Source organism: Mycolicibacter sp. MU0083 (assembly GCF_963378075.1).
Classification (GTDB): Bacteria; Actinomycetota; Actinomycetes; order Mycobacteriales; family Mycobacteriaceae; genus Mycobacterium; species Mycobacterium kokjensenii.
This window is the reverse complement of the sequence record NZ_OY726394.1, coordinates 2,518,436-2,575,226: the sequence shown is the minus strand read 5'-3', so window position 1 is coordinate 2,575,226 and position 56,791 is coordinate 2,518,436. Positions and strand designations below refer to the sequence as shown.

At 68.1% G+C, this 56,791-nt stretch carries 56 protein-coding genes (2 of these 56 cut by a window edge); 36 read left to right on the top strand and 20 right to left on the bottom strand.

Annotation, left to right across the window (positions count from 1 at the left end; translation table 11 throughout):
* From RCP38_RS11960 to RCP38_RS11950, 3 genes are all read right to left on the bottom strand, one after another.
* Positions 1-367 carry the 5' portion of a hypothetical protein gene (locus tag RCP38_RS11960; RefSeq protein WP_308473175.1) on the bottom strand. The gene continues 17 nt to the left of window position 1, outside the view, so the window shows 367 of its 384 coding nt (coding positions 1-367); its start codon is at positions 365-367; its stop codon lies beyond the left edge, outside the window.
* A 59-nt stretch (positions 368-426) separates the two neighbouring features.
* A complete protein-coding gene (locus RCP38_RS11955) occupies positions 427-3,867 on the bottom strand; it encodes a PGRS repeat-containing protein (RefSeq protein ID WP_308473174.1) in 3,441 nt (1,146 codons plus the stop codon).
* Positions 3,868-4,036: 169 nt separating this feature from the next.
* The gene (locus tag RCP38_RS11950) at positions 4,037-4,792 is read right to left on the bottom strand and encodes an enoyl-CoA hydratase (RefSeq protein ID WP_308473173.1); all 756 of its coding nucleotides are present in this window, start codon (positions 4,790-4,792) and stop codon (positions 4,037-4,039) included.
* Positions 4,793-4,825: 33 nt separating this feature from the next.
* Here RCP38_RS11950 and RCP38_RS11945 point away from each other — a divergent pair, with 33 nt between their 5' ends.
* Positions 4,826-5,371 carry a DUF1802 family protein gene (locus RCP38_RS11945; protein ID WP_308473172.1) on the top strand — a complete coding sequence of 182 codons (546 nt, stop codon included), beginning with the start codon at positions 4,826-4,828 and terminating at the stop codon, positions 5,369-5,371.
* Positions 5,372-5,384: 13 nt separating this feature from the next.
* On the opposite strand, the gene RCP38_RS11940 is transcribed toward RCP38_RS11945, so the two are convergent.
* From RCP38_RS11940 to RCP38_RS11925, 4 genes are read right to left on the bottom strand one after another with little or no spacing between them, the layout of a single operon-like run.
* A complete protein-coding gene (locus RCP38_RS11940) occupies positions 5,385-6,572 on the bottom strand; it encodes an SfnB family sulfur acquisition oxidoreductase (RefSeq protein ID WP_308477230.1) in 1,188 nt (395 codons plus the stop codon).
* A gap of 14 nt (positions 6,573-6,586) precedes the next feature.
* Positions 6,587-7,717 carry a dimethylsulfone monooxygenase SfnG gene (sfnG, locus tag RCP38_RS11935; protein ID WP_308473171.1) on the bottom strand — a complete coding sequence of 377 codons (1,131 nt, stop codon included), beginning with the start codon at positions 7,715-7,717 and terminating at the stop codon, positions 6,587-6,589.
* Between the two features lie 13 nt (positions 7,718-7,730).
* Positions 7,731-8,876: an LLM class flavin-dependent oxidoreductase gene (locus RCP38_RS11930; RefSeq protein WP_308473170.1), complete on the bottom strand. Its 1,146-nt coding sequence runs from the start codon at positions 8,874-8,876 to the stop codon at positions 7,731-7,733.
* On the bottom strand, positions 8,876-10,090 hold the full coding sequence (locus tag RCP38_RS11925; protein WP_308473169.1) for an acyl-CoA dehydrogenase family protein: 1,215 nt from the start codon (positions 10,088-10,090) through the stop codon (positions 8,876-8,878). Before RCP38_RS11925 ends, RCP38_RS11930 begins: the two co-directional genes overlap by 1 nt.
* A gap of 542 nt (positions 10,091-10,632) precedes the next feature.
* Between RCP38_RS11925 and RCP38_RS11920 the strand changes: the two genes are divergently transcribed.
* The gene (locus RCP38_RS11920) at positions 10,633-11,928 is read left to right on the top strand and encodes a lipase family protein (RefSeq protein WP_308473168.1); all 1,296 of its coding nucleotides are present in this window, start codon (positions 10,633-10,635) and stop codon (positions 11,926-11,928) included.
* 189 nt (positions 11,929-12,117) lie between these two features.
* On the opposite strand, the gene RCP38_RS11915 is transcribed toward RCP38_RS11920, so the two are convergent.
* On the bottom strand, positions 12,118-13,755 hold the full coding sequence (locus RCP38_RS11915; protein WP_373692345.1) for a CocE/NonD family hydrolase: 1,638 nt from the start codon (positions 13,753-13,755) through the stop codon (positions 12,118-12,120).
* Positions 13,756-13,758: 3 nt separating this feature from the next.
* Complete coding sequence (locus tag RCP38_RS11910) at positions 13,759-14,346, bottom strand: DUF3558 domain-containing protein (protein WP_308473167.1); 588 nt, start codon at positions 14,344-14,346, stop codon at positions 13,759-13,761.
* Between the two features lie 116 nt (positions 14,347-14,462).
* On the opposite strand from RCP38_RS11910, the gene RCP38_RS11905 reads away from it, so the two are divergent.
* Genes RCP38_RS11905 through RCP38_RS11890 form a run of 4 tightly spaced genes read left to right on the top strand, consistent with a single transcriptional unit; the run spans position 14,463 to position 18,220 of the window.
* Positions 14,463-15,428, top strand: coding sequence for a metallophosphoesterase family protein (locus RCP38_RS11905; RefSeq protein WP_308473166.1), 966 nt, complete (start codon positions 14,463-14,465; stop codon positions 15,426-15,428).
* Complete coding sequence (pptT, locus tag RCP38_RS11900; RefSeq protein WP_373692344.1) at positions 15,425-16,096, top strand: 4'-phosphopantetheinyl transferase PptT; 672 nt, start codon at positions 15,425-15,427, stop codon at positions 16,094-16,096. The genes RCP38_RS11905 and pptT overlap by 4 nt, the downstream gene beginning before the upstream one ends.
* Positions 16,093-16,986: a tRNA pseudouridine(55) synthase TruB gene (truB, locus tag RCP38_RS11895; RefSeq protein WP_308473165.1), complete on the top strand. Its 894-nt coding sequence runs from the start codon at positions 16,093-16,095 to the stop codon at positions 16,984-16,986. Before pptT ends, truB begins: the two co-directional genes overlap by 4 nt.
* Before the next feature lie 43 nt (positions 16,987-17,029).
* Positions 17,030-18,220 (top strand): lipid-transfer protein, encoded by a 1,191-nt coding sequence (locus RCP38_RS11890; RefSeq protein WP_308473164.1) that lies wholly within the window; start codon positions 17,030-17,032, stop codon positions 18,218-18,220.
* Here the strand turns inward: RCP38_RS11890 and mntR are convergent, their stop codons facing one another.
* Complete coding sequence (gene mntR / locus RCP38_RS11885; protein WP_308473163.1) at positions 18,221-18,919, bottom strand: manganese-binding transcriptional regulator MntR; 699 nt, start codon at positions 18,917-18,919, stop codon at positions 18,221-18,223.
* 24 nt (positions 18,920-18,943) lie between these two features.
* Here mntR and RCP38_RS11880 point away from each other — a divergent pair, with 24 nt between their 5' ends.
* The 5 genes from RCP38_RS11880 (at position 18,944) to RCP38_RS11860 (ending at position 25,200) form a co-directional block, all read left to right on the top strand.
* Positions 18,944-19,924 (top strand): bifunctional riboflavin kinase/FAD synthetase, encoded by a 981-nt coding sequence (locus RCP38_RS11880; protein ID WP_308473162.1) that lies wholly within the window; start codon positions 18,944-18,946, stop codon positions 19,922-19,924.
* A gap of 114 nt (positions 19,925-20,038) precedes the next feature.
* Positions 20,039-20,308 carry a 30S ribosomal protein S15 gene (gene rpsO / locus RCP38_RS11875; RefSeq protein ID WP_308473161.1) on the top strand — a complete coding sequence of 90 codons (270 nt, stop codon included), beginning with the start codon at positions 20,039-20,041 and terminating at the stop codon, positions 20,306-20,308.
* Between the two features lie 306 nt (positions 20,309-20,614).
* Positions 20,615-22,870, top strand: a complete 2,256-nt coding sequence (locus RCP38_RS11870) for a polyribonucleotide nucleotidyltransferase (protein WP_308473160.1) — start codon at positions 20,615-20,617, stop codon at positions 22,868-22,870.
* Positions 22,848-24,170, top strand: a complete 1,323-nt coding sequence (locus RCP38_RS11865; protein WP_308473159.1) for a M16 family metallopeptidase — start codon at positions 22,848-22,850, stop codon at positions 24,168-24,170. The genes RCP38_RS11870 and RCP38_RS11865 overlap by 23 nt, the downstream gene beginning before the upstream one ends.
* A 4-nt stretch (positions 24,171-24,174) precedes the next feature.
* Positions 24,175-25,200, top strand: a complete 1,026-nt coding sequence (locus RCP38_RS11860; protein ID WP_308473158.1) for a nitronate monooxygenase — start codon at positions 24,175-24,177, stop codon at positions 25,198-25,200.
* 10 nt (positions 25,201-25,210) lie between these two features.
* Here RCP38_RS11860 and RCP38_RS11855 read toward each other — a convergent pair whose 3' ends face one another.
* Genes RCP38_RS11855 through RCP38_RS11840 form a run of 4 tightly spaced genes read right to left on the bottom strand, consistent with a single transcriptional unit; the run spans position 25,211 to position 27,342 of the window.
* Positions 25,211-25,495, bottom strand: coding sequence for a WXG100 family type VII secretion target (locus tag RCP38_RS11855; protein WP_308473006.1), 285 nt, complete (start codon positions 25,493-25,495; stop codon positions 25,211-25,213).
* A 20-nt stretch (positions 25,496-25,515) separates the two neighbouring features.
* Positions 25,516-25,812 (bottom strand): WXG100 family type VII secretion target, encoded by a 297-nt coding sequence (locus tag RCP38_RS11850; protein ID WP_308473007.1) that lies wholly within the window; start codon positions 25,810-25,812, stop codon positions 25,516-25,518.
* Positions 25,813-25,861: 49 nt separating this feature from the next.
* Positions 25,862-27,025: a PPE family protein gene (locus RCP38_RS11845; RefSeq protein ID WP_308473157.1), complete on the bottom strand. Its 1,164-nt coding sequence runs from the start codon at positions 27,023-27,025 to the stop codon at positions 25,862-25,864.
* Between the two features lie 17 nt (positions 27,026-27,042).
* Positions 27,043-27,342: a PE family protein gene (locus RCP38_RS11840; RefSeq protein WP_308473156.1), complete on the bottom strand. Its 300-nt coding sequence runs from the start codon at positions 27,340-27,342 to the stop codon at positions 27,043-27,045.
* 270 nt (positions 27,343-27,612) lie between these two features.
* Between RCP38_RS11840 and RCP38_RS11835 the strand changes: the two genes are divergently transcribed.
* From RCP38_RS11835 to RCP38_RS11805, 7 genes are read left to right on the top strand one after another with little or no spacing between them, the layout of a single operon-like run.
* A complete protein-coding gene (locus RCP38_RS11835; protein ID WP_308473155.1) occupies positions 27,613-28,521 on the top strand; it encodes a metal-dependent hydrolase in 909 nt (302 codons plus the stop codon).
* Between the two features lie 35 nt (positions 28,522-28,556).
* On the top strand, positions 28,557-29,486 hold the full coding sequence (locus tag RCP38_RS11830) for an alpha/beta fold hydrolase (protein ID WP_308473154.1): 930 nt from the start codon (positions 28,557-28,559) through the stop codon (positions 29,484-29,486).
* A gap of 1 nt (position 29,487) precedes the next feature.
* Positions 29,488-30,564 carry a PDR/VanB family oxidoreductase gene (locus RCP38_RS11825; protein WP_308473153.1) on the top strand — a complete coding sequence of 359 codons (1,077 nt, stop codon included), beginning with the start codon at positions 29,488-29,490 and terminating at the stop codon, positions 30,562-30,564.
* A gap of 18 nt (positions 30,565-30,582) precedes the next feature.
* A complete protein-coding gene (locus RCP38_RS11820; protein WP_308473152.1) occupies positions 30,583-31,599 on the top strand; it encodes an alpha/beta hydrolase in 1,017 nt (338 codons plus the stop codon).
* 26 nt (positions 31,600-31,625) lie between these two features.
* Entirely contained in the window at positions 31,626-32,363 is a 738-nt protein-coding gene (gene dapB, locus RCP38_RS11815; protein ID WP_308473151.1) for a 4-hydroxy-tetrahydrodipicolinate reductase, read from the top strand.
* 11 nt (positions 32,364-32,374) lie between these two features.
* Positions 32,375-32,830 carry a tetratricopeptide repeat protein gene (locus RCP38_RS11810; RefSeq protein WP_308477225.1) on the top strand — a complete coding sequence of 152 codons (456 nt, stop codon included), beginning with the start codon at positions 32,375-32,377 and terminating at the stop codon, positions 32,828-32,830.
* Entirely contained in the window at positions 32,827-33,282 is a 456-nt protein-coding gene (locus RCP38_RS11805; RefSeq protein WP_308473150.1) for a flavodoxin family protein, read from the top strand. The genes RCP38_RS11810 and RCP38_RS11805 overlap by 4 nt, the downstream gene beginning before the upstream one ends.
* Positions 33,283-33,288: 6 nt before the next feature.
* Here the strand turns inward: RCP38_RS11805 and RCP38_RS11800 are convergent, their stop codons facing one another.
* Positions 33,289-33,594 carry a CDGP domain-containing protein gene (locus tag RCP38_RS11800; RefSeq protein ID WP_465270690.1) on the bottom strand — a complete coding sequence of 102 codons (306 nt, stop codon included), beginning with the start codon at positions 33,592-33,594 and terminating at the stop codon, positions 33,289-33,291.
* A gap of 112 nt (positions 33,595-33,706) precedes the next feature.
* Between RCP38_RS11800 and RCP38_RS11795 the strand changes: the two genes are divergently transcribed.
* Complete coding sequence (locus tag RCP38_RS11795; RefSeq protein ID WP_308473148.1) at positions 33,707-33,928, top strand: type 2 periplasmic-binding domain-containing protein; 222 nt, start codon at positions 33,707-33,709, stop codon at positions 33,926-33,928.
* A gap of 21 nt (positions 33,929-33,949) precedes the next feature.
* Here the strand turns inward: RCP38_RS11795 and RCP38_RS11790 are convergent, their stop codons facing one another.
* Positions 33,950-35,506, bottom strand: a complete 1,557-nt coding sequence (locus RCP38_RS11790) for an HNH endonuclease signature motif containing protein (protein WP_308473147.1) — start codon at positions 35,504-35,506, stop codon at positions 33,950-33,952.
* Between the two features lie 56 nt (positions 35,507-35,562).
* Between RCP38_RS11790 and RCP38_RS11785 the strand changes: the two genes are divergently transcribed.
* From RCP38_RS11785 to RCP38_RS11740, 10 genes are all read left to right on the top strand, one after another.
* On the top strand, positions 35,563-35,991 hold the full coding sequence (locus RCP38_RS11785; protein ID WP_308473146.1) for a VOC family protein: 429 nt from the start codon (positions 35,563-35,565) through the stop codon (positions 35,989-35,991).
* Between the two features lie 45 nt (positions 35,992-36,036).
* Positions 36,037-36,486, top strand: coding sequence for a hypothetical protein (locus RCP38_RS11780; RefSeq protein WP_308473145.1), 450 nt, complete (start codon positions 36,037-36,039; stop codon positions 36,484-36,486).
* A gap of 10 nt (positions 36,487-36,496) precedes the next feature.
* Positions 36,497-38,029, top strand: coding sequence for a class I adenylate-forming enzyme family protein (locus RCP38_RS11775; RefSeq protein WP_308473144.1), 1,533 nt, complete (start codon positions 36,497-36,499; stop codon positions 38,027-38,029).
* A gap of 36 nt (positions 38,030-38,065) precedes the next feature.
* Positions 38,066-39,313, top strand: coding sequence for a DNA recombination protein RmuC (locus RCP38_RS11770; protein WP_308473143.1), 1,248 nt, complete (start codon positions 38,066-38,068; stop codon positions 39,311-39,313).
* A gap of 9 nt (positions 39,314-39,322) precedes the next feature.
* Complete coding sequence (locus RCP38_RS11765; protein WP_308473142.1) at positions 39,323-39,973, top strand: TetR/AcrR family transcriptional regulator; 651 nt, start codon at positions 39,323-39,325, stop codon at positions 39,971-39,973.
* Positions 39,974-40,035: 62 nt separating this feature from the next.
* Positions 40,036-40,857: an SDR family oxidoreductase gene (locus RCP38_RS11760; RefSeq protein WP_308473141.1), complete on the top strand. Its 822-nt coding sequence runs from the start codon at positions 40,036-40,038 to the stop codon at positions 40,855-40,857.
* Between the two features lie 13 nt (positions 40,858-40,870).
* Complete coding sequence (locus tag RCP38_RS11755; RefSeq protein ID WP_308473140.1) at positions 40,871-42,091, top strand: acyl-CoA dehydrogenase family protein; 1,221 nt, start codon at positions 40,871-40,873, stop codon at positions 42,089-42,091.
* Complete coding sequence (locus RCP38_RS11750) at positions 42,088-42,864, top strand: SDR family oxidoreductase (RefSeq protein ID WP_308473139.1); 777 nt, start codon at positions 42,088-42,090, stop codon at positions 42,862-42,864. Before RCP38_RS11755 ends, RCP38_RS11750 begins: the two co-directional genes overlap by 4 nt.
* On the top strand, positions 42,857-43,885 hold the full coding sequence (locus tag RCP38_RS11745) for a phosphotransferase family protein (protein WP_308473138.1): 1,029 nt from the start codon (positions 42,857-42,859) through the stop codon (positions 43,883-43,885). The genes RCP38_RS11750 and RCP38_RS11745 overlap by 8 nt, the downstream gene beginning before the upstream one ends.
* 5 nt (positions 43,886-43,890) lie before the next feature.
* On the top strand, positions 43,891-45,249 hold the full coding sequence (locus tag RCP38_RS11740) for an MFS transporter (RefSeq protein ID WP_373692512.1): 1,359 nt from the start codon (positions 43,891-43,893) through the stop codon (positions 45,247-45,249).
* Here RCP38_RS11740 and RCP38_RS11735 read toward each other — a convergent pair.
* On the bottom strand, positions 45,246-45,998 hold the full coding sequence (locus tag RCP38_RS11735; protein WP_308473136.1) for a dienelactone hydrolase family protein: 753 nt from the start codon (positions 45,996-45,998) through the stop codon (positions 45,246-45,248). The genes RCP38_RS11740 and RCP38_RS11735 overlap by 4 nt on opposite strands.
* Before the next feature lie 42 nt (positions 45,999-46,040).
* On the opposite strand from RCP38_RS11735, the gene RCP38_RS11730 reads away from it, so the two are divergent.
* Genes RCP38_RS11730 through RCP38_RS11720 form a run of 3 tightly spaced genes read left to right on the top strand, consistent with a single transcriptional unit; the run spans position 46,041 to position 48,558 of the window.
* On the top strand, positions 46,041-46,841 hold the full coding sequence (locus RCP38_RS11730; protein ID WP_308473135.1) for a thymidylate synthase: 801 nt from the start codon (positions 46,041-46,043) through the stop codon (positions 46,839-46,841).
* Positions 46,838-47,329, top strand: coding sequence for a dihydrofolate reductase (locus tag RCP38_RS11725; RefSeq protein WP_308473134.1), 492 nt, complete (start codon positions 46,838-46,840; stop codon positions 47,327-47,329). The genes RCP38_RS11730 and RCP38_RS11725 overlap by 4 nt, the downstream gene beginning before the upstream one ends.
* The gene (locus RCP38_RS11720; RefSeq protein WP_308473133.1) at positions 47,329-48,558 is read left to right on the top strand and encodes a winged helix-turn-helix domain-containing protein; all 1,230 of its coding nucleotides are present in this window, start codon (positions 47,329-47,331) and stop codon (positions 48,556-48,558) included. Before RCP38_RS11725 ends, RCP38_RS11720 begins: the two co-directional genes overlap by 1 nt.
* On the opposite strand, the gene RCP38_RS11715 is transcribed toward RCP38_RS11720, so the two are convergent.
* On the bottom strand, positions 48,543-50,030 hold the full coding sequence (locus tag RCP38_RS11715; protein WP_308473132.1) for a flavin-containing monooxygenase: 1,488 nt from the start codon (positions 50,028-50,030) through the stop codon (positions 48,543-48,545). The genes RCP38_RS11720 and RCP38_RS11715 overlap by 16 nt on opposite strands.
* Positions 50,031-50,101: 71 nt before the next feature.
* On the opposite strand from RCP38_RS11715, the gene thyX reads away from it, so the two are divergent.
* The 3 genes from thyX to RCP38_RS11700 are packed head-to-tail and all read left to right on the top strand — an operon-like array spanning position 50,102 to position 53,485.
* Positions 50,102-50,866 (top strand): FAD-dependent thymidylate synthase, encoded by a 765-nt coding sequence (thyX, locus tag RCP38_RS11710; RefSeq protein WP_308473131.1) that lies wholly within the window; start codon positions 50,102-50,104, stop codon positions 50,864-50,866.
* A gap of 31 nt (positions 50,867-50,897) precedes the next feature.
* Positions 50,898-51,800: a 4-hydroxy-tetrahydrodipicolinate synthase gene (gene dapA, locus RCP38_RS11705; RefSeq protein ID WP_308473130.1), complete on the top strand. Its 903-nt coding sequence runs from the start codon at positions 50,898-50,900 to the stop codon at positions 51,798-51,800.
* An 8-nt stretch (positions 51,801-51,808) separates the two neighbouring features.
* On the top strand, positions 51,809-53,485 hold the full coding sequence (locus RCP38_RS11700) for a ribonuclease J (RefSeq protein WP_308473129.1): 1,677 nt from the start codon (positions 51,809-51,811) through the stop codon (positions 53,483-53,485).
* On the opposite strand, the gene RCP38_RS11695 is transcribed toward RCP38_RS11700, so the two are convergent.
* Entirely contained in the window at positions 53,486-54,319 is an 834-nt protein-coding gene (locus tag RCP38_RS11695; RefSeq protein ID WP_308473128.1) for a mycofactocin-coupled SDR family oxidoreductase, read from the bottom strand. It lies immediately after the preceding gene.
* Positions 54,316-54,630 (bottom strand): putative quinol monooxygenase, encoded by a 315-nt coding sequence (locus tag RCP38_RS11690; RefSeq protein WP_308473127.1) that lies wholly within the window; start codon positions 54,628-54,630, stop codon positions 54,316-54,318. The genes RCP38_RS11695 and RCP38_RS11690 overlap by 4 nt, the downstream gene beginning before the upstream one ends.
* 143 nt (positions 54,631-54,773) lie before the next feature.
* On the opposite strand from RCP38_RS11690, the gene RCP38_RS11685 reads away from it, so the two are divergent.
* Positions 54,774-56,791: the 5' portion of an FtsK/SpoIIIE family DNA translocase gene (locus RCP38_RS11685; RefSeq protein WP_308473126.1), read on the top strand. Its footprint extends 568 nt past the window's final position; only the first 2,018 of its 2,586 coding nucleotides appear in the window; the start codon lies at positions 54,774-54,776; its stop codon lies beyond the right edge, outside the window.

The window sequence follows — 56,791 nt, the reverse complement described above, 5'->3', positions numbered from 1 at the left end:
CGTTCAACAGCAGACCACCCGTGGCGAAGGTAATGACGAAGATCGCCCAGCCCAGCGCCGGCCAGATGAGCATGATGCTCCGGTTGTGCGCGCTGACGCCCATACCCGCCAGGGTGATGAGCACCGCCGCCCCGATACCGCCCCAGGTCGCCAGGTAGGACGCGTTGATCAGGCTTTCGCTGCAGCGCCGGGCTACGGAGCACTCGTCGGTGATCATCCCGGCGTACATCGACAGGATCAAGGCCAGCCCACACACCACGATCAGAGACGTCGCGAGCAGGATCGAGGCGATCACATCCCAGGTCGGCCGACGGTGCGGCGCCGCATGGTTGCCGTAGGGATACGGGGGATAGGGCGGGTAGATCACCGTGTCACCGTAAACGCGGCCTCATCGCCGCGGCGTCATGGATCGGCAGGGCAGTGCGGCTACGGGATACCGCCTGCCCCGCCCGGGCTGCCTCCGGCACCTCCCTGGCCGCCGTTCGGGGGACCGCCGGGAACCCCTGGGCCGCCCGGGTGTCCGGCGTCAAGGGATGCCCCGCCGGCACCGGAGGTCCCACCGCTTGCCCCCTCGCTTACGCCGTCGCCACCGGCGCCGCCGATCCCCCCGGTGCCGCCGGTTCCGCTGGAACTGTCACCGGCGTCACCGCCGTTGCCGCCCAGGCCGCCCTGCCTAAGACCATGCGAGGCGTTGCCGCCGTCGCCGCCGTCGCCGCCGTCGCCGCCATTGCCGCTGGCGCTGTTGCCGCCGTCACCGCCCGCGCCGCCCGCGCCGCCGGCGTTGCCGTTGCCGCCGTTGCCGCCGTTGCCGCCGTTGCCGCCGTTGCCGCTGGCGCTGTTGCCGCCGTTGCCGCCGTCGCCGCCCGTGCGGCCGTTGGTGAGGGTGTCGCCTTCGTTGCCGCCGTTGCCGCCGTCGCCGCCGGCGCCGCCGTTTCCGCTGACAGTGTTGCCGCCGTTACCGCCCGCGCCGCCCGCGCCGCCCTCGCCGCCGGTGCCGCCCTCCCCGCCGTTACCCCCCGCGCCGCCGTTTCCGCTGACCGAACTGCCCCCGGAGCCGCCCGCCCCACCGGTGCCGCTTTCCCCGCAGCGTTGGAGGAGGCAACTCTCCGGGGGGGCGCTGCTGCCGCCACCAGACCCACCGCTGCCACCGGCGCCACCATCGGCGGAACCTGCGCTGTTCCCGCCGGCACCGCCTGCGCCGCCACTCCCACCGCGGGAGCCGGAATCGCCGCCGCCGTGGCCGCCGCCGGCGCCGCCGTCAGCACCGTTGGCGGCGGTGCCACTCTGGCTGCTGCCGCCGGCTCCGCCGGCGCCACCATCGCCGCCTCCGTAGCCGCCGTAAGCACCATGACCGGCCACCCCCGCAGCGCCGCCGTTTCCGCTGACGCTGTTTCCGCCCGCACCTCCCGCTCCGCCGGCGCCGCCGACACCACCGAATCGTTGAGTGCTGGTGCCGCCTGGCGCACCGTCGGCGCCAGCCCCGCCAGCCCCGCCGTTTCCGCTGACACTGTCCCCGCCGGCGCCACCCGCACCGCCGCTACCGCCGGTCCCGCGCCCATCGGGGTCGGCGACAGCGCCACCCTCCCCGCCGGCGCCACCGGCACCACCGTCAGCGGCGCCCCCGCTGTGCCCGCCTGCGCCGCCAGCACCACCGTTCCCACCGGAGTAGCCGTCACCGCCCCGGCCGCCGGCGGCGCCGGCAGCCGTGATCCCACTCTGGCTACCGCCTCCGGCGCCTCCCGCGCCGCCGTTGCCGCCGCTGCCGTCGCTGCCACCGTCGGCGCCGTTGCCCGCTCGGCCCGCAACTCCACCGTTTCCGCTGACACTGTTGCCGCCGGCGCCGCCGTTGCCGCCGTTGCCGCCAAGGTTGCCCAAGGTGCCGTCGGCGGCGGTCCCCCCGGCACCGCCGTTTCCGCTGACACTGTTCCCGCCGGCACCGCCGCCACCGCCGTTGCCACCGAACACGAAGTTGCCGTCGGGACCGACAACATTGCCGGTGCCACCCGCACCACCGGCTCCACCGGTGCCGCCGTTTCCGCTGACACTGTTGCCGCCGGCCCCGCCGCCGCCGCCGGTACCACCAACAGGCAACACGATCCCCGTGACGGGCTGACCTACGCCGGGCGGGGTGTAAACGGTGAGCCCGCCGTTGCCACCCCCACCCCCGGTACCACCGTTGCCGCTGACGCTGTCCCCGCCAGTACCGCCGGCGCCCCCGTCGCCACCGTGAAGTGTCACGAGTCCGGTGACACCTTCGGCGGCGGTGGAGTCTCCGCCGTTCCCACCGACACCGCCCGCTCCACCGGTGCCGGCACCGATTCCTGCTCCGCCGCTGCCGCCGGCTCCGCCGGCGCCTCCGTCGACACCGTCGCCCGCACCCCCGTTGCCCCCGTTGCCGCCTGCGCTGCTGGCCCCAGCGGACAGGAGGGTGGTCGCGGCAGCTCCCATACCCCCGTCTCCGCCGCGCCCCCCGGTCCCGGCCAAGGTGTCACTGGCGCCGCCGTCCCCGCCGATGCCCGCTTTGCCACCGGCCCCTTGGGCGTTGGTGCCGGGGAGTGCGCCGGTGCCCGCGTTGCCGCCGTTGCCGCCGTTGCCGCCGTTGCCGCCTGCGGTACCACTACCGGCTAAACCGTTACCCCCGTTGCCGCCGTAGCCCGCCGCGGCACCGACGCCGTCGTGGCCAGCCTGACCGCCGGCGCCGGGCGTTCCGGCCAGTCCGGCATTACCCGCGTTGCCGCCGTTGCCGCCATCACCGCCATCGGGGTCGAGGATGGTTCCCTGAGCGCCGTTCCCTCCCGCGCCGCCAGCGCCGGCGTCGCCGCCACCACCGCCTTGGCCGCCGACCCCCTTGGCCCCGGCGGTACCGAACAGGGAGCTCCGGCCGCCGGCGCCGCCGGCACCGCCGCCTCCACCTTTGCCGCCATCGCCACCGTTACCGCCCTGGCCGCCGGCACCATTGTCGGCGCCGGCCACGCCGGCCGCCCCAGCCGCGCCGTCACCCCCGGCACCGCCGGTGCCGCCGATACCGCCATCCCCGCCGGCCCCACCGGTGCCGAACAACCAGCCACCCGCACCGCCGGCGCCCCCATTGCCGCCGGTGCCACCGGTGCTGCCTGCCACACCACCACCACCTGCGCCGAGCTCATCAGCCCCGTAGGTTCCGGTGAGCCCCGCACCGCCGGTACCGCCGGCACCGCCGGTACCGAACATCGCGATCGCGGCTCCGCCGTCACCTCCGTCAGCGCCGGCACCTCCCGTACCGCCGTCGCCACCGTCGCCGTATAGCCAACCACCAGCGCCACCGGCGCCACCGGCGCCACCCTCGAAGCCCATACCACCGGTGCCGCCCGAACCCCACATCCCGGCCATCCCGCCGGCGTAGCCGTCAACATGCTCGGCCGTGCCGGCCGCACCTGCACCGCCGTTGCCGAACAGGAAGCCGCCATCACCCAGGTTGCCGATATCCGGCAACCAGCCGAACAGCGAGGTGTTCGAATCGGTGAACTCGTCGACTCCGTCACCGATCAGTGTCCGGCCGAACAACAGCACCGATGGCCAATTGAGCAAGTCCAGCAGCGGACTACTCGAGGCCGACAATCCGGGAATTGGGTCGTTCAGGCCGACGAGCTGCGTCCACCACGCCGACAGATCACTGTCACCGAAGCCCAGATCTGCCGGGTCGACCGGGTTAGTTTCCGCGTCGAGGCCGAACCCATCGCCGCTCAGCATCTCCATCAACGGCTCAACTAGGTCGTCGAGCACGTCAGCCCGCGCCACGGGCGGCAGCGATACCGCAGACATCCCTAACGCCACGGCCACCCCCACCGCGGCGGCTGCACCCACCATCCGCCGATGCGTGCTCCCCACACCCGACTCCGCCATGGCCATCGACCTCCCAGGATTCGCGCCCGCCACCAGGTGATGAACAGGTATTCGTTGCCTGTAAAAGCGCTGGGGACCCGCCGTGTGTCTACCGGTAGATGCTAGGGGTTCACGTCCAGGCGGGATACAGGGAAATCCCTGGACTTCGGCGACGCTAGTGCACCTGGGCGCGCCCGCGTTCCATCACGGCATCCCGGTTGGCCGCGACGTCGCCGCCACCGGTGCGGCGCAGCCACTGCCGGGCAGTCGCCGTCTCCATCCACAGTCCGGTAGCGGTCTGCGACTCGTCGATGCGGTGATAGGAATCCAGCAGGGCACGCACCGCGTCCTGGTTGTTGCCGACGATCGAGGCGGCCACCCGCTGCGCGGTGGGCAGCAGTTCGGCGTGCGGCACCACCTCGGTGACCAGGCCGGCCCGCAGCGCATCGGCCGCCGACAGATAGTCGCCGGTGAGGCTCATCCGGCGCGCCAGGCCCACCCCGACGCGTTGCGGCAACCGCACGCTCAGTCCCCAGCCGGGCAGAATGCCGACCCGGGCGTGCGTGTCGGCGAATCGGGCCTGATCGGAGGCGATCAGAATGTCGCAGTACAACGCCAATTCCAGGCCGCCCGTCACCGTCGCACCGTTGATCGCGCCGATCACCGGTTTGGTCAGCTCCGGAAAGGGCGGTGCGAAATCCAGTGGTGCGGTGGAATCGCTGAGTTCCTTGAGGTCCACGCCGGCGCAGAACACCGGGTCGGCGCCGGTCAGGATGATGACGTCCACCGCGTCGTCGGCGTCGGCGTCGGCCAGTGCGGTGAAGATCGCATCGCGTAGAGCCGTCGACAGCGCATTGCGGGCCTGCGGGCGGTTGAGGGTCAGGGTGCGGACGCGGTCTTGGGTCTCGATCAGCAGGATGTCGTCGCTCACCGGTTCACCGTAGCCCCGGCTACGCTGGCGGGGATGCAGGCCTTGAAGGAATGGAGCGCCGCCGTCGCCGCGCTGCTGGCCGGGCGGCAACGAATCCTGCTGCGCAAAGGTGGCATTCACGAGAAGCGCTTCGAGGTGGCGGCCGAGCAGTTCCTGCTGTTTCCGACTACGGCGCACAGTCACGCCGAGCGGGTACGCCCCGAACACCGTGACCTGCTGGCACCGGCGGCCGCCGACTCCACGCAAGACCTGGTGATCGTCCGCGCCGCCGCAAAGGTGGTCGCCACGCTGCCGATCGAGCGACCCGATGCGCTCGAAGACATCGCCGACCTGCACATCTGGACCGCTGAATCGGTGCGCGCCGACCGGGTGGACTTCCGGCCCAAACACCGGCTGACCGCTTTGGTGGTGCAGGTGTATCCACTGGTGGCGCCGGTCCGGCTGGCCCGCACCCCGGACTACGCCGGCTGTTCCAGCTGGGTGCAGCTACCGATCACCGATCCGGAACTCGGCGCCCCGGTCTTCACCGCCGACGACCTAGCCGAGGTGACCGCCCGGGTGCAGGAGACGGTGGGCTGAACAAACCGACGTCTCAGATCTGGCCGTGGTTCGGCGGCCGAACCGCGCTGAGTTCCCACGCCCCGATGTGGTGATACTTCCAGTCCACCGGATCATGCACGCTGTGGGTACGGGCATTGCGCCAATGTCGATCGAGCCCGTATTTCCGGTCCGTGCCGCTGGCCCCGGTCAGCGCGAACAGTTGGCTCGCGACTTCGACCGCCACGTCGCTGGCGAAAGCCTTGGCCTGTGCCACCGCGATAGAACCGCGGGCGGCGGTGTCGGGGCCGGCGGGAATCGGTCCCAGCTCATCGAGGACATCGGCTGCCCAACGAAGCAACTGCACTGCCGCTCGGGCGCGAGTGGACAGCTGGCCGAACCGCAGCCGGGTGTGTGGATCGTCGGCCGCGACTGACACCTGGCTGCTGCGGTACGCCTCGAAGAACGGCCTACTGCGGGTGCGGACGAACTCCGCAGCGTCGGCCAGTGCTCCTTCCGCGATGCCGACTTCGATGGCCGCGTGCACCAACTGAGCTCGGGCACCGAGCAATTGCGGGGTTTCGAACGCCTTCCAATACGGCACGACCAAGCCCGGATCAACCGATACACCTTCGAAAGTCGTTGTGCCACTGACCGTCGCGCGCTGGCCCATCGCGGGCCAATCCTCATCGATCGATACCCCGGGGCTATCGCGTTCGACGAGCGCCAGCACCGTTCGGCCGTCGGGATCCACGGCGCTGGCGGCCAGCCAACGGGAGGTGATGGCGCCGGTGCAGTAGTACTTCACTCCGTCCAGTCGCCAGCCTCGGCCGTCGGGCACCAGGCGGGTCTTGAGGTCTTGTGCATGAGTACCGCCGCGCTCCGCCAGAACCGGCGCGATGCGGCCGCCCTCGGTCACTGTGGGCAGGAGCCGGATACGCTGCTCGGGTGTGCCCAGTTGGCGCAGAATGTCGATCGCCAGAAAATGCCCTTGAGGGATCTGCGCCAGGGCCGGATCAGCGGTGGCGATCGTTCTGATGACTTCGGCCAGCGTGCGGGACCCCAGACCCGCGCCGCCGTCGGCGACGGGCACCGTGATCCCCGCGAGCCCGGACCGGTCGAAATCGTTGAGCTCGGCACGCGGCACGCCGCCGCTTCGATCTCGATCGGCCGCCCCGGAACGCACGGTGTCGGCGAAGCTCTCTGCTGCCGAGACCGCCTCGGCGTGGGTCGCCAACCGCACTGCGGTACCGGCGGTCATGGCAGCGCCGGCTCCGGTACGGGCGCCAACCCGGCATGGGATTCCAGCTCCCGGACCAACGGCACAACGTTGCGGCCGAAGGCCTCGACCTCCTCTTGGAAGTGCAGAAAGCCGGCCAGGATCAGGTTCACACCCAGCTTTCGATAGGCGACGATGCGCTCGGCGACCTGCTCGGCGGTTCCGATCAGTTGGGTACGGAACCCGTCGTTGTACTGCACCAGATCCTCGAATGTGGAGTCGGCCCACATGCCGCGGCGGTCTACAGTCGATGCGCCGGCCTGCCGTACCGCCGACTCGAATCCCTGCACGGCGGGTACATCTGCCTTGGCGATGATCTCCCGCAGTACCTCCCGGGCCTCGGCTTCGGTATCGCGGACGATCACGAAACCATTCAGGCCGAAGCGCGGTGGCGCGATGCGGCCCGCATCGGCCGCAACCCGACGCAGATCGGCCAGTTGCGCACTGACTCCGTCGAAGTCGTTGCCGTTGGAGAAATACCAGTCCGACAGCCGACCACCGTTGATCCGGGCCGCAGTGGAATTGCCGCCCTGGAAGATCTCCGGATGCGGCCGCCCTTCCCAGGACAGCGGTTTGGGCTGGAGGCGGAAATCGCGGAGCCGGTAGAAGTCGCCGGCCAGGTTGGCGGAGTCCTGGGTCCAGACCGCCCGCAGTGCTTCGATGAATTCGGCACTGCGCCGGTACCGTTCGTCGTGTTCCAACCAGGGTTCGCCGAGTTTGGTGAATTCTTCTTTGAGCCAGCCACTGACGATGTTGACCGCAACCCGTCCATTCGACAGGTGATCGGCGGTCGCCAGCCACTTCGCCAGCACTCCCGGCTGCCACATGCCCGGATGCACCGCGGCGATGACCTTCAGCCGTTGCGTGGCCAGCAGTAGTGCCAGGCTGAAGCTCGTCGACTCGTGCTGGTATGCGGCGCTATAGCTGGCCGTGTAGCGAACCTGGGTCAGCGCGTACTCGAAGCCGGCATCCTCGGCGATGCGCGCCAGGGCGACGTTGTAGTCGTAGCTCCAGTCGGTGCGTTGCTCGATCGTGGAGGTGACCAGGCCGCCACTGACATTGGGCACCCAGTAGGCGAAACGCAGCGGCTCGGTGGGGTAGTTCGGCATTGCCTTGTCTCCCTTAGGTGGTCAGGGTGTGAGAGGAGCGGGGGAGCAGACCTCGCTCGGTCAGAATCGGCACCACGCCCTCGCCGAACGAGAACGCCTCTTCCAGGTGCGGATAGCCGGACAGCACGAACTCGTCCAGCCCGAGGCGGTGGTACTCCTCAATCCGGTCGGCGACCTCCTCGTGGCTTCCCACCAAAGCGGTACCGGCGCCGCCTCGGACCAGACCGACGCCTGCCCACAGATTCGGCGACACCTCGAGCCGGTCGGTGCGGCCACCGTGCAAGGCGGTCATCCGGCGTTGGCCCTCCGATCCGGAGCTGCGTTGGATCTGTTGGGAGCGAGCGATCTGTTCGGGGCTCAATCCGGCCAACAACCGGTCGGCTTGAGCCCAGGCCTCCGCCGAGGTGGGCCGGCTGATGACGTGCAGCCTGATCCCGAACCGCAGTTCACCGGCGGCCGCGCGAACCCTCTCCAGATCCTTGACTCGCCGGCGCACCGTGTCGATCTTCTCGGCGACCTGCGTGGGTGGTTCGCCCCAGGTGAGATAGACATCGGCGTGCTCGGCCGCGACATCGATCGCGGCCGGCGAGGACCCACCGAGATAGATCTCGGGCCAGGTCGACGCGGGTACGATCGTCGCGTCCTCGACGAACAGGTGATCGCCGTGGAAGGTCACGGGCTGTCCGGACCACAGCTGTCGGAACACGGTGAGGAACTCACCCGCTCTCCGGTAGCGGGCGTCCTTGGCCAAGCCATCACCGAACCGGCGCTGCTCGGAGTCGTCACCGCCGGTCACGACGTTGAGCAACAGCCGACCGCCGGATATCCGTTGGTAGGTGGCCGCGGCCTGGGCGACCAGGGTGGGCGCTTGGAGGCCGGGGCGAAACGCCACCAGATACTTGAACCGGGTGGTGAATTGGCTGAGCGCGGCGGTGAACACCCAGGCGTCTTCACACCAGCTGCTGGTAGGGGTGAGCGCTCCGGTGAAGCCGAGCTTCTCCGCGGCGCCCGCGACCAGGCGCAGGTAATCCAAATCGGGGGCGCGGTCGGCGCCGAAGTCGTTCACCCGGCTTCCCGCAGAGCCGACGGCGTTCCCCAGACTCAGATCACTGCGGGAATCTCCGTTGGTGGGCAGGAACCAGTGCAGCGTGATACCCATCAGCGGTACAGCGAGAACTCGGGGCGACGGCGGTTGAGCACCCAGTCGCCGACTTCGCGCGCCTTGTAGGACACCGGGTCGTGCAGTGTGTGGGTCCGTAGGTTGCGCCAATGCCGGTCGAAACCGTATGCGGTGGTAGTGGCGCGGGCACCCTGGATCTCGAATAGGCGGCTGGCGGTCTGCAAACCGACTTCGGTGGCAAGGTATTTGGCTTCATACACCGCGATGGCGGCGTCGGCCCGTTGGTCTCCGGTCAGGTCAGGGCCGATGTCGACCGCGGCCTGGAGGGCATCGCCGGCACGGTCGGCCAACAGTGCCGCTGCGCGTACCTGACTCACCAGCTCGCCTACCGTCTGCAGGATGTAGGGATCGTCGGTGGCCCGGTCGACACCGGAGGACTCCCACGGGGTGGCGCGGTCCCGAGTCCAATTCAGTGCTTCGGTGAGTGCCCCTTCGGCGGTGCCGATATAGAAGTTGACGAACGCCAACTGCCAGTGCGGGGTGATCAGGGTCTGATAAGGGCTCAAGGTACCGCCGGTGAACGGCTCTGCACCGAGCACCTCGTGATGCGCGATGCGCGCATCGACGACACGGACGCCGCCGGAGTCCGTCAGGCGCTGACCGATGTTGTCCCAGTCATCGAGGAAGGTGAAACCCTGTCGGCCGCCTCGGGTATCGAGGGACAGGAAAACCTGCGAACCGTCCAGCAGCGCGGTGACCGAGAGTTGGTCACCGGTGCTGGCGCCACTGGCGAAAGTCCGGCTTCCGTTGAGCAGGAAGCCGTCGCCGTCGCGCGTCAGGACCAGGCCCGAACTGCCGCGCGGATTCTGGATTCCGCCCCAAAACAGTTTCTCGGCGGCATTGCGTCGTGACTGGGCTTCCGCCTGTGCGGGCGTGCCGAACAGCGTGGCGACCCGGGTCTGTGCGTAGTGGTAGCCGAGGAGATGAGCGATCGAGGTGTCACCACGGGCGATCCGCCGGGTTATCTGTGATGCTTGCGCGAAATCGAGCCCGGAGCCGCCGTACTCGACGGGCTCCTGAACCTGTAGCAGGTCGTTGTCCCGCAGCAGTTCGATCTCGGCGCGCGGCGTCGCATTGGCGCGGTCGCGTTCGGCGGCAGTCTGACGCAACCGCTCGGCGACGCGGTCTGCGACAGCCAGCAGATCGGGGAAGGTCTGCTTGTCGGCCGTCCGGCGTTCGGTGGTGATGGTCATGGTGTGCTCCTCGGGGACTTAAGTGGCGCAAAGAATCTCTGTGCCGGTGATGTCGGGCGATGACGAGATAGAACGCGTAGCCGGCGGACTGGGCAAGACGCCCGACTTCCGGCTTTGCGGCACACACCAGGACTGACCAGCGCATTCGTCGGCCGGTTCGGCTAGAAGCAAGCTGATTCCAACCGTCGCGGAACCGTCAGACCTGGATCGGGCCGGTACTTTCCCGAAGCACTGCCGAGTGTTGAGCCTGCGCAGTTCCGCTCGGCTTGGAGCTAATTGTTATGAAACGCTAAGCCGCTGTTCACGACTCCGTGACCTGTCCCGGTTGCTCGGAGGTCCGTTGCGCTTCGGCGTCGACTCGATTTTCATTCCGTCCTGAATCACCGTCCGGCGCACGGTGGTGTAGCGCGTTCTGGTAAGCCCACCAAATCCAAGCGTCCAAAAAGGAAGAACCAATGAGGATTTCGATGAGACCACGAGACCGGTCCGGGGTGATGCAACGGTGGCGGACGCGTATCGAGTGCCGGCGTCCCGGGCGCGGCATGACTGTGGTGATCGCCGTCGTTGTGGTGGTGAGCGGGGTTGTCGCACTGCGTGCCGATCCGGTGGCGAATGCCGATGACATCAAGTACGAAGCGTTCTACACCCCGCCGCAGCCGCTACCGGCCGGGAAGCCCGGTGATCTGATCCGGACCGAGCCGTTGCGACTGGTGTTGGAGCCGTCGGGTCAGCTCGGTTCCTTCGTCGGGACCGGGACGCGAATCATGTACCGAGGAACCGATGCTCAATCGCATCCGGTTGCGGTCACCGGTGCTTACATCGAGCCCGACGTGCCCTGGCCCGGCAGCGGGCCGCGACCCCTGATCGCCTATGCGACCGGGCCGTACGGAGTCGGTGAGCAGTGCGCCCCGTCACGCCTGTTCGACCAGGGCATTCACTTCTCTCAGGGATTCGACCTGATGTTCAACTACGAAGAGGGTTTTATCGCGACGCTGTTGGCCCGTGGCTTCGCAATCGTGGTGACCGACGGGGTCGGCTTGGGTACGCATGGACCGCAGTCGCCACAGTTCTTGAATCGGGTTGCGGCCGGTACCGCGTTGATCGACGCGGCGAGGGCAGCCCAGAAGTTGCCGGGAACGTCTCTGGATCCGCATGGTCCGGTGGCGTTCTGGGGCTGGGCGTCCGGTGGGCAGGCGTCGCTGTCGGCGGCCGAGTTGGCGCCGTCGTATGCTCCCGAACTCAATATCGTGGGTACCTACGCCAATGCGCCGCTGACCCACGTGGTCGAGGCCATCCCAGGCGTTGACGGCAACTTCTTGGCGGTGCTCGCCGGTTACCTGTTGCGTGGTATCCAAGCGTCGTATCCCGAGACCGAACAAGCGATTTGGGATGCGTTGACTCCGCGTGGCGTGCAGATGCTGGACTGGAGTGGGCACACCTGCCTGGTGCAGGGTGGTGTGGACTACGCGTTCCGCCATCTGCAGTTCTGGTTCAAAGACGACCTTAACGAGGTGGCCTCGGCTGAACCCCTGAAGACGATCTTCGCCTCTCAGCGAGTGGGAAACATCAAACCCAAAGGGCCGGTGTATATCTCACACAATAGGTGGGATCCGCTGGCGCCTTACACGTCGGCGCACGACACCGCGCGTGACTGGTGCAGATTGGGCGCGGACGTTGAACTGTGGACCAACGAGCAGCCCCCGTTTCTGAACAAGATGGACATCAATATCCTGTTGCCGCAGTTCGTCGACGGTGAGCGAAGCATGAGCTGGGTCAGTGATCGCTTCAACGGCGTGCCGACCAACTCGAACTGCGCCGTGATCCAGGCGGAGGGCTGACCGCCCAGCCCTACTCCCGATCGGGGTCTACGGTCCCGGCGTACCTCAGCGCCGGGACCGTGGAGTCCGAATGTCTGCACCGGGAGGTCGGGCGGTGAAGCCGGCCGTCGCGGGGGCCGGCGAGAATCCCGACTACCGGTATAACGAAGGAGCTCGACGACCGAGTCGGACCTGTTGGCCTCGGCCGTCTCAGCGGTCCGCGGGCAGCAACAACCGTGAACCGGCCAGCCGCACCGTGTGGGTGGCGGTCCGCATCGCGGCACCGCTGATGGCCGGCTCACCCGTGCCGAGGTTGCGTGCGTACCGGGGATGGTTGCCTCCGGCGATCAACAGCCGAATGCGAGATCCGGCGGCGAAGCGGTGCGCGATCTCATCGAGCTCGATACGCACTGTGCCGCAGGCGTTCTCCAACCGCCGGTAGCCGTCACTGACGTTACGGGACCGTCCCCGCGCGTCGACCTCGCTGACCCGGACGAACACATCGACATACGGGGTGTCGCTGGAATGCGCCAGTTCCACCACCGGACTGCCGAACACCGTGACGTCGTCGGTCAGTGCGGCACCGGTGAACGCCAGGACATCGGCACGCCGCGCCAGTTTGTCGTCGCGCTGATAGCCACCACCCGGAGCCAACAGTCGTCCGCCCACGGTCGGGGTGGGGTCGGCCGGGTCGTAGGTGAAACAGACGGAGTCGGCCGCATCGCCGGGCAGGGGAGTCTCGGACAGCCCCTCGCCGGGCTGCAGCCACCACGACCGGTCGGCTGTCTGCGGTGGCCAATCCGGCATCTCCCGCCAGCCCGGCCCGCCGGTGACGTACGTCCGAACCCGACTTGTCCGCGGCGGCCCGCCCGAGCCGGCCAGATGGGTGCCGAGCCAGGCCAGGGATTCGCCGGTCACGGTCTGCAAGCCCTTGGTCAGCATCTCGGTATGCGTCCACGGGCCCACGGTCAGTGCCACCTCGGCGCCCCGATCGCGCAGTGCCCGGAACTGCGCCAGGCTCTGATCCAAGAACAGGTCCTGCCAGCCGCCGAGCAACAACACCGGAACCGACGTCTGCTCCAGCGCCACCGGGTAGCGCAACCGGTCCCAGAACGCGTCCGCCTCGGGGTGCTCGACCCAGGATTCGTACCAGCCTGCACCGTCGCCCAACAGCTTGCGTCCGGCGGACCCCAGCGGCAGTTCCGCGGCGGCACGTCGGACCCGGCGTTGCGCGGTCAACTGCCGCAGGCCGGCGCGGATTCTGGGGCGGTCCTCCTGGTGGGCCATCATGTGGCTCCAGCCCAGGAAATCGTTGAGCGAGAACGATCCCACACCCCAGGTCGACTGGTGCAGATCGTGCGGGCCGACGGTGATGACCGCGGCCTTGAGTTCCGGCGGCGGGTCGGCCAGCAATGACCACTGGGTGAAACCCAGATACGACAAACCTATGGTGCCGAAGGCCCCGGTGAACCAGGGCTGGGTCCGCAGCCACGCCACGGTGTCGGCACCGTCGGCGGCCTCGTTGGCCATCGGTTCGAAAACGCCGCCGGAGCCGAAGGTGCCGCGCACACTCTGCAGGATCACCCGGTAGCCGCGGGCCGCGTACATCCGGGCGAACACCAGCGCGAACGGGAAACCGCGGCCGTAGGGGCAGCGCACCAGCAGTGTGCCGGCCACCTCGCCGGTCGGCTGATAGTGGTCTGCTCGCAGCAACACCCCGTCGCGCATCGGGATCTGTTCGCGGCGCACCGTATAGCCGGTGGTGGGCGGCGGCAGTCGCCGCAGCACGCGGTTGGCGACGACGTCGGCCAGACGGGGGCCGGTGGTGCGGGCGGACGTGCTCGTCACAGCTCAGTACTTGTAGTGCGGGGCCAGCTGGTGGGCGCGCATCAGGTTCTCGGCCTGGCAGTCCATGTCCGGGTTCGAATACACCGGCGAGTAGTACAGCGCCTGCTGGATCAACCCGTAGCTGGTCTTGAACGCCACCATGCAGGAGACCCACCACCGGTTGTTCCATTCGGTGGGCTTCATCACCCAGAACTGCGCCGCGCGGTGCCCGTTGATGTCCATCTCGATCGCATCGGCCGGAATGGATTCGTCGTAGCTGCGCCACACGAAGGTCTCGACGGCCATCTGGTAGTTGCCGGCGTCGAACTCGCAGCGCACACCTTCGACCGGCTTGGGCGGGGTGAACGCCAGACCCAGTTCTTCGATGACGTTGAAGGGGATGTCCTCGCAGGCGTCGAACGGGCGCGGGTTGGTGATGTTGACCGCTTTGCTCGATGTGGTCGGCGGTGCCAGCGGGATGGCGGTGGAGCGCAACTGCACCGCGGAACTACCGGTGGCGACGTCGCTGCGCAGGGGTGCCTGCTGCCAGACCATCACGACGGCCATCACCAGCGCGCCGAGCGCGGTGATGAGACGCAGTTTGGTGAGCATGACACTCCTCGCTTCCGCCCGGTGTTCTGCCGGGAGTGTACAAGTTGTGGCCTCGGCCACTGCCCCGAAGGCGAGAACACGTTCTAATTTTGGCCTACCGATTAGGCTCAATCCTCGTGACTACGCACAAGCTGAGGGCCGCGCAGGGCCCGACTCTGTGGGCGGTCTCGGACCTGCACACCGGTCACATGGGCAACAAGCCGGTCACCGAGTCGCTGCATCCGGCCACCGGTGACGACTGGCTGATCGTCGCCGGCGACGTCGCCGAGCGCACCGACGAGATCCGCTGGGCGCTGGACCTGCTGCGCAAACGGTTCGCGAAGGTCATCTGGGTGCCCGGCAACCACGAGCTGTGGACCACCAACAAAGACCCGATGCAGATCTTCGGGCGCTCGCGTTACGACTACCTGGTCGACATGTGCGACCAGATGGGCGTCATCACCCCCGAACACCCCTTCCCGGTCTGGACCGAAGAAGGCGGCCCGGCCACGATCGTGCCGATGTTCCTACTCTACGACTACACGTTCCTGCCGGCCGGAGCATCCACCAAGGCCGAGGGGCTGGCCATCGCCCGGGAGAACAACGTGGTGGCCACCGACGAGTTCCTGCTGTCACCGGAGCCCTACGGCACCCGCGACGCCTGGTGCCGCGATCGGGTGGCCGTCACCCGCAAGCGCCTCGAAGACCTGGACTGGATGACGCCGACCGTGCTGGTCAACCATTTCCCGATGGTGCGCCAGCCCTGCGATGCGCTGTTCTACCCGGAGTTCTCGCTGTGGTGCGGCACCACCGAAACCGCCGACTGGCACACCCGCTACAACGCGATCTGCTCGGTCTACGGGCACCTGCACATCCCGCGCACCACCTACTACGACGAGGTGCGCTTCGAGGAGGTCTCGGTGGGCTACCCGCGGGAGTGGCGGCGACGCCAGCCGCACCGCTGGCTGCGCCAGATCCTGCCCGACCCGCAGTACCCGCCCGGCTACCTCAACGAATTCGGCGGTCACTTCACCATCACCGACGAGATGCGGGAGGCCAGCGCGAAGTTCGCCGAACGGCTACGGGAACGGCGGGCGCGATGAGCAAGCTGCTGGGAACCGTTCTCCACGGTGCGCCTGCGGGTTCGCTGGCCTGGGCCGAACGCTACGAGGATCCGCCCGGACTGGCTCCGCTGCCCGAGGAAGAAGAACTGATCGCCCGTGCGGTCGACAAGCGCCGCAACGAGTTCGTCACCGCCCGCTACTGCGCCCGGCTGGCACTCGAAGAACTCGGCCGGCCCCCGGTCCCGATCCTCAAGGGGGAGAAGGGCGAACCGACCTGGCCCGACGGTATCGTCGGCAGCCTGACGCACTGCGCCGGCTTTCGCGGCGCCGTGGTGGGCCGTCGCACCGACGTGCGATCGGTGGGCATCGACGCCGAGCCGCACGATGTGCTGCCCGACGGCGTACTCAGGGCGATCAGCCTGCCGCAAGAACGCGATGAACTGGCCACCCTGCCCGCCGACCGGCATTGGGACCGAATCCTGTTCTGCGCCAAGGAAGCCACCTACAAGGCGTGGTTTCCGCTGACCAAGCGGTGGCTCGGATTCGAAGACGCCCACATCACGCTGACGGCGAACGACGGGGACTCCGGGGCGTTCGTATCCCGAATCCTGATCGACCCCGCGGCGCTGTCCGGACCGCCGCTGACCGAACTGCGCGGGCGCTGGTCGACGGCCGGCGGTCTGGTGCTGACGGCGATCGTGCTGTGAGCACTCCGCCGCCGCCCGGTTTGGTGATCGTCGACAAGCCCGCCGGGATCACCAGTCACGACGTCGTCTCCCGGTGTCGCCGGTTCTTTCACACCCGCAAGGTCGGCCACGCCGGCACGCTGGACCCGATGGCCACCGGGGTGCTGGTGATCGGCATCGAGCGGGCCACCAAGATCCTGGGACTGCTGACCACCTCGGAGAAGTCCTATGCCGCCACCATCCGGCTGGGCCAGACCACCTCGACCGAGGACGCCGAAGGCGATGTGTTGCAGACGACGTCGGCGACACACGTCACCGACGAGCAGATCGCCGCGGCGATCGCCGGACTGCGCGGTGACATCGCGCAGGTGCCCTCGGCCGTCAGCGCCATCAAGGTCGCCGGCAAGCGGTCCTACCAGCTGGCCCGGGAAGGCCACGCCGTCGAACTGCCCGCCCGGCCGGTGCACATCGGCCGTTTCGAGGTGCTCAACGTCGGACGCGCCGTCGAACCCTTCATCGACCTCGAGGTCGAGGTGGACTGCTCGGCGGGGACCTATATCCGCGCGCTGGCCCGGGATCTGGGCAACGAACTCGGCGTCGGCGGGCATCTGACCGCGCTGCGGCGAACCCGCGCCGGCCGCTTCGGGCTGGACCAGGCCCGAACCCTCGACGAACTGGCCGAGACACCGCGGTTGAGCTACAGCCTCGATGACGCCTGCCTGCAGGGTTTCCCGCGCCGCGACCTGACCGCCGAGGAGGCGGTCGATGTCGGTCACGGTCGCCCGCTGACACCGGCGGGTATCGCCGGCACCTATGCGGCGACGGCCCCCGACGGGAGGGTGATGGCACTGCTCGAAGATTCCGGGAACCGAACCAAGTCGGTGGTCGTGATCCGGCCGGCGACCCTGTGACGACAACTATGCTCACCCGCAACAGCACAGCTAGGGAGTGAAAATGGCTAACAAGGTGTACGTGATCGGCGTCGGAATGACGAAGTTCGAGAAGCCCGGACGCCGTGAAGGCTGGGACTACCCCGACATGGCGCGCGAGTCGGGCACCAACGCGCTGCAAGACGCCGGCATCGACTACACCGCCGTCGAACAGGGCTATGTCGGTTACGTCTACGGGGAATCCACCGCCGGCCAGCGCGCGCTCTACGAGCTGGGCATGACCGGCATCCCGATCGTCAACGTCAACAACAACTGCTCGACCGGTTCCACCGCGCTCTACCTCGCCGCTCAGGCCATCCGGGGCGGACTGGCCGACTGCACCATCGCGCTCGGATTCGAGAAGATGAAGCCCGGTTCGCTGGGGACCACCTACGACGACCGTGCTCAGCCGATGGAGAAGCACGTGATGGCGCTGGCCGCCATCTCCGAGGCGGCGTTCCCGGTCGCGCCGTGGATGTTCGGTGCCGCCGGACGCGAACACATGAAGGAATACGGTTCCACCGCAGAGCATTTCGCCAAGATCGGCTACAAGAACCACAAGCATTCGGTGAACAACCCGTATGCCCAGTTCCAAGACGAGTACACCCTCGACGACATCCTCGGCTCGCGGATGATCTACGACCCGCTGACCAAGCTGCAGTGTTCGCCGACCTCCGACGGCTCCGGTGCGGCGATCCTGGCCAGTGAGGCCTTCGTCGACAAGCACGGTCTGGCCGGGCGAGCGGTGGAGATCGTCGGGCAGGCGATGACCACCGACTTCGCCTCCAGCTTCGACGGCACCGCCAAGAACCTGATCGGCTACGACATGAACGTGCAGGCGGCACAACGTGTCTATGACCAATCGGGCCTCGGCCCGCAGGACTTCCAGGTCATCGAACTGCACGACTGCTTCTCGGCCAACGAACTGCTGCTCTACGAAGCCCTCGGACTGTGCGCCGAAGGCGAAGCGGGAACCCTGATCGACAACGGCGACACCACCTACGGTGGGCGCTGGGTGGTCAACCCCTCCGGTGGACTGATCTCCAAGGGGCACCCGCTCGGCGCGACCGGTCTGGCGCAGTGCGCCGAACTCACCTGGCAGCTACGCGGCACCGCCGACAAGCGTCAGGTCGACGGCGTCAACGCCGCACTGCAGCACAACATCGGATTGGGCGGTGCGGCCGTGGTGACCGCGTACCAGCGCGCCGAGCGCTGATCACACCACCCAGATCGCTTGGGCCGCTGGGCTCCCCAGATCGATGGTCGCTTGGCTGCCATCGGCGGAATCCGGGGAGTCCAGCGCCACCGAGATGATCCCGGCGAAGTCGCGCCGGGCGAGTACGCGAACCCGGGCGTCGAGGCAGATCCCCACCTGGGCGAAGTAACGCAGCATCTCCGGATCGTGGTCGGAGATCCGGGCCACCGTGCCGGCCTCCCCGTCGGTGCAGGCCCACAACTGGCGCGCCGGGGGCGTGGGCACCTGCCCGTCGGATGCCGGGATGGGGTCACCGTGCGGGTCGCGCTGCGGGTACCCGAGTTTGGCGTCGATACGCGCGATCATCTGGTCGGACACCGCGTGCTCGAGGATCTCGGCCTCGTCGTGCACCTCGTCCCAGCGGTAACCGAGTTCGCGCACCAGGAACGTCTCGATCAGGCGGTGGCGACGCACCATGGCCAGTGCGGCCCGACGGCCCGCATCGGTCAGCGCCACCGCACCGTACTTCTCATGGTCGACCAGGCCCGCGTCGGCCAGTTTGCGGATCGATTCCGAGGCGGTGCTGGCCGACACACCGATCTTCTCCGCCAGCATTTTCGTGCTGACCTTCTCCGGTGACCATTCCTGGGCGGTCCAGATGACTTTCAGGTAGTCCTGGGCGACGCTGCTCAGCCCGTCCGACTGCTCCCAAGGGCTCACGACGGACAGTTTAGGCTGGTGCTCGTGCAGCGGTGGCGGGGGCAGGACGAGATCCCCACAGACTGGGGCAGATGTGTGCTCACTATCGGCGTCTTCGATGGTGTGCACCGCGGTCATGCGGAGCTGATCGCGCATGCGGTGCGGGCGGGCAAAGCCCGTGGTGTGCCGACGGTGCTGATGACCTTCGATCCGCATCCCATGGAAGTCGTCTATCCCGGCAACCATCCGGCGCAGCTCACCACGCTGGCGCGCCGTGCCGAACTGGTCGAGCAGTCCGGCATCGACGTGTTCCTGGTCATCCCGTTCACCCCGGAGTTCATGAAGCTGACCCCGGACCGCTACATCCATCAGTTGCTCGTCGAGCACCTGCACGTGGTGGACGTCGTGGTGGGGGAGAACTTCACCTTCGGCCGCAAGGCCGCCGGCAACGTGGAGACCCTGCGCCGGGCCGGGGAACAGTTCGGTTTCGGGGTGGAAGCGGTGTCGCTGGTGGCCGAACGCGACGACGCCGCCGCCCAATCGGTCACGTTCTCCTCGACCTACATCCGGTCCTGCGTGGACGCCGGTGATGTGACTGCGGCCGCCGAGGCGCTGGGCCGGCCGCACCGGGTCGAGGGACTGGTGGTGCGCGGCGACGGTCGCGGCCGCAACCTCGGTTTTCCGACCGCCAACGTGGCGCCCTCGGCCTTCGCCGCGATCCCCGCCGACGGGGTGTACGCGGCCTGGTTCACCGTGCTGGGGCACGGCCCGGTGCCGGGCACCGTCGTCGCCGGCCAGCGTTGTCAGGCCGCGGTGTCGGTGGGCACCAACCCGACGTTCTCCGGCCGGGCCCGTACCGTCGAGGCCTTCGTCCTCGACGAGAACGCCGACCTGTACGGCCAGCGGGTCGCCGTCGACTTCGTCAGCCGGATCCGCGGCCAACGCAAGTTCGACTCCGTGGAAGAGCTGGTGGTGGCGATCAACGCCGATGTCGAAGAGACGCGCGGCATGCTCGCCGAGGGCTGACCGCCGCCGATTGGGTCGAAGCGCCCGCGCACTGCTAAGCTTCCCGCTCGGTGTGCTGCAGTCCGCGGTGGCCACCGACATGAAATTCGCGGGACCGATTGATGGAGAGTTTTCGTGGCGCTGACCGCTGAGCAGAAAAAAGAGATCCTGAGCAGCTACGGGCTGCACGAGACCGACACCGGTTCGCCGGAGGCTCAGGTCGCGCTGCTGACGAAGCGGATCGTCGACCTCACCGAGCACCTCAAGACGCACAAGCACGACCACCACTCGCGGCGCGGTCTGCTGCTGCTGGTCGGCCGTCGCCGCCGGCTGCTCAAGTACCTGACCCAGACCGATGTGGCGCGCTACCGTTCGCTGATCGAGCGCCTCGGCCTGCGTCGCTGACGACGAACCGGTTCGGCGGTATCGCCGCCGTGTAGAGTGAGACCGTCCCGGGCCCAGTGGGCCCGGGCATCGGTGTGACCCCCGCATCCGCGTGGTCACTCCGGCACGTCACGACGGGATTCGTTCGGTGCGATCAGCCAGACCTGAGTCGGGCGGTCTTCGGTAGTGGCAGCCGGGTCTGGGGAGTACGTCGCCAGTATCCCGGCCGCTTCGATCGACGACCGTAGCCGCATCCAGGTTCTTCGCTGACGCACGTCTGACGTAGCGAAACAGTTGAACGAACCAGGAAAGGCCGTACGGGCTTCCATGTCTGCAATTGAAATTGAAGAAGGCGTATTCGAGTCCACCGCTGTCATCGACAACGGCACCTTCGGCAAGCGCACCATCCGCTTCGAGACCGGTCGGCTGGCACAGCAGGCCGCCGGCAGTGTCGTCGCCTACCTCGACGACGAGACCATGCTGCTGTCGGCGACCACCGCCAGCAAGGCACCCAAGGACCACTTCGACTTCTTCCCGCTCACCGTCGACGTCGAGGAGCGGATGTACGCGGCGGGCCGGATCCCCGGCTCGTTCTTCCGCCGTGAGGGCCGTCCGTCGACCGACGCGATCCTGACCTGCCGCCTCACCGACCGCCCGCTGCGCCCGTCGTTCGTCGACGGCCTGCGCAACGAGGTCCAGGTCGTGGTGACGGTGCTGAGCCTGAACCCCAACGACCTCTACGACGTGGTCGCGATCAACGCCGCCTCGGCATCCACCCAGCTCGCCGGTCTGCCGTTCTCCGGTCCGGTCGGTGCGGCGCGGGTCGCGCTGATCAACGGCACCTGGGTGGCGTTCCCCACCGTCGAGCAGCTGGAAGGTGCGGCCTTCGACATGGTGCTGGCCGGCCGCCTCCTCGACGACGGCGACGTCGCGATCATGATGGTCGAAGCCGAGGCCACCGAGAACGTCATCGAGCTGATCGAGGCCGGTGCGCAGGCGCCGACCGAGACCGTGGTGGCCGAAGGCCTGGAGGCCGCCAAGCCGTTCATCGCCGCACTGTGCAAGGCCCAGCAGGAACTGTCCGACGCCGCCGCTCGCCCGACCGCCGACTACCCGCTGTTCCCGCCCTACGGCGAGGACGTCTACTACTCGGTCGCCTCGGTCGCGACCGACGAGCTGGCCAAGGCGCTGACCATCGCCGGCAAGGCCGAGCGCGACGAGCGCACCGAGGAGATCAAGACCGAGGTCGTCGCCCGCCTGGCCGAGACCTACGAGGGTCGCGAGAAGGAGATCGGCGCGGCATACCGCAGCCTGACCAAGAAGCTGGTGCGCCAGCGCATCCTGACCGACCACTTCCGCATCGACGGCCGTGGCATCACCGACATCCGGGCGCTCTCGGCCGAGGTCGCGGTGATCCCGCGGGCGCACGGCAGCGCGCTGTTCGAGCGCGGCGAGACCCAGATCATGGGCGTCACCACGCTGGACATGATGAAGATGGCCCAGCAGATCGACTCGCTGGGGCCGGAGAAGTCCAAGCGCTACATGCACCACTACAACTTCCCGCCGTACTCGACCGGTGAGACCGGCCGCGTCGGTTCGCCCAAGCGTCGCGAGATCGGCCACGGTGCGCTCGCCGAGCGCGCGCTGGTCCCGGTGCTGCCCAGCGTCGAAGAGTTCCCGTACGCCATCCGTCAGGTGTCGGAAGCCCTGAGCTCCAACGGATCCACCTCGATGGGTTCGGTGTGTGCCTCCACCCTGGCGCTGCTCAACGCCGGTGTGCCGCTGAAGGCTCCGGTCGCCGGCATCGCCATGGGCCTGGTCTCCGACGACGTCGAGGTTGACGGCAAGACCGAGCGTCGCTTCGTCGCGCTGACCGACATCCTGGGTGCCGAGGACGCCTTCGGCGACATGGACTTCAAGGTCGCCGGCACCAAGGACTTCGTCACCGCCCTGCAGCTGGACACCAAGCTCGACGGGATCCCGTCGCAGGTGCTGGCCGGCGCCCTGGCCCAGGCCAAGGACGCCCGGATGACCATCCTCGACGTGATGGCCGAGGCCATCGACGAGCCCGACGAGATGAGCCCCTACGCGCCGCGGGTCACCACCATCAAGGTTCCGGTGGACAAGATCGGCGAGGTGATCGGGCCCAAGGGCAAGATGATCAACTCGATCACCGAGGAGACCGGCGCCCAGATCTCCATCGAGGACGACGGCACCGTGTTCGTCGGTGCCGCCGACGGCCCGTCCGCGCAGGCCGCGATCGACAAGATCAACGCCATCGCCAACCCGCAGCTGCCCAAGATCGGCGAGCGGTTCCTGGGCACCGTGGTCAAGACCACCGACTTCGGCGCGTTCGTGTCGCTGCTGCCGGGACGCGACGGCCTGGTCCACATCTCCAAGCTCGGCAAGGGCAAGCGGGTCGCCAAGGTCGAAGACGTGGTCAAGGTCGGCGACAAGATCCGGGTGGAGATCGCCGACATCGACAACCGCGGCAAGATCTCACTGGTGCCGGTCGACGACGCAGCAGAAGCGACCAGCGATGGGGCCGCCGAGTCTGCCGATGCCGCGCCTGCCGAAAGCTGACATCGCGGCGCGACCGCGCGCCACACTGCGACGCACCACCCTGCCGGGTGGACTGCGGGTGGTCACCGAGTACCTCCCCGCGGTCCGCTCGGCGTCGGTGGGCGTCTGGGTCGGCGTCGGATCCCGTGACGAGGGCACCACGGTCGCCGGGGCCGCGCACTTCCTCGAACACCTGCTGTTCAAGGCGACTCCGACCCGCACCGCGACCGGTATCGCCCAGGCGATGGACGCCGTCGGCGGTGAACTCAACGCCTTCACCGGCAAAGAGCACACCTGCTACTACGCCCACGTACTCGACACCGACCTGGAGCTGGCCGTAGCACTGGTCAGCGACGTGGTGCTCAACGGATCGTGCGCGGCCGCCGACGTCGACCTCGAACGCGACGTGGTCCTCGAGGAAATCGCCATGCGCGACGACGATCCCGAGGACGCCCTCGGCGACGTGTTCTTGTCGACGCTGTTCGGCGATCATCCGATCGGGCGGCCGGTGATCGGAAACGTCGAATCGGTGTCATCGATGACCCGGGCCCAGCTGCGGTCGTTCCACCAGCGCCGCTACACGCCCGAACGCATGGTGGTGGCCGTCGCCGGCAATATCGACCACGCCACGGTGGTGGCGTTGGTGCGAGAACACTTCGGGCACCGACTGGTCCGCGGCCGGGAGCCCGTCGCACCGCGGCGCGGCGCCGCCCGCATCCCGGGAACCCCGGGACTGACCGTCGTCAACCGGGATGCCGACCAGACCCACATGTCGCTGGGGGTGCGCGCCCCGGGACGCAACTGGCAACACCGGCAGGCCCTGGCGGTACTCAACACCGCACTGGGGGGAGGATTGAGTTCCCGCCTGTTCCAAGAGATTCGGGAGACCCGCGGCCTGGCGTACTCGATCTACTCGTCGGTGGACACCTTCGCCGACGCCGGTGCCCTGTCGGTCTACACCGCCTGCCAACCGGACCGCTTCGCCGAGGTGGCGGCGGTGACCACCGAGGTGCTCGAGGAAGTGGCCCGCGACGGGATCACCGCCGAGGAGTGCCGGATCGCCAAGGGCTCGCTGCGCGGCGGATTGGTGCTGGGGCTCGAGGATTCCGGCTCGCGGATGAACCGGTTGGGCCGTACCGAGTTGAACTACGGCCGGCACCGGCCCATCGCACGAACCCTGCGGGAACTGTCCGCGGTCACCCTCGACGAGGTCAATGCGGTAGCCCGCGAACTGTTGCGTCAGCCCTACGGGGTGGCGGTTCTGGGTCCGTACCGGTCGAAAGGGGCGCTTCCGCGGCGCTTGCGGTCGATGGCAGGCTAGAGAGATGGCGTTCAGTCTCTCCGAGCTTTCGATCCCGTTGATCGGCGCGCCGATGGCCGGCGGTCCCACTACACCGGCGTTGGCGGCCGCGGTGTCGCAGGCGGGCGGGCTGGGGTTTCTCGCCGGCGGTTACCGTACGCCGCAGCAATTGGCTGACGAGATCACCGCGACGCGGTCGGCCACCAGCGCTCCGATCGGGGTCAATCTCTTTGTCCCGCAGCCCAGTGGCGCCGATGTGGTGTTGCTCGACGACTACGTCGAGCTGTTGGATCCGCTGGCCGAGTACTACGGGGTGGAGCTGGGCCGGCCCCGCTTCGGCGATGACGATTGCTGGCCGGAGAAGCTCCAGGTGGTGGCCGATCTGCGGCCCCACGTGGTGTCGTTCACGTTCGGAACGCCGACACCGGATGAGCTGGAGTTGCTGCGTAGCCTGCGAATCCTGACCGTGGTCACGGTGACGTCGGCCTATGAGGCCGGTGTCGCGCTGGGGCACGGCGCCGAGGCGCTGGTGGTGCAGGGACCGGCGGCCGGAGGTCACCGCGGCACGTTCGCCCCCGACGTGGAGCCGGGAACCGATTCCCTGGAGGATCTGCTGGCACAGATCCGTCACGCGCACGGGCACGTCCCCCTGATCGCGGCGGGTGGCCTGGGCACGGCCGCCGATGTCGCCGCGGTGCTTGCCCGCGGCGCGCAGGCCGCGCAGGTGGGCACCGCACTGCTGCTGGCCGACGAAGCGGGCACCAACCCCACGCACCGGGCGGCGCTGACCAACCCGGAGTTCACCAACACCACGGTGACGTGTGCATTCTCCGGCCGCTATGCCCGCAGCCTGGAGAACGATTTCACCCGCGCCTTCAGCGACGTGGCGCCGATCGGATACCCCGAGATCAACCACATGACGGCACCGATTCGGGCGGCCGCGGTGGCCGTGGACGACCCGCACGGGACCAGCCTGTGGGCCGGAACCGCCTACCGCAGTGCGCGTTCGGGGCCGGCCGCCGAGATCGTCGCCGATCTGGCGGCCGGCTGACCCGCGGCGCTCAGGCCCAGCTGGAACCGACGGAGGCGTCGGTGTTGGCCATGTTGTTGCCGGCGGTCTGCACCTTCTGACCGTGAGCGTTGGCCTGCTCGTAGATCAGCGCGAAGTTGCGACCCAACTGCGTCACGAACTCCTGGCACGCCACCGAACCCGAACCACCCCAGAAATCACCGGCAGCCATCACATCGTGCACGATCGCCTGATGCTCGGCCTCCAACGACGCCGCCTGCGCACGAATCAACGCACCATGGGCATTGACATCACCGAACTGGTAATTGATCGACATCTCTGGACTCCCTCTCGCCTCTAGCTGCCCGACAGGATCTGCTGCGACGCAGCTTCCTGCTGCTCGTAGTGATTCGCATCCCGAATCAACCCATCACGCACGCTGTGCAACATCGTCACAATGTTGCGAAACGCCGTCTGCATCGTCCCCATGGTGTCCATCGAGGTCCGCTCGGCCAGACCACCCCAGCCCGCACCGGAGATGTTCGTCGACGACGCCCACATCCGACGCGCCTCATCCTCCACCGTCTGCGCATGCACATCGAAACGACCCGCCATCGCGCGCATCGCATCCGGATCCGTCATAAAACGTGCCATGAAACTGCTCTCCTCACATTAAAAATCGGTGTTGGTCTATGTCGTCGTGTCACCACATGGTGGAGCGTCGCCCCCGGACGGCTTTCCGTTTGGCGTCCTCGACCGACTTGTTCTCCCGGTACTGGCCGTTGGCTCCGCGGCCACCCATCGCCATCAGTGGCGCACCGCCGAACAGCGGCATACCGGAAAGCATTCCGCCGGCAGCGCTTTCGCTGGCGACGACGTTGGCAGCCGCGAATTCTGCCGCGGCCAGACGCATCTCCGGGGCCGCGGTGGCCCAGGCCTTCGGCACCGACAGGCCGCTGACCGATTGTGCGGTGCCGACGCCGGCCGTCGTCGCCGATGCCAGCCCAGCCGATGCGGGCGCTGCCATGACCGGAGCCAGGCCCAACCCGACACCGGCGGCAATGGAGGCCGGTGCGGCTTCCGACAGACCGAACGGCGACGGGAGGTCCGCGGCGGCGATGAGGTATTCGGGGATGAAGGCGGCGATGATGGCGGTGCTCATGAAGGTGGACACCGGAGCGGCGCCCAACGTCGACAGTTCGCTGAAGATGGCGGGCAGCGCCGAGTCACCCGCCGCCGCCGAGCCGACGAGGGCGTTCGACAACCCCTGCAGGACCTGGGAGGTAGCGGCCTGCCCGGCTCCTTGGGTCGCGGCAGCGCTCTGCGCGACCGCGCCGGCGGGGTTGGCCGTCTGCGGCGGCGGCGCGAAGGGCGTCATCTGCGACGCCGTCTCGGCTGCGGCCGCGTAGGCGTACATCGCGGTGGCGTCCTGGGCCCACATCTCGGCGTAGAGCGCCTCGGTGGCCGCGATGGCCGGTGTGTTCTGGCCGAAGAAATTGGTGGCCACCAGGGTCGCCAACTGGGCGCGGTTGGCCGCGATGGCCGGTGGGGGCACCGTCATCGCGTAGGCGCTCGCGTGCGCGGCCGCGGCGGCCTTGGCCTGCGCGCCGGCCTGTTCGGCCTGCGTGCCGGTGGCGCTGAGCCAGGTGATGTATGGCCCGGCTGCGGCGGCCATGCGTGTCGAGGCCACCCCGGTCCAGGCTCCGCTGGTGAGCCCGGAGATCACCGACTGGTAATTGGATGCCGCGGTATGCAACTCGGCGGCCAACTGATCCCAAGCCGCCCCGGCGGCCAGCAACGACCCGGTGCCCGGGCCGGCGTACATCCGTCCGGAGTTGATCTCCGGCGGCAAGGCTGCGTAATCCATGTCGCGTTCCTCTCGGCTCAGCCCGCGGCCGCCGCGTTGGCGGCTTCCGCTGCGGCGTACGAGGTCGCGCTGCCGGCGAGAGCGGCGACGAACATCTCGTGGATGGCGGTGGCCTGTGCACTGATCTGCTCGTAGAGCAGTCCGTGCGCGGCGAACTTCGCCGCGGTCAGGGCCGATACGTCGTCGCTGGACGGCGGAACCACACCGGTGATCGGCCCCTGCGCGGCAGCGTTCAGGGAGGCGAGTGCGGAGCCGGTACCTCCGAGACTGTCGGCCGCGGTCGTCAGTTCTTCCGGGTACGCGGTTACGAAAGACAAAGGCTTCTCCTCATAAAAAAGGCCGGCTGGGGGAGTCGGCTCAAGCGTTGCCCTTGACGTTTCCTGATAGCCAGCTTGGGATTCAAGCTGGTTAACAGGCTCTTAAACAGCGGCCGCACAATGTAACTGCTCCGTAACAGAGCGATCACAACGTAACGACGCCGTAACACGACGACGGCGCCACGCGCACCGTGAGCGGACCATCCCGGCGATGTACCCGGTACCGGCGGTTCTTGACATTTGACGTATATTTGTCGAAAAGGAGGTCGTATGCTCAGCGTTGACGACACCGCAGCCGGTCCCCACGACGCCTCGCTGGATCACGAGCGCATCGTCCTGCAGGCCCGCGACGTCGGGTTCGACTGGTCGGATCTGCCGGTGCACTACGTGCCCGGCGAGCCGTTCGTGACGCACTTCTGCAACGTGCTGCACCTATTGCTGCCGGCGGGCGAGGAATTCTTCGTCGACATCTTCAAACAGGCACTACCGCTGATCAAGGACGACCAACTGCGGCTCGACGTCCAGGGCTTCATCGGCCAGGAGGCCACCCACTCGCAGGCTCACGCCGGGATCGTCGACCACCTGGCCACCCGTGGCGTCGACATGGCGCCGTTCACCGACCAGATGAAATGGCTGTTCGGCACCATGCTCGGTGACCGACCGAACTGGAGCAAACGCCGGCAGCAGCGCTGGCTACTCGAACGCCTGGCACTGGTGTCCGCCGTCGAGCACTACACGGCGATCCTCGGCGAGTGGATCCTGGACAGCCCCGCACTCGACCGGGCCGGGGTGCATCCGGCTCTGCTGGACATGCTCCGCTGGCACGGTGCCGAGGAGGTCGAACACAAAGCGGTGGCCTTCGACGTGATGAAACACCTGCGGGCCGGCTACCTACGACAGGTTCGCACCCAGTTGATCGTCACGCCGCTGATGCTGCTGCTGTGGATCCGCGGCCTCCGGTTCATGTACAAGGTGGACCCCGAACTGCCCGCGAGCGTCAAGCCGCGATGGCGGGACTGGTTCATCGCGGCACGACGCGGCCTGGTGCCCTCGCCCTTCGAATTCCTTCCCGCGATCGCCTCCTACTACCGTCCCGGCTTCCACCCGTCGCAACTGGGCGGGGTGGAGAAGGCGGTCAACTACCTGGCCGTGTCGCCCGCCGCCCGCGCCACGCACTGACCGCCATCGCGTCGAAACTCAAAGGAGCTCAGTCGATGACGACCCCCACCACTGTGACGTCGGCCGACGGTGTGAACCTGGCGGTATACGCCTACACCGAGGTGGATCCGCAGCGGCCCACCATTCTGGCGATCCACGGCTACCCGGACAACCATCACGTCTGGGACGGGGTGGCCCGCGCACTGATCGAGCAACAACCGGACCGCTACAACATCGTCGCCTACGACGTGCGCGGCGCTGGGGAATCCACGGCGCCGGCGGACCGTTCGGGCTACCGGTTCCCCCGGTTGGTCGCCGACGTCGCCGCGGTGATCGAGCATCTGGGGGTCGACCAGGTTCACCTGCTGGGGCACGACTGGGGATCGATCCAGGGCTGGGCGGCCATCACCGATGCGGGTGTCGCAGCCAAAATCGCCTCCTACACGTCGATTTCAGGTCCGCACCTGGACTACGCCGGCCGGTTCCTGCGGTCGCCCCGAGACCTGCGGACCCTGGGCGACGTGGTGCGCCAGTTCCTCGAGTCGAGCTACATCTGGCTGTTCCTGACCCCCCGACTTCCCGAGGCGCTTTTCCGGTCGGGAGTGGGCGTCAAAGTCCTTGGCTGGCTTGACCGTATCGGCCGCTCCGGCAAGCCGCAGCCGGCCGTGCCCCGCGGCGAGAACGACTACGTCAACGGGCTGAACCTGTACCGGGCCAACATGCCCGGACCGCTGCTGCGGCCGGCCACGCCGCTACCGGTGACCGACGTCGCGGTACAGGTGCTCGCGCCACGACTGGACCTCTTCGTCAGTCCCGCATTGCAGCGATACACCGGCGCCATCCCGGCCAACCACCGAGTGCTCGACATCGCCGGCGGGCACTGGGTGGTCGCCGATCGCCCCGACGTCATCGCCCGGCACACCGACGAATGGGTCCAGCTCAGCGTCGCCGCCGCGGTGGACGGAAACGACGTTCGGCCCGCCTGAGATGACCGAGGGGATCTGGAAATCTCGCCCGGCAGACCTCTACGGCCGGCGGAAGCATGACCGGTTCTTCAACGCACTGCTGGGGGCGTTCACGGTATTCGGCGGGTTCGTCGCGCTGTCGCGCTGGAAGCCGTCGCAGGTGGTCCCGGTGTCGCGGACCATCGCCGCGGTGGTCACCAAGCGGGAGATGTTGACCGACGACGTGGTGGCGTTGACCCTCGCCGACCCGGACGGCGGACTGCTGCCGTCCTGGACACCCGGCAGCCACATCGACGTGCAACTGCCGTCGGGACGCCGGCGGCAGTATTCGCTGTGCGGGGTGCCCGGACGACGCACCGAGTACCGCATCGCGGTGCGCCGCCTCGACGCCGGTGGCGGCGGCTCCGTCGAGATGCACCAGGCCTATGCCGAAGGCGACACCCTGTTGTTCGAGGGGCCGCGCAACGCCTTCTATCTGGGGACCGGTGAAGACGACGCGTTGTTCGTCATCGGCGGTATCGGCGTGACCCCGATGCTGCCGATGATCCGCGAAGCCGCTGCCCGTGAAATGAACTGGCGTGCGGTGTACGCCGGACGCAGCCGAGCCGACATGCCCTTGCTCGACGAGGTGCTGGCCGTGGATCCCGAGCGCGTCACGGTATGGGCCGACGACGAGCACGGACGCTTCGCCGCCACCGACGAACTGCTGGCCGGCGCCGGACCCCAGACCGCGGTATACGTCTGCGGCCCCAGCGCGATGCTCGAAGCCGTACGCATCACCCGCGACAGGCACGCCGACGCTCCGCTGCATTACGAACGGTTCAGCCCACCGCCGGTGGTCGACGGCGTGCCGTTCGAACTGGAACTGTCCCGATCCCGGCGGGTGTTGGCGATCCCGGCGGATCGCACCGCCCTCGACGTGATGCTCGACGCCGATCCGACCACCGCGTTCTCCTGCCGGCAGGGATTCTGTGGCACCTGCAAGGTCACGGTGCTCGCCGGCGACGTCGACCGGCGTGGACGCACCGCGGAGGGCGACGACGAGATGCTGGTCTGCGTCTCACGGGCCGGCGGGGGACGGATCGTCATCGACGCATAGGCGGCATACACTGCGCAAATGCCCACCGAGTCGAGGACACACCGTGCCGGCCTGCTCGCCAGGCTCATCTACGCGATGTTCGCGATGATCATGCCCCGCCTGGTGCGGTGGACCAACGCGCGTGGTGGACCCGAAGCCGCCGCAGGCAAGCTCATCCGGATCGGCCGCAATACCAACAGGATCGCCCGGCTGCAACGCCTACGGCCGTTCTTCGGGATTCGGTTCAGCCGTCCGACCGGTACGCCGGTGCCGCTGGAAGTGGTGCGCCGGAACGGCAGTGACCTGCCGTTCGACCAGGCGATCCGGGACGGCGTCATTCTCTACTTCCACGGCGGCGGCTTCTTCACCGGCGGGCTGGACACCCACCTGCACTTCGTCGTAACGCTGGCCCGGCGTACCGGGCTGCCGGTGGTTCACGTCGACTACCGGCAATTCCCGGAGGTGACCGTCGACGGGTCGGTGCACGACTGCGTCGAGGCCTACCGATGGCTGCTGGCCCAGGGCGCCGATCCGGGCAGAACCGTGATCGCGGGAGACTCGGCGGGCGGCTACCTGACTTTCGCCACCGCCCTGGCCGCCCAGCGGCATGGGCTGCCCGCGCCGGCCGGCGTGGTCGGGATCTCCGCAGTACTGGAACTGGACGGCACCGGCCGAGGCGGCTACGAAATCCTGGGGCGGGACGCCTTCGGGATCGATGAGGCGATCGTCGATCTGATGGATCAGGTCTGCCCGTTACCCCAGCTGCGACACGAACTCGACCCCATCAACGGCGCGCTGGACCTGATGCCGCCGGCCCTGTTGATCGCCGCCGATTCCGAGATCCTGCGCTGCGACGCCGAACGGCTGTGCACCGCACTGCAGCAGCACGGCCGGCCGTGCCGGCTGGAGATCTGGCAGAACCAGATCCATGCCTTCCCGGCGGTGCTGTCGTTCCTGCCGGAGAGCCGAGCCGCGGTAGCCGAGATCGCCGGATTCGTGGCCGAACGCCTGGCCGATGCCGAACCGCTCGACGACTCCCGCCGAAACGTGTCCTGAGGCCGCCTACCAGTAGGGTGGCAGCCATGCGAGTTGCAGTACTGGGCGCCAAGGGCAAAGTCGGCGCAACGATGGTGGCGGCGGTACAGGCCGCCGAAGATCTGACCCTGTCCGCCGAGGTCGACGCCGGTGATGCGCTGAGCCTGCTGACCGACGGCGGCACCGAGGCGGTGATCGACTTCACCCATCCCGACGTCGTCATGGACAACTTGAAGTTCTTGATCGACAACGGGATCCACGCGGTGGTCGGCACCACCGGATTCACCGAGGAACGGATCGCCCAGGTGCGGTCCTGGCTGGCGGCCAAACCGGGCGTGGCGGTGCTGATCGCGCCCAATTTCGCGATCGGAGCGGTGCTGTCGATGCACTTCGCCACCCAGGCCGCGAAGTTCTTCGAATCGGTCGAGGTCATCGAACTGCACCACCCCCAGAAGGCCGATGCGCCGTCGGGAACCGCGACACGTACCGCACAACTGATCGCCGAGGCTCGAAAAGGCATGCCACCCAACCCCGATGCCACCAGCACCGGGTTGCCGGGCGCGCGCGGCGCCGACGTCGACGGTGTGCCGGTGCATTCGGTGCGGGTCGCCGGTCTGGTCGCCCACCAGGAGGTGCTGTTCGGCACCATGGGGGAGACGCTGACCATCCGGCACGACAGCATCGACCGGACCTCGTTCGTCCCCGGCGTGCTGCTGGCCGTACGTCGGGTCGCCGAGTTCCCCGGGCTCACGATCGGCATCGAGCCGCTGCTCGACCTGAAATAGCGGTGGCCATGATGTCGCCTGCCACCCGGGTGAAAGCGCTCACCGCCTTCATGTGCGCGGCACTGTTGATGTATCTGGCATTCCTGGGCCGGACCGCGGTGCTGCTGATCGCCTCCGGTTCGGCGGCGGCGATCGGGCTGGGGCTGGCGCTGCTGATCATGCCGGTGATCGGACTGTGGGCGATGATCGCCACCCTGCGTGATGGTTTCGCCCACCAGCGGTTGTCGCGACTGATCGCGCAGGACGGGATGGAACTGGACCCCGCAACCCTGCCGCGGCGGCCATCGGGGCGTATCGAACGCGACGCCGCCGACGCTCTTTTCCATACCGTCCAGGCCGAACTCGACGACGACCCGCACAACTGGCGGCGCTGGTACCGGCTGGCCCGGGCCTACGAGTTCGCCGGGGACCGGCGCCGTGCGCGTGAGGCGATGAAGACCGCGGTTCGGTTGCAGGAGAACCCGTGACCAAGACGCTGCTGGTGGTGCACCACACGCCGTCACCGCACTGTCAGGCGATGTTCGAAGCCGTGCTGGCCGGGGCCACCGACCCCCAGATCGAGGGCGTCGACGTGGTGCGCCGTCCGGCGCTGTCGGTGTCGCCGGCCGACATGCTGGCCGCCGACGGCTACCTGCTGGGCAGCCCGGCCAATCTCGGCTATATCAGCGGCGCGCTCAAACATGCCTTCGACGTCTGCTACTACCCGATTCTGGACGCGACCCGGGGCAGGCCGTTCGGTCTTTACCTGCACGGCAACGAGGGAACCGAGGGCGCCGAGCGTGCCGTCGACGGCATAACGACCGGGCTGGGATGGGTCAAAGCGGCCGGCTACGTGGTGGTTTCGGGCAGGCCCGGAAAGACTGAGCTCGAGGCGTGTTGGGAACTCGGTGCGACGGTCGCGGCGTCGCTGATGGACTGACGCGGCCTACGGGTCGATGTGGGTTTCGGGCATGTAGAACGAGTGCAGCGGGTAGTCGCGGCCCGGTCCCATCGAATGGCAGTCCTGCTGCGACGGCGGTGATTTCGGCGGTTCGTAGTAGTAGATGACGCAACGCTGCCAGGTTCCGTCCGGCTGAACCGGGCCGTCGCACTTCTGCGCGGTGGAGAAGAACAGCAGCGGATTGTCCTGGCACCCGGCATGCGCCGCCGGTGCCGTGGCGATCAGCCCCCCGACCGCCAATCCGCCGGCCGTCAGTGCGCTGGACAGGACTGTCATGAGGTACCGCTTCACTGCCGCCCCTTTTAGATGCCGTCGTGCTGAGCTGAGACTACGCCGAATCTCACGGCACATTGCCAGGTTCAGGCCTGACATATTCCATCGTGGGCCGATATGATCCCGTGCCGTGACCCAAGTCAATGACACCGTGACGGTGGCCGAGTCCACTGCAGACCTGCTCGCGCGCACGCTGGACTCCGTCCGTGCGGCCTCGGAGAACATCTCGGCGCTGGCGGAGCAGCAGAACGGTATCTACGCCGTTGCCCAGACCGCCAGGGGTACCGCGCTGATCCACGATTTGCGCAAGGAACTCGACCGACTCAACAAGGTGCTGCCCTTCAAGAGCTAGCTTCTTCCGCCGCTGCCCTGGTCATGGGGGTGGTTTGTTGTGGTGGGTGAGGTTGTGGGTGCGTTCGGTGTTGATGTGGTGTTGGCGGTTTTGGGCGCGGGTGGTGGTGCGGGTGGGCATCATGAGGCCGCGTCCGGGTGTGGTTGTTGGTGGTGGTGTGGGTGTGGTTGGTGGGGGTTGGGTGGGCAGTGTGAGGGTGGGGTAGAGCAGTTGGCTGCCGGGTCGGGTGGTGTAGGTGTGGCCGGTGGGGGAGGTCCAGTCGATGGTGCCGTCGGGGTGTTGGTGGTCGTGCCAGCCGTCGGGGCCGGTCCAGAAGGTTTTCAGTAGGTGGTGTTTTCTGCAGAGGCAGCGCAGGTTGGCGGGGTGGGTGGGCCCGTGGGGGTGGGGTATGGCGTGGTCGATGTCGCAGTGGGTGGCGGGGCGGTCGCAGCCGGGGAAGCGGCAGGTCAGGTCGCGGGCGCGGATGAAGGCGGCCAGTGCTGTTGAGGGCCGGTAGTTGTTTTCGGTGGTGAAGTCGCCGGGGTGTGCCAGGGGTGTGAGGTGGGCGCCGTTGGCGAGGAACTGGGCCAGGAGTCCGCTCGGGATGGTGCCGCCGCCGATGAGGTGTCCGGGACGGGCGTAGGCCGGGGCCGGCCGCGATGCGGGGCGCGCGGGCTTGGCCGCGGGTTCGGGCGCGGGTTCTGACTCGGGCTCGGGTGCGGGTGCGGGGGTGTGGTCGCCGGACAGGTGCGGGTCGGGGGTGGCGTTGTTGGTGGTGGTGGTGTCGGTGAGGACGTGCACGACGACGCTGGTGGCGCGGGTGTCGGGTGCGGTGGTGGCGGGGCAGTCGGTGTTGCCGCAGGTGCAGGCCAGGGTGGTGGCGCCGGTGGCTAGGGCGCCGAGGGCGTCGGCGCGGCGTTGGGCCAGGGTGCGGGGGTCGTTGTCGCAGACGCTGTGGGCGAGTTGGGTCAGGCGTTGGTCGAGGGCGGTGGCGTCGACGGCGAACAGGTGGCCCCAGATGTCGGTGATGCCGTCGTGGCTGTTGTGGGTGTCGATGATGAGGTCGCGGCTGCGGGCGCGGTCGCGGTAGCGGCGGACGGCGGCGGGGTCGTGGCGTTCGATGAGGGCGTCGATGGCGGTGGCGGTTTTGGGGCCGGAGAGGGGTCCGAGGCTGGTGGCGATGTCGGCGAGTTCGGTGTCGATGTGGGCCAGGATGGTCGGGTCGGTGATCAAGGTGGTGTGCCAGGCGATGGTGGAGGCCAGGCGGGCGGTGATGCGGCCGGTCAGGAACAGGGCGCCGATGGTGGGGATGCGGTCGCGCAGGGCGCTGGCTAAATACATCTGGGAGGAGGCCAGGGCGTGGCTGGTGTGTTCGGCGGCGGCGATTTCGGCGGCGGCACTATCCCAGTTGTCACACGACCAGCGGGAGCGGTCGAAGGCGTTGCCGGTGGTGCGTCGGGCGACGAGTTCGCCGATGGCGGCCAGGCGGTGGGCGGCGGCGGTGGCTTCCATTCGGGACCAGCGGGTGATGGTCTCGATGAGGGCGGCGTCGTCGAGACCGGCCAGTTCGGTCGGTCCCGCCAACGATGTATCGAACATGTATTCGAGTATAGTGAGACCGACCGACAGGGTGCGGTTCGCTTAGGCTCGGGCGCATGGAGCAGCAGGTGCACTTCGTCACCGTCGCGGCCACCGACCTGGAGGCGACCAGGGGGTTCTACGGTGCGCTCGGCTGGCGGCCACTGCTGGATGTCGATGGCGAGATCGTCTTCTACCAGACGGCACCGGGTCAGGTGCTGGGCTTTTTCGACGCCGCGAAGTTCAACGAGGACCTGGCGTTGCCCGGCGATCACTCCAGAGTCTCCGGGATCACCGTGGCGCACAACGTGGCGAGTCCCGACGCGGTGATCGCGCTCGCCGAGGCGATGGCCGCCGCGGGCGGAACCGTCATCGATGAGCCGCAACCCGGGCGGTTCGGCGGGGTGTTCCACGCCCACGTCCGGGACCCCAATGGGCTGATCTGGGAGATCGCGCACAATCCCGGCTGGCGGATCGGCCCGGACGGCACGGTGATGCTGGACTGACGTCGTAGGGTGGCCGGGAAGTAATCGGAAAGGAACGGCGCGACGATGCCCTCACTGCTGAGCGCGGCGCTGGGCGCGGCGCCGATCTTCGGCGGAGCCCTGTTGACCGCGGCCGCCGGGCAGCTCAAAGGTCCGGATGTACGCGGCCTGATCAAACAGGACCTCGATCTGCTCGATCGGATTCCGCCGGAGCAGACCGAACGCCGGGCCGAGCTGCAACGCACCATCGATGAACGCATCGACGAACTCGTCGCCGGTTTCGATCGCACCAGGGCGTTGCGGGCGGCGGCGCTGTCCTATCGCGGAAATTGGCGCGACATCGTCTTATGTGTGTCGTCGGTGCTGTTCACTTATGTGTGGTGGCACGTCAACCATGATCGCGGCAACTGGTTGCCGATGTTCGTGGTGCTGATCCTGGCCTGTGTGGTGTCGGCGGCCTACGCACTGCGTGGCGCCGCACGGGCCGTGTCGCATTCCTGGCGGGGGCGAAGGTAGGAGGCTGCACATGGCGGACGTCGTCGAGATCCCACGTCGGGGCAATCCTTTTCCGGCGGCCGGCGTGGTCAGGGACCGCAACGGTGTTCCCGGCTACGAGCACCTACCCGCCACCCTGCTGGACATGCTGGCCGAGCAGGTCGACCGGCGGCCCGACGGGGAAGCCGTGGTCGAACTCGGCGGCGGCAGGCTGACCTATCGCCAGTTGTGGCAGCGCGCGGCCAGGGTCGCGGGCGGACTGCGCGCCGACGGACTGACACGCGGTGATCGCGTCGCGCTGCGCTACCCCGCGGGCCTGGACTGGGTGCTGGGGTTCTGGGGCACGCTGATGGCCGGCGGTATCGCGGTAGCCGTCAATACCCGTTCTGCCGCACCGGAAGTCGACTTCGTGCTCGCCGATGCCGGAGTGCGCGTCGACCTCGCGCCCGGCGCCGCGCTGCCCGACGGCCAACCGTACGTGGTGGACGGGCTCGACGCGGCCGACACCGCGGCACTGTTCTACACCTCGGGTACCACCGGCAGCCCCAAGGGGGTGCCCACCACCCACACCGCGTTCCTGACCAACGCGGAGAACATGATGCGCACCATGGGGCAGACCCGCGAACTCGGCGAGGAACTGCGCACTCTCATCTCGGTTCCGCTGTTCCATGTGACCGGCTGCAATTCCCAGTTGCTGGTCGCCGCGTATACCGGCGGTACCGCGGTCATCATGCCGACGCTGGATCTCCCCGAGCTAATCGCAACGCTTCCCGCGCAACGGATTTCGTCGATGGTGACGGTGCCCGCGATCTATTCGCTGATGCTCCGGCGCCCCGAGTTCGGGGCGATCGACGTGAGCGGGGTGCGTTGGGTCGGCTACGGCGGCGCCCCCACCGCGCCGGCGTTGGTGCGTTCGCTGCAGGAGGCGTTCGGCGCAGCGACGGTGTTCAACGGGTACGGGATGACCGAGACCGCGTCGCTGATGACGGTGCTGCCGGATGCCGATGCGGTGCAGCACGCGGATTCGGTCGGCTACGCGGTGCCCTCGGGTGACATCGGCGTCGTCCCGCTCGCCGATGACCCGGCCACCGGAGAGCTGGTGGTGCGCGGCGCAAACGTGATGACCGGCTATTGGAACCGGCCCGACGCCACCGCGGCCACGATCGTCGACGGCTGGTTGCACACCGGGGACGTGGTGCGAGTCGACGAGGCCGGCCGCGTGCACATCATCGACCGGCTCAAGGACATCATCAACCGCGGCGGCGAGAACGTCTCCAGCATCGAGGTGGAGGCGGCGCTGCTGTCGGGACCCGGCGTTGCGGACGCCTGCGTGCTGGCGGTGCCCGACGAGGTGATGGGCGAGAAGGTCGGCGCGGTACTGCTCGCCGATCAGGGCGGGATCGATGTGGCCGCGGTGATCGATCACTGCCGCGGTCAACTCGCGGACTTCAAGGTGCCCCAGTACGTCACCGTGGTCACCGAGGCGTTGCCGCGAACCGCCAGCGGCAAACTGCTCAAAACGACGCTGCGCGAGCAGGTGCGCTGGGGCCCGCCGCTGCGCTGACGCGGAAATGTCGGTGCCTCGCGCTACCTTGCGGACATGGACACGGCCCTGCTGATCCTCCTCACCTCGCTGGTGCTGCTGGCGGTCATCCTTCAGGTGATGTTGCTGGTGCGCCCCGCCGGCGGCGCGCTCGCGCCCGAGCAGCTCGCCGCGCTGCGCGGCGACAGCGAACGGGTGGAACGCACCCTGCGTGAAGAACAACACGCCGGGCGTGCCGAACTCGCGCAGGCATTCCACCAATGGCAGCAGACGCTGCATCGTTTCGGTTCCATGCTGCAGGGCACGCAGGACAAGCTGGGCGACACCCTCGACCGGCAGCTCAAGAATCTGCAGGTGGAGAACACCGCACAACTGGAGAAGATGCGCGCCACCGTCGATGAGAAGCTGCAGGCGACACTGGAAACCCGGCTGGCGCAATCGTTCACGCAGATCTCGGAGCGCCTCGAAGCCGTGCAACGGGGCCTGGGGGAGATGCAGACGCTGGCCACCGGCGTGGGCGATCTGAAGCGAGTGTTGACCAACGTCAAGACCCGCGGCATCTTCGGGGAGACGCAATTGGCCGCGTTACTGGCCGAGACGCTGACGCCCGATCAGTACGCGACCAACGTCGTCACCGTGCCGGGCTCGGCCGCCCGGGTGGAGTTCGCGATCCGGCTGCCGGGGGCCGCCGGTACCGCTGAGGTACTGCTGCCCGTCGACGCCAAGTTCCCGCGTGAGGACTTCGAGCGCCTGCTCGACGCGCAGGAGCACGCCGACGCCCCGGGTGAAGCCGCGGCGCGTCAGGCGTTGATCCGGCGGATCGAGGCCGAAGCCGGCGACATCAGCGACAAGTACCTCGCGCCGCCGCACACCACCGATTTCGCGATTCTGTTCCTGGCCACCGAGAGCCTGTACGCGGAGGTGCTGCGCCAGCCGGGTCTGTTCGAGCGGATCCAGGCCAAATACAACGTCACTCTGGCCGGGCCTACGACGTTGGCCGCCCTGCTCAACAGCCTGCGCATGGGGTTTCGCACCCTCGCGATCGAACAGCGCAGCAGCGAGGTCTGGCAGATCCTCGGCGCGGTCAAGACCGAGTTCGGCAAGTTCGCCGCGGTGCTGGAGAAGACCCGCAAGCAACTCGACACCGCGCGCAACACCATCGACTCGGCCGGCGTGCGGACCCGCGCCATCGAGCGCAAGCTGCGCGGAGTGGAGTCGCTGCCCGAACCCGAGGCCGAAGTCATGCTGGGCGAACTCGGTGCCGGCTTCGAAGAAGTCAGTGAAGTTGACATCGAATTCAGTTAATCTGCCGGGGTGGATGCCGTACCGGTCACCCCGGCCCGCCAGTTGCCGGCGACGGTACGTGGGGCCAAGACCCGGGCGGGGCTGATAGCGGCGGCCCGCAAGGTCTTCGAGCGGGACGGTTATCTCGACGCCAAGCTGACCGAGATCACCACGGCTGCCGGGTGTGCGACCGGTTCGTTCTACACGTACTTCGCCAACAAGGAAGAGATCTTCGCCGCCGTCCTCGAACAGGCGCAGCAGGACATGATGCATCCGGGGATGGGCCGGGTGAGCGATTCCGATGATCCCTATGCCGTGCTCGAGGCGAGCAATCGTGCGTATCTGGAAGCGTATCGGCGTAACGCCCAGCTGATGGGACTGCTGGAACAGGTAGCCCAGATCGATCCCGGCTTCCGGGCTTTTCGGGCGCGTCGCGCCGACGCATTCATTCAACGCAACGCCGCAGGCATCGCCGACCTGCAGCAGCGCGGCATCGCCGCGGCCGACGTCGATCCGCTGCTGGCGTCGCGAGCGCTGTCGGGGATGGTCAGTCGGCTCGCCTACGTCACGTTCGTCGGCGAGGAGGCCGGACTCGGCGCCGGGACCGACTTCGACACCCTGGTCACCACCGTCACCCGGTTGTGGGCCAACGCCCTGCAATTCCGTCCGGTCCATAATTGAACATGAAATCGGATTCAACTAAGGTCGGCTGGGTCGCCAGCTGAGGAACGGGGACGTTGCCCATGAAGGTCGCCGAACGAGTCGCGATCGTCACCGGAGGAGGTAACGGCATCGGTGAGGCGCTCGCCGTAGCGCTGGCCGGTGCCCGAGCAAAAGTGGTGGTCGCCGATCTCGACACCGACGCCGCCGAGGCGGTCACCGACCGGATCAACACCGAGCATCCCGGCGCCGCGGTCGCCTTCGGGGGGGACGTCAGCAACACCGAAACCATCCGGAACCTGATCGCACTGACCGAGGACCGGCACGGCCCGGTCGATCTCTACTTCGCCAACGCCGGCATCACCGGCGTCCCCGGGCTGGCCGACGACGCTGATTGGGACCGGGTCATCGACATCAACCTGCGCTCGCACATCCGTGCCGCACAGCTGTTGATCCCGGACTGGGTGCGCCGCGGCGAAGGGTACTTCGTCTCCACCGCCTCCGCGGCGGGCCTGCTCACCCAACTCGGCGCGGCCGGCTACGCGGTGACCAAACATGCGGCCGTCGGGTTCGCCGAATGGCTCAACATCGCCTACGGCGACCAGGGCGTTCGGGTCAGCTGCCTGTGCCCGATGGGAGTCAACACCAAGCTGCTGTTCGCCGGCGAGGAATCCGGTGACTCACTCGGCGATCTGGCCACCCGCGCGGTTACCACCGCCGGCGAGGTGCTCGAACCCGCCGCGGTCGCCGCCGAAGTACTCGCGGCCATCGACGACGAGCGTTTCCTGATCCTGCCGCACCCGGTGGTCCTGGAGATGTTCCGCAACAAGGCCGCCGACTACGACCGCTGGCTGCGCGGAATGCGCCGCTACCAGCAAGCCCTGCAGACCCCCGAAGTGTCCTAGGTGAGGAGCCCCGATGTCCTTGTTCGAAATATCCGAGCGCGCACAGAAATACCGGTCCGATCTGCTGGAGTTCATGGACGAGCGCGTCTACCCGGCGGAGGCCGTCTATGAGACGCAGATGGCCGAATCCGGCGACCCGCACTTCCAGCCGCCGATTCTGGAGGAGCTGAAGGCCGAGGCGCGCAAACGCGGACTGTGGAACCTTTTTCACCCCCACCCGGAGTGGGGGCCGGGCCTGACCAACTCCGAATATGCGCCGCTGGCCGAGATCATGGGCCGCAGCCCACACCTGGCGCCGGAAGCCTGCAACTGCAACGCCCCCGACACCGGCAACATGGAGGTGCTCACGCTGTTCGGCAGCGACGAGCACAAGGAGCGCTACCTCAAGCCGCTGCTGGAGGGCACCATCCGGTCGGCCTTCGCGATGACCGAGCCGCAGGTGGCCAGCTCCGACGCCACCAACGTGCAACTGGCGATGGTGCGTGACGGCGACGAGTACGTACTCAACGGCCGGAAGTGGTTCGCCTCCAACGCCTTGCACCAGAACTGCAAGGTGATGATCGTGATGGGCAAGACCGATCCGAACACCGCCACCCACCGCCAGCAGTCGATGATGGTCGTCCCCATCGACGCGCCGGGGGTGACCATCATGCGCGGGCTGCCGGTCTTCGGCTACCAGGACCGGGAAGGCCACGCCGAGATCGATTTCAAAGACGTCCGGGTACCGGCCAAAGACGTGCTCAAGGGCGAGGGGGAGGGGTTCGCGATCGCCCAGGCCCGGCTCGGCCCGGGCCGGATCCACCACTGCATGCGGGCCATCGGCATGGCCGAGCGGGCCCTGGAGTTGCTGTGTCGGCGTGCGCAGTCACGGGTCGCCTTCGGCAGGCCGGTCGCCGACAACGCCAACATCCGCGACTGGATCGCCGAGGCACGCATCGACATCGAGATGATCCGGCTGCTGACGCTCAAGACCGCCTACCTGATGGACACCGTCGGCAACAAGGAAGCCCAGGTCGAGATCGCGGCCATCAAGGTCGCCGCCCCCAACATCGCGCTCAAGATCGTCGACCGGGCCATTCAGGTGCACGGCGGTGGCGGTGTCACCGAAGACTTCCCGCTGGCCGGTTTCTGGGCACACCTGCGTACGCTGCGGCTCGCCGACGGCCCCGACGAGGTGCACAAGCGGGCCATCGCCCGCACCGAGCTGCGCAAGTATCGCGAGGACGCCCGATGAGCGCACCGGACATGCAGGGCCGCACCGCCGTTATCACCGGCGGATCGCGCGGAATCGGGCTGGCGATCGGACAGCGGCTGGCCGCGGCGGGCGCCAACGTGGTGCTGACCTCCCGCGACCAGGACAGTGCCGACGCGGCGGCGGCCCAGATCGACGGCAATGCGATCGGCGTCGCCGCGCACGTCGCCGAAGACGCTGCCGCGCAACGCTGTATCGACCTCACCCTGGAGAAATTCGGCAGCGTCGACATCCTGGTCAACAACGCCGGCACCAATCCGGCGTTCGGGCCGCTGATCGATCAGGACCACGCCCGGTTCGCCAAGATCTTCGACGTCAACCTGTGGGGCCCGTTGATGTGGACGTCGTGTGCGGTCAAGGCCTGGATGGGTGCGCACGGCGGGGTGGTGGTGAACACCGCATCGATCGGCGGGCTCAGCCACGCACCGCTGATGGGCATGTACAACGCCACCAAGGCCGCACTCATCCACGTCACCAAGCAACTCGCGCTGGAACTGTCACCCGGGATCCGGGTCAACGCCATCTGCCCCGGGGTGGTGCGCACCAAACTGGCCGAGGTGCTGTGGAAGGAACACGAACAGGGACTGTCGAGTGCCATCCCGTTGGGTCGCATCGGTGAACCCGTCGACGTGGCCGACGCGGTGCTGTTCCTGGCCTCGGATGCGGCGAGCTGGATCACCGGTCAGACCCTGGTGATGGACGGCGGCCAGATCCTCGGTGACGCAACCGGATACCGGGCGGTCTTCGGTGGCTGACCAACCGCTGGGGATCGACCCGGAGGCGGTGACGACGTGGATCGCCGGATTGGGGCTGTCCGACGGTGCTCCGTTGAGTTTCGAGCGGATCGGGATCGGACAGTCCAACCTGACCTACCGGGTCTCCGACGAGCGGGGCAACAGCTGGGTGCTGCGTCGGCCACCGTTGGGCACCCTGCTGGCCTCGGCCCACGATGTCGCCCGGGAGGCGCGGATCCTGTCGGCGTTGGGCGACACCGACGTCCCCACGCCGCAGGTGTACGGACTGACCCGGGACCACGAAGGAACCCCGCTGCTGCTGATGGAGTTCGTCGACGGGGTGGTGGCCGACCGGATGTCGGTGGCGCAGGAACTGACACCGCAACGGCGCCGGCAGATCGGGCTGTCCATGCCCAAGACGCTGGCCAAGATTCACGCCGTCGACATCACCGCGGTCGGTCTCGACGATCTGGCCAGCCACAATCCCTATGCCCAACGTCAGCTCAAGCGCTGGTCCGGCCAGTGGGAGAAATCCAAGACCCGTGAACTCCCCGCACTCGACGACCTGACCGGTCGCCTGACCGCCGCCATCCCACCGCAGCAGGAGCTGACCCTGGTGCACGGCGACTTCCACCTGCGCAACGTGATCACCGCACCGGACAACGGCGAGGTTATCGCGGTGCTGGACTGGGAACTGTCCACCCTCGGCGATCCGCTGGCCGACATGGGCAGCCTGCTCGCCTACTGGCCCGAGGTCGGCGAGGAGAACATCGCCGGCGAGTTCGTCATCAGCACCCTGGACGGATTCCCGAACCGCGCCGAACTGGCCCGGGCATATCTGGAGGAGACCGGTCGCGACGCGGCGACACTGCAGTACTGGCACGCGCTCGGGCTGTGGAAGGTGGCGATCATCGCCGAGGGTATTGTCCGGCGCGTGCTGGACAACCCTGCGAACAAGGCCGCCGCGGGCACCCCGATCACCGCGTGGATCGACGCACTGGTGGACAAGGCCCGCGAAGTCGCCGACGAGGCCGGAATTTGAGTCAGGTGGTCGCCGCCGCTGCGGAGACGCCTGCGGACCCGGCCGGCGGGGTGCCGAGACACCGGATCGCGCTGGCGTCGATGATCGGCACCACGATCGAGTTCTACGACTTCTACATCTACGCCGCCGCGGCGGTCACCGTCTTCCCGCACCTGTTCTTTCCGCGGGGAAACCCGGCGGCCGCGCTGCTGGCGTCGTTGGCCACGTTCGGCCTGGCGTTCGCGGCCCGGCCCCTGGGGTCGATCCTGTTCGGCCACTTCGGCGATCGGCTGGGCCGCAAGTCCACCCTGGTCGCCTCCCTGCTGCTGATGGGGGTGGCGACCTTCCTGATCGGCGTGCTGCCCACCTACCAGCAGGTGGGCCTGCTCGCGCCGATACTGCTGGCTGTGCTGCGGTTCTGCCAGGGACTGGCGCTCGGCGGTGAATGGAGCGGTGCTGCGCTGCTGGCCACCGAGACCGCCCGGCCCGGTCGGCGCGCCACGGCGGGGATCTGGCCGCAGTTGGGTGCGCCCGCGGGCTACCTGTTCGCCACCCTGATATTCCTGGTCCTGCTCCGCGGGCAGGGACCGGTCACCGCCGGCGACGACGGCTACGGCACGTTCCTCACCTGGGGGTGGCGGATCCCTTTCCTGCTCAGTGCGGTGATGGTGGTCGTCGGCCTGTATGTGCGGCTGCGGCTGGCCGAAACCCCGGTTTTCGCCCAGGCGGTCGCCGGAGGTAAGCGGGTCAACGCGCCGATCGCGGAGCTGCTGCGGGGCAGCTGGCGCCAGCTGATCATCGGCACACTGGTGATGGTGGTGGCCTACACGATCTTCTACATCGTGACGACCTGGAGCCTGAGCTACTGCACCGCCGAACGATCACCCGACGGCACCGGCCTGGGCTACGGCTATGCCGAGTTCCTCGGACTGCAACTGATCGCGGTGCTGTTCTTCATCGCCATGCTGCCGATCGTGGGAACCCTGGCCGACCGGTTGGGCCGGCGCCCGCTGCTGCTGTCCTTCACGGCCGCGATCATGGTGTACGGAACCACTTTCGGTGTGTTCCTGAACCCGACCGCCTCGACCGGGACGATGCTCGCCTTCCTGATCATCGGAATGACGTTGATGGGCTTGGTGTTCGGCCCGATGAGCGCGGTACTCCCGGAGCTGTTCCCGACCAATGTTCGCTACACCGGCTCGGGGGTCGCCTACAACGCGGCCAGCATCCTGGGTGCGGCGGTGGCACCGTTCATCACCACGTGGCTGGTCGCCAGCCACGGGGTGACGTGGGTGGGCGGTTATCTATCGATCGTCGCGGCGTGCTCGTTCGTGGCGCTGCTGGTGATGCGCGAGACCCGCGACACCGAACTGGTGGATCTCTAGCCCGATATCGACCCGCCGAGCGCACCGGCGAACACGTCGCGCAAGGCCGTCCAATGCCGAGCAGCGGCGTCGGCGTCATAGGGCACGTTGTCGGGAACGGCGAAGCCATGCGCGGCCGGATAGAACTCGACGGTGTGTGTCACGCCGGCGGCGCTCAGCGCCGCGTCGAGGGTCTCGGCGTGCGCGGCCGTGAACGATGCGTCATCGGTCGCGCCGGCGACATAGACGGTGCCGGTCATCCGGTCGGCCAGCAGATGCGGGCTGTCGGCGTCATCGGTGACTAGCCCGCCACCGTGGAACGACGCCGCCGCGGCCACCCGGTCGGGCAGACGTCCGGCCAACACCACCGAGGTACGTCCACCCATGCAGTAGCCGCACACCCCGAAGGAGTCCCCGCGCACTTCGGGCCGGCCCGCGAGGTAGTCGAAGAATGCGGTCGCGTCGGTCGTCATCCGGTCGAACGTCACGCTGTGCAGCATCGAGAACAGCCGGCCGCGCTCCTTGGCGTCGCCGAACACCGTCCCCATGTCGAACGGCGCCCAGTCGCCGTGCCGGTAATACATGTCGGGCAACAGCACGGTGTAGCCGAAGCCGGCCAGGTGGCTGGCCATCTCGTCGAAGGTCGCGCGCACCCCGCCGGCGTCGGGATACATCACCACGGCGGGCCACGGCCCGGCTCCCTCCGGGGTGAACAGGCGAACGGGGCAGTCGCCGTCGGGTGTGGAGACGGTGTCGGTGATCATCGGCATGGTCTCCGTTGTACCCCGCGCGCGTGGACGTAAGCTGCAGACGTGCCGATCGCCACTCCCTATGAGGATCTGCTTCGGTTCGTGCTGGAGAAGGGCACCCCGAAGGCCGACCGCACCGGAACCGGTACCCGCAGCGTGTTCGGTCACCAACTGCGCTACGACTTAGCCGCCGGGTTCCCGCTGATCACCACCAAGAAAGTGCACGTCAAATCGGTGATCTACGAACTGCTGTGGTTTTTGCGCGGCGACTCCAACATCGCGTGGCTGCACGAGCACGGTGTCACCATCTGGGACGAATGGGCTGCCGCGGACGGCGATCTCGGCCCGGTCTACGGCGTGCAGTGGCGGTCCTGGCCGACCCCGTCGGGCGAGCACGTCGACCAGATCACCGCGGCGGTGGACCTATTGCGCACCGACCCGGACTCGCGCCGCATCATCGTCTCGGCCTGGAACGTCGGCGAACTGCCCAAGATGGCCCTTGCGCCGTGCCACGCCCTGTTCCAGTTTTATGTGGCCGACGGGAAACTGTCCTGCCAGCTCTATCAGCGCAGCGCCGACCTGTTCCTCGGTGTGCCCTTCAACATCGCCAGCTACGCGCTGCTGACCCACATGATGGCCGATCAGGCCGGACTCGAGGTCGGCGAGTTCGTCTGGACCGGCGGTGACTGCCACATCTACGACAACCATGTCGAGCAGGTGCGCGAACAGTTGTCCCGAGACCCTCGGGAATACCCGAAACTTCGGCTAGCACAACGTAATTCGATCTTCGATTACACCTATGAAGACATCGAGATCTGCGACTATGATCCGCATCCGGCGATCAAGGCGCCCGTGGCGGTATGAGCGTAGCCGGCAGGGTCGGACTGATCTGGGCGCAATCGGTCTCCGGGGTGATCGGCCGGGACGGCGGAATCCCGTGGCGGCTGCCCGAGGACCAGGCGCGGTTCAAAGCGCTCACCGTGGGCCATCCGGTGGTGATGGGACGGCTCACCTGGGAGTCGCTGCCGGCCGCGGTACGCCCACTGCCGGGGCGCCCCAACGTGGTGGTGACCCGGCAGGCGGATTACCGCGCAGACGGCGCCCGGGTGGTGGCGTCCCTGGATGCCGCACTGACCGACGCCGAGACCTGGGTGATCGGCGGCGCCGAGATCTACGCGCTGGCCCTGCCCCGAGCCAACCGCTGCGAAGTCACCGAGATCGACGTGGACCTGGTGCCCCGGGACGGCGACGCGCTTGCCCCCGCGCTGGACCACCACTGGTCGGTGGTGAAAGGCGAGTGGCTCACCGGCGCCGGCGGTCTGCGCTACCGGTTCTGCAGCTACCACCGGTAATGCCGTCGCTGAGTGCGGCGCAGGCCCGCCGAATCGCCGTGGCCGCACAGGGATTCGGCACTCCCAAACCGCGTTCCGCCGTCACCCGCGCGCACCTGAAGCGACTGCTGTCGCGAATCCAGGTGCTGCAACTGGATTCGGTCTCGGTGGCCGTGCGCGCCCACTACGCGCCGGTGTTCAGCCGTCTCGGTCCCTACGACCGCGCTGTGCTGGATGCCGCCGCATGGAGCCACAGCGCCCGCTCACCGCGACTGCTGGTCGAGTACTGGGCGCACGAGGCGGCGCTGATGGCCGTAGACGACTGGCCGCTGATGCGCTGGCGGATGCGGCAGTGGCCGCACGGCCGATGGGGATCGCACATCGTGCGGGCCAACCCGCGATTGGTCGACGACGTCACCGCCGCGGTTGCCGAACTCGGCCCGGCGACCGCCGGCCAGATCGAAGCACACCTGGCCGCCGCATCCGGGCGGGCGGGCAAGGGGCCCTGGTGGAATCGCAGCGACACCAAATGGGTGGCCGAGGCACTGTTCGCGTCCGGGGTACTGACCACCGCGACCCGGGTCGGATTCGCCCGGCACTACGACCTGGTGGAGAACGTGCTGCCGGCGCGGGTACTGGCCACCGACATCGATGACGACGAGGCGATCCGGGAACTGCTACGCCGCGCCGCGACAGCGCTGGGCGTGGGCACCGAAGCCGATCTACGCGACTATTTCCGGCTGTCGCCCGCCCAGACGAAACCGGCGATCGCGCACCTGGTGGCATCCGGCGAACTGGAGAAGGTGACCGTCGCCGGCTGGGATGCCGACGCATATCTGCTTGCCGGACAAGCGATTCCGCGGATGGATCGGGGTACCGCGCTGCTGTGCCCGTTCGACCCGTTGATCTTCTTCCGGCCGCGGGTGCAGCGACTGTTCGACTTCCACTACCGCATCGAGATCTACACCCCGGCGCCCAAACGGCAGTACGGCTACTACGTCTGGCCGTTCCTGCTGGACGGGGAACTTGTGGCCCGGGTGGACCTCAAAGCCGACCGACCGCACGACGCACTGCACGTCGTCGGGGCGTTCATCGAGCCCGGCCGGTCACCGGATCGGGTCGCGCCGGCGCTGGCCGCCGAGTTGACCGCGATGGCGTCCTGGCTGCAGTTGAGCCGGGTCACGGTGGGGGAGCGCGGTGACCTGGCGGGCAGGCTACGAGCGGCCTGCCGGGATCAACCGATCCGGTAGTCGCTCAACGGGAATTCGCTGGCCTCTTTGATCGCCGTCTCGGTCGACGTCGGCCGCAGCAGCGCGGGATCCCCGTTGGGGCTGAAGTAGTAGGAGTGCGCGCTGGCGCAGTTGCCCTGGGTGAACACCGACTCGCCGAGCAGTTCGGTCATCCGGTCCAAAAACGCGGTGTTGGCCTCTTCGGTGACCTCGAACGTCGTTGCCCCACGCCGCTTGACCTCGGAGAAGAGTCGATCCATCAATCGCATCTGGTACTCCATGGTGTTGAAGAAGTTCAACCCCAGGAACGCATACGGACCGGCCAGGCTCAGGTAGTTCGGGAAGTAGGGCATCGACACACCCTGGTAGGACTGGAACCGGGTTTCGCGCCACCACTTCCCGAGGTCGCGGCCATCGCGGCCGATCACCTCGATCGCGGGGAAGTTGGCCTCCCACAGGTCGAACCCGGTCGCCAGCACCAGCGTGTCGATCTCGACCTTGCCGCCGTCCCTGCCGACGATCCCGTCGGCCTCGATGTGGTCGATACCGGCATCCTGCAGATGCACATTGGGCCGGGTGAACGCCTGGTAGTAGCCGTTGGAGAACGTCGGCCGCTTGCAACCGAAGTCGTAGTCCGGGGTCAGCCGGCGGCGCAGGTCCTTGTCCCGGATGACCAGGAACCGGTTGATCTTGGCCAGGTCTCCGGCCGCGATGTTGAACCGGCCACGAAACATCGAGTAGTGGCGGACCCCGATGGAGACCATCACCTCGTAGACCGAGTCGGTCAGCCAGCGGAAGACCCGCTGCGTCACCGGGAACCGGGCGAACATCCGCTTGGCCCACGGCGCGAACCGCAGGTCGATCTTGGGCACCACCCAGATCGGGGTGCGCTGGTAGACGGTCAGGTCCGCGGCGGTCTTGGCCAGTTCGGGGATCAACTGGACCGCGGTGGCCCCGGTGCCGATCACCGCGATGCGCTCACCGGCCGGGTTGTAGTCGTCGTCCCACGCGGTGGTGTGGATGACCTTGCCGCCGAAGGAGTCGATACCGGCGATGTCGGGGACGCGCGGTTGCGACAGGAAACCGGTGGCGGTGATCAGATACCGCGTGCTGATGATCTCGCCGCCGGCCAGGTTGACCCGCCACAGTGCGGCTTCCTCGTCCCAGCGGGCGCCCTCGACCACCGTGTTGTAGCGGATGTGCCGCAATACGTCGTACTTGGCGGCCACGTCGTCGGCGTACTTCTTGATCTCCGGGCCGGGGCTGAACATCCGTGACCAGTTCGGGTTGGGCTCGAAGAAGTAGGAATAGGTGGTGGTCGGAACGTCGACCGCCAGCCCCGGGTAGTGGTTGACATACCAGGTGCCGCCCAGGTCGTCCTCGCGTTCGAGGATGACGAAGTCGTCCATACCGAGGCGTTTGAGCTGGATCGCGGCACCGATGCCCGCGAACCCGGCGCCGACGATAAGCGCTTCGACCTGCTGCGTTGTCATGCGCCGATTTTATCCCAGCGCAGCGAGCGCGCCGTGTCCGTCGCGGTCGGACACACCTTAAGGTGAATGCCGTGGCTGAGACGACGCCGCTGTGCGTACAACTGATTGCCAAGACCGAGTTCACTCCGCCGCCGGACGTGGCGTGGAGCACCGACGCGGACGGCGGGCAGGCGCTGGTGGAGTTCGCCGGCCGGGCCTGCTACCAGAGCTGGTCCAAACCCAACCCCAAGACCGCCACCAACGCCGGATACCTGCAGCACATCATCGACGTCGGGCACTTCTCGGTGCTCGAGCACGCCAGCGTGACCTTCTACATCACCGGAATCTCCCGGTCGGCCACCCATGAGCTGATCCGGCACCGGCACCTGTCGTTCTCCCAGCTCTCGCAGCGCTACGTTCCGGAATCGGACTCGCGGATCGTGGTACCGCCCGGGATGGCCGACGATCCGGAACTGCAGCAGATCCTGATCGACGCCGCCGACGCCAGCCGGGCCGCCTACACCGAGTTGCTGGCTCGCCTGGAGGCGAAGTTCATCGCCGATCAGCCCGGCGAGAAGATGGCGCTGCTGCGGCGGAAGCAGGCCCGCCAGGCCGCCCGTGCCGTGCTGCCCAACGCCACCGAGACCCGCATCGTGGTGACCGGCAACTATCGGGCGTGGCGGCATTTCATCGCGATGCGTGCCAGCGAACATGCCGATGTCGAGATCCGCGGGCTGGCCATCGAGTGTCTGCGCCGGCTCACCGAGGTGGCGCCGGCCGCGTTCGGCGACTTTCAGATCAGCATGCTGGCCGACGGCACCGAGGTCGCGACCAGTCCGCTCGCCACCGAGGTCTGAGCAACTCGGTGGGCCAGGTAATCTTGGGGCCGTGAGCAGCAGCGGATTCGACGCCAAGGCGCAGCTGGGCACCGTCATTACCGCGATGGTGACCCCGTTCGGCGCCGACGGTTCGGTGGACACCGACGCCGCGGTACGCCTGGCGAACCGCCTCGTCGACGCCGGTTGTGACGGTTTGGTGGTCTCCGGGACCACCGGTGAGTCACCGACCACCGCGGACTACGAGAAGCTGACCCTGCTGCGGGCGGTGGTGGAAGCGGTCGGTGACCGGGCTCGGGTCATCGCCGGAGCCGGCAGCAACGACACCGAACACAGCGTCCGCCTGGCCGAGGCCTGCGCCGGGGTCGGCGCACACGGACTGCTGGTGGTCACCCCGTACTACTCGCGGCCGTCGCAGGCCGGATTGCGGGCGCACTTCACCGCCGTCGCCGACGCCAGTGCGCTGCCGGTGATGCTCTACGACATTCCGGCCCGCTCGGTGGTGCCGATCGCTCCGGACACCATCTTCGAACTGGCCGAACACCCCAACATCGTCGCGATCAAGGACGCCAAGGGCGACCTGCACGCCGGCGCGCAGATCATGGCCGAGACCGACCTGGCCTACTACTCCGGCGACGACGCACTCAACCTGCCCTGGCTGGCGATGGGCGCCACCGGATTCGTCAGCGTCATCGGGCACTTCGCCGCCGGCCAATTGCGCGACATGCTGGCCGCTTTCGAATCCGGTGACGTCGAGACCGCCCGCAAGATCAACGTCTCGATCGCGCCGCTGTCCAACGCGATGGGCCGGGTCGGCGGGGTGTCGTTCGTCAAGGCCGGTCTGCGGCTGCAGGGCTTCGACGTGGGCGACCCGCGGTTGCCGATGGTCCCGGCGTCGGCCGCCGAGGTCGACGAACTGGCCATCGACATGCGCGCCGCGTCCGTTCTCGGGTGAGGGCACGGGTGACTGACGATCTGACTCCGCCGGGCCCGCTGACCGAAGGCGGGCTGCGGGTGACGGCACTCGGCGGGATCAGCGAAATCGGCCGCAACATGACCGTTTTCGAGCATCTCGGCCGATTGCTGATCATCGACTGTGGTGTGTTGTTCCCGGGACACGACGAGCCCGGCGTGGACCTGATCCTGCCGGACATCCGGCACATCGCCGACCGGCTCGACGACGTCGAGGCGCTGGTGCTCACCCACGCCCACGAGGACCACATCGGGGCCATCCCGTTCCTGCTCAAACTGCGGGGCGACATTCCGGTGGTCGGTTCGAAGTTCACCCTGGCCCTGGTGGCCGCCAAATGCCGCGAGCACCGGATCAAGCCGGTCTTCGTCCAGGTGGCCGAAGGCCAGCGCAGCACGCACGGGGTCTTCGAATGCGAATACTTCGCGGTGAACCACTCGATCCCGGATGCGCTCGCGATCGCGGTGCACACCGGCGCGGGCACCGTGCTGCACACCGGCGACATCAAACTCGACCAGTTGCCGCCGGACGGCAGGCCCACCGACCTGCCCGGCATGTCCCGACTCGGCGACCGCGGCGTGGACCTGTTGCTGTGCGACTCGACCAACTCCGAGATCCCCGGCGTCGGCCCCAGTGAGAGCGAGGTGGGGCCCACCCTGCACCGGTTGATCCGCGGCGCCGAGGGGCGGGTCATCGTGGCCTGTTTCGCCTCCAACGTCGACCGGGTGCAGCAGATCATCGATGCCGCGGTATCGCAGGGGCGGCGGGTGGCCTTCGTCGGTCGATCCATGGTCCGCAACATGGGGATCGCCAAGGACCTGGGGTTCCTGCGGGTCACCGACCGTGACGTGGTCGATATCGGCGCGGCCGAAGAGATGCCGCCCGAGAAGGTGGTGCTGATCACCACCGGGACGCAGGGCGAGCCGATGGCGGCGCTGTCGCGGATGTCCCGCGGCGAGCACCGATCGATCACCCTGACCGCCGGTGACCTGGTGGTGCTGTCGTCGTCGTTGATCCCCGGCAACGAAGAGGCCGTGTTCGGCGTGATGGATGCCCTGGCCAAGATCGGTGCCCGGGTGGTCACCAACGCCGCGGCCCGCGTGCACGTCTCCGGGCACGCCTACGCCGGCGAACTGCTGTTCCTCTACAACGGGATCCGGCCCCGCAACGTGATGCCGGTGCACGGCACCTGGCGGATGCTGCGGGCCAACGCGGCGCTGGCGATGCGCACCGGCGTGGCCGAGGAGAACATCGTGCTGGCCGAGAACGGTGTCAGCGTCGATCTGGTCGCCGGGCAGGCCCGTATCGCCGGGGCGGTGCCGGTCGGCAAGATGTTCGTCGACGGACTGGTCGACGGTGACGTCGGGGATGCGACGCTGGGGGAGCGGCTGATCCTGTCCAACGGATTCGTCGCGGTGACGGTGGTGCTGCGCCGCGGGACCGGCAAACCGGTGGCCCCGCCGCACCTGCACTCGCGGGGCTTCTCCGAAGACCCCAAGGCGCTGCAGCCCGTCGCCCGCAAGGTCGAAGCCGAACTGGAATCCCTTGCCGTCGACCAGATCACCGATCCGGTCCGGATCGCGCAGGCGGTGCGGCGGACCGTCGGTAAATGGGTCGGCGAGGTCTACCGGCGCCAGCCGATGATCGTGCCGACGGTGATCGAGGTCTAGCTACACCTTGTTGAGGAAGCCCGCGTCGATGGGCAGGGTGATGCCGGTGAGGTAGCGGGCTGCGTCCGATACCAGCCAGGCCACCGCGTTGGCGACGTCCTCGGGCTCCAGCACCGCGACCGGCAGCGCATTGCTCATGTCCGGGACCGAACCCGTCTGGGCGACCAGTTGCGCGAGCCACCCCCGGATGTAGTCGTTGTTGATCATCGGTGTGTCGACACCGACCGGGTGCACCGAGTTCACCCGAATGCTGTGCTGGGCCAGCAGGTTGGCGTAGACCCGCATCAGCCCGACCAGTCCGTGCTTGGACGCCGTGTAGCCGATGGCACCCGAGTCGTGGCTGCCGATGCCGGCCAGGCCCGCGGCCGAACTGATCAGCACGATCGACCCGCCGTCGCCCTGCTCGATCATCGTCGGGATGACCGCCTCGATGGTGTGGTAGGCGCCGGTCAGGTTGACGTCGATGACGTCGCGCCAGCCGTCGGCCGCGGCCATCGGGGCGATTCCGGCATTGGCCACCACGATGTCGAGGCGGCCCAGCTCGTCGAGTCCGGCCTGCAGTGCGGTCGCAAGGGCATCCTGGTCACGGACGTCGGCCTGCCGGGCCACGATGCGTGCCCCGGTGTCCTCGACCAGCTTGACGGTGGCCGCCAGGTCATCGGGGTCCGCCAGCGGATAGGGCACGCTGGCGATCTGCTCGCAGAAGTCGACGGCGATGATGTCCGCGCCGTCGGCGGCCAACCGCAGGGCGTGGGCGCGGCCCTGCCCGCGGGCCGCCCCGGTGATCAGCGCGACCTTCCCCCGTAGGGCTTTGCTCGATGGCCGGTCCGTCACGACCGCAGCACACCCTTGGCGGCGTCGCCGGCCGGAAGCGGCTGCAGCATCTTGATGTCGGGGGCGCCGTCGAGGTGCTCGGACAGGCCGGCGAAGAGCGCACCGACCGCGGGTGCCGTCGAGTGCGCCTGCAGGGCCTCGGTGTCGGCCCACTGCTCGATGAACACGAACGCGCCGTCGGACTCGTGCAGGGAGTACAGCTGGCAACCCGGTTCCTGGTGTACCTGGGCCACCGCCTTGGTGCAGATGTCGCGGACCGTGTCGACCGATTCCGGCTTGACGGTGAAGGTGGCGATGACGACCACGGGCATGTGCGGCTCCTGGGTAGACGGGGGTGAGAACGCGGTTCTCGGGTCACCCTACCCAGCTCTGAGCCGGATGAACGGCGAACCGATCGGTAGGGGCCAGTGTGGCTTAAGATACGGATGAGGCAATTGCGACTAGGCTGGCCACCATGGCGAGTAAGACGGCTAGTAAGACTCCCGCGCGTTCTGGAACCCGAAACACCAGGTCAAAGGCCAGTAGCCGGGGTGGAACGCGGTCGGCGGCGTCCCGGCCGGCGGCGAAGCCCCGCCGCGCCACGCGGCAACACTCGCGGCCGGTGGCGCTCGGCATGGCATGCGGACGTCTTGCCCGCGCGACCTGGCTGATGGTGGCCAAAGGCGCCGGCGGCGCGGCCCGGTCGGTGGGCCGTGCACACGACATCGACCCCGGGCATCGCCGCGACGGCATCGCGCTGGCACTGCTGGGCCTGGCGATGGTGACGGTCGCCAGCTGCTGGCTGGACGCTGCCCGGCCGGTCGGCGCCTGGATCGATACCGGTCTGCGCAGCGTGATCGGCGGGGCCGTGGTGCTGCTTCCGGTCTTCGCCGCCGTCGGTGGAGTGCTGCTGATGCGCACCGAACCGGATCCGGAGAACCGGCCCCGGCTGATCCTGGGATCGGCGATGGTCGCACTGCCGATCCTGGGCCTGTGGCACCTGTGGTCCGGCTCGCCGCAGAGCCCCGAGGGCCGTCTGCACGGCGCCGGTTTCGTCGGCTTTGTGATGGGTGGACCGCTCGCCGATGGGCTGACGCCGTGGATCGCCGCACCGCTGCTGTGCATCGGCGTGTTGTTCGGGGTGCTGCTGTTGACCGGCACCACGCTGCGCGAGGCACCCGAGGCGCTACGCGCCATGTTCCGCGGCTATGACGAGGACGACTACTACGACGGCGATTACGACGACTTCGACGAGCACGCCGACGACCTCGGCTACGACGGGGTCGACTACGACGACGGCTACGACGCCCCCGAACCGGTCCCGACCCGGGCCCGCGGCGCCGGCCGGGCCAGCCGGTTCGCCGCCGAACCCGAACCCGAGGCCGCCGACGACGTCCCGGACTGGCAATCGCGCACTCCGCTGGACAACTATCCGCTCGACGAAGCCCCCGCGGACCCGCCGCCCGCCAAGCCGGCCCGGCGCAAGGCGCCCAAGGAGCCCAAGCCGGCCAAGCCCGCCGGTCAGGACGCCACCGTCGTCATCGACCGGGTGGTGGAAGGCCCCTATACCCTGCCGGCGCTGAGCCTGCTGGTCGCCGGGGATCCGCCGAAGCAACGTACCGTCGCCAACGAGCAGATGTCCGATGCCATCACCTCGGTGCTCGACCAGTTCAAGGTCGACGCCGCCGTCACCGGCTGCACCCGCGGTCCCACCGTCACCCGCTACGAGGTGGAGCTGGGCCCGGGGGTCAAGGTCGAGAAGATCACCGCCCTGCAGCGCAACATCGCCTACGCGGTGGCCACCGAGAGCGTCCGGATGCTCGCGCCCATCCCCGGCAAATCCGCCGTCGGCATCGAGGTGCCCAACTCCGACCGCGAGCTGGTGCGGCTCGCCGACGTGCTGACCGCGCCGTCCACCCGCGGTGACCACCACCCGCTGGTGATCGGCCTGGGCAAGGACATCGAGGGCGACTTCATCTGCGCGAACCTGGCCAAGATGCCGCACCTTCTGGTGGCCGGCTCCACCGGTTCGGGCAAGTCCAGCTTCGTCAACTCGATGCTGGTGTCACTGCTGGCGCGCGCCACCCCGGAGGAGGTCAGGATGATCCTGATCGACCCGAAGATGGTGGAACTCACGCCGTATGAAGGCATTCCGCACCTGATTACCCCGATCATCACCGAGCCGAAGAAGGCCGCCGCGGCGCTGGCCTGGTTGGTGGAGGAGATGGAGCAGCGCTACCAGGACATGAAGGCGTCCCGGGTGCGTCACATCAACGACTTCAACGACAAGGTGCGCTCCGGGGAGATCACCACACCACTGGGCAGCGAACGGGCCTACCGGCCCTATCCCTACATCCTCGCGGTCGTCGACGAACTCGCCGACCTGATGATGACCGCGCCGCGGGACGTCGAAGAGGCCATCGTCCGGATCACCCAGAAGGCCCGGGCCGCCGGCATCCATCTGGTGCTGGCCACCCAGCGGCCCTCGGTGGA

What these genes read in the sequence shown, in the direction of transcription:
- RCP38_RS11945 (WP_308473172.1), top strand. Translation starts at nt 4,826, where the DNA reads ATGCAGGCCTTGAAGGAATGGAGCGCCGCCGTCGCCGCGCTGCTGGCC.
- sfnG (WP_308473171.1), bottom strand. Translation starts at nt 7,717, where the DNA reads ATGCCGAACTACCCCACCGAGCCGCTGCGTTTCGCCTACTGGGTGCCC.
- RCP38_RS11930 (WP_308473170.1), bottom strand. Translation starts at nt 8,876, where the DNA reads ATGGGTATCACGCTGCACTGGTTCCTGCCCACCAACGGAGATTCCCGC.
- RCP38_RS11925 (WP_308473169.1), bottom strand. Translation starts at nt 10,090, where the DNA reads ATGACCATCACCACCGAACGCCGGACGGCCGACAAGCAGACCTTCCCC.
- RCP38_RS11920 (WP_308473168.1), top strand. Translation starts at nt 10,633, where the DNA reads ATGACTGTGGTGATCGCCGTCGTTGTGGTGGTGAGCGGGGTTGTCGCA.
- RCP38_RS11910 (WP_308473167.1), bottom strand. Translation starts at nt 14,346, where the DNA reads ATGCTCACCAAACTGCGTCTCATCACCGCGCTCGGCGCGCTGGTGATG.
- pptT (WP_373692344.1), top strand. Translation starts at nt 15,425, where the DNA reads ATGAGCAAGCTGCTGGGAACCGTTCTCCACGGTGCGCCTGCGGGTTCG.
- RCP38_RS11890 (WP_308473164.1), top strand. Translation starts at nt 17,030, where the DNA reads ATGGCTAACAAGGTGTACGTGATCGGCGTCGGAATGACGAAGTTCGAG.
- RCP38_RS11870 (WP_308473160.1), top strand. Translation starts at nt 20,615, where the DNA reads ATGTCTGCAATTGAAATTGAAGAAGGCGTATTCGAGTCCACCGCTGTC.
- RCP38_RS11865 (WP_308473159.1), top strand. Translation starts at nt 22,848, where the DNA reads ATGCCGCGCCTGCCGAAAGCTGACATCGCGGCGCGACCGCGCGCCACA.
- RCP38_RS11860 (WP_308473158.1), top strand. Translation starts at nt 24,175, where the DNA reads ATGGCGTTCAGTCTCTCCGAGCTTTCGATCCCGTTGATCGGCGCGCCG.
- RCP38_RS11855 (WP_308473006.1), bottom strand. Translation starts at nt 25,495, where the DNA reads ATGTCGATCAATTACCAGTTCGGTGATGTCAATGCCCATGGTGCGTTG.
- RCP38_RS11850 (WP_308473007.1), bottom strand. Translation starts at nt 25,812, where the DNA reads ATGGCACGTTTTATGACGGATCCGGATGCGATGCGCGCGATGGCGGGT.
- RCP38_RS11845 (WP_308473157.1), bottom strand. Translation starts at nt 27,025, where the DNA reads ATGGATTACGCAGCCTTGCCGCCGGAGATCAACTCCGGACGGATGTAC.
- RCP38_RS11835 (WP_308473155.1), top strand. Translation starts at nt 27,613, where the DNA reads ATGCTCAGCGTTGACGACACCGCAGCCGGTCCCCACGACGCCTCGCTG.
- RCP38_RS11830 (WP_308473154.1), top strand. Translation starts at nt 28,557, where the DNA reads ATGACGACCCCCACCACTGTGACGTCGGCCGACGGTGTGAACCTGGCG.
- RCP38_RS11825 (WP_308473153.1), top strand. Translation starts at nt 29,488, where the DNA reads ATGACCGAGGGGATCTGGAAATCTCGCCCGGCAGACCTCTACGGCCGG.
- RCP38_RS11820 (WP_308473152.1), top strand. Translation starts at nt 30,583, where the DNA reads ATGCCCACCGAGTCGAGGACACACCGTGCCGGCCTGCTCGCCAGGCTC.
- dapB (WP_308473151.1), top strand. Translation starts at nt 31,626, where the DNA reads ATGCGAGTTGCAGTACTGGGCGCCAAGGGCAAAGTCGGCGCAACGATG.
- RCP38_RS11810 (WP_308477225.1), top strand. Translation starts at nt 32,375, where the DNA reads ATGTCGCCTGCCACCCGGGTGAAAGCGCTCACCGCCTTCATGTGCGCG.
- RCP38_RS11790 (WP_308473147.1), bottom strand. Translation starts at nt 35,506, where the DNA reads ATGTTCGATACATCGTTGGCGGGACCGACCGAACTGGCCGGTCTCGAC.
- RCP38_RS11785 (WP_308473146.1), top strand. Translation starts at nt 35,563, where the DNA reads ATGGAGCAGCAGGTGCACTTCGTCACCGTCGCGGCCACCGACCTGGAG.
- RCP38_RS11780 (WP_308473145.1), top strand. Translation starts at nt 36,037, where the DNA reads ATGCCCTCACTGCTGAGCGCGGCGCTGGGCGCGGCGCCGATCTTCGGC.
- RCP38_RS11775 (WP_308473144.1), top strand. Translation starts at nt 36,497, where the DNA reads ATGGCGGACGTCGTCGAGATCCCACGTCGGGGCAATCCTTTTCCGGCG.
- RCP38_RS11770 (WP_308473143.1), top strand. Translation starts at nt 38,066, where the DNA reads ATGGACACGGCCCTGCTGATCCTCCTCACCTCGCTGGTGCTGCTGGCG.
- RCP38_RS11760 (WP_308473141.1), top strand. Translation starts at nt 40,036, where the DNA reads ATGAAGGTCGCCGAACGAGTCGCGATCGTCACCGGAGGAGGTAACGGC.
- RCP38_RS11755 (WP_308473140.1), top strand. Translation starts at nt 40,871, where the DNA reads ATGTCCTTGTTCGAAATATCCGAGCGCGCACAGAAATACCGGTCCGAT.
- RCP38_RS11750 (WP_308473139.1), top strand. Translation starts at nt 42,088, where the DNA reads ATGAGCGCACCGGACATGCAGGGCCGCACCGCCGTTATCACCGGCGGA.
- RCP38_RS11735 (WP_308473136.1), bottom strand. Translation starts at nt 45,998, where the DNA reads ATGCCGATGATCACCGACACCGTCTCCACACCCGACGGCGACTGCCCC.
- RCP38_RS11725 (WP_308473134.1), top strand. Translation starts at nt 46,838, where the DNA reads ATGAGCGTAGCCGGCAGGGTCGGACTGATCTGGGCGCAATCGGTCTCC.
- RCP38_RS11720 (WP_308473133.1), top strand. Translation starts at nt 47,329, where the DNA reads ATGCCGTCGCTGAGTGCGGCGCAGGCCCGCCGAATCGCCGTGGCCGCA.
- RCP38_RS11715 (WP_308473132.1), bottom strand. Translation starts at nt 50,030, where the DNA reads ATGACAACGCAGCAGGTCGAAGCGCTTATCGTCGGCGCCGGGTTCGCG.
- RCP38_RS11690 (WP_308473127.1), bottom strand. Translation starts at nt 54,630, where the DNA reads ATGCCCGTGGTCGTCATCGCCACCTTCACCGTCAAGCCGGAATCGGTC.